At 66.7% G+C, this 57,671-nt stretch carries 48 protein-coding genes (2 of these 48 only partly in view); 24 read left to right on the top strand and 24 right to left on the bottom strand.

Annotated features, from left to right (window positions below; translation table 11 throughout):
- The 3 genes from ilvD to FHS55_RS12620 form a co-directional block, all read left to right on the top strand.
- Positions 1-1,549, top strand: the 3' portion of a protein-coding gene (gene ilvD, locus FHS55_RS12630; protein WP_183190104.1) for a dihydroxy-acid dehydratase. The gene continues 287 nt to the left of window position 1, outside the view; only the last 1,549 of its 1,836 coding nucleotides appear in the window; its start codon lies beyond the left edge, outside the window; the stop codon is at positions 1,547-1,549.
- A 77-nt stretch (positions 1,550-1,626) separates the two neighbouring features.
- A complete protein-coding gene (locus FHS55_RS12625; protein ID WP_183190103.1) occupies positions 1,627-1,935 on the top strand; it encodes an alkylphosphonate utilization protein in 309 nt (102 codons plus the stop codon).
- A gap of 106 nt (positions 1,936-2,041) precedes the next feature.
- On the top strand, positions 2,042-4,129 hold the full coding sequence (locus FHS55_RS12620) for an ATP-dependent helicase (RefSeq protein ID WP_183190296.1): 2,088 nt from the start codon (positions 2,042-2,044) through the stop codon (positions 4,127-4,129).
- Between the two features lie 53 nt (positions 4,130-4,182).
- Here the strand turns inward: FHS55_RS12620 and FHS55_RS12615 are convergent, their stop codons facing one another.
- Positions 4,183-4,410: a helix-turn-helix domain-containing protein gene (locus FHS55_RS12615; protein WP_183190102.1), complete on the bottom strand. Its 228-nt coding sequence runs from the start codon at positions 4,408-4,410 to the stop codon at positions 4,183-4,185.
- A 185-nt stretch (positions 4,411-4,595) separates the two neighbouring features.
- Between FHS55_RS12615 and FHS55_RS12610 the strand changes: the two genes are divergently transcribed.
- Genes FHS55_RS12610 through mnhG form a run of 6 tightly spaced genes read left to right on the top strand, consistent with a single transcriptional unit; the run spans position 4,596 to position 10,604 of the window.
- Entirely contained in the window at positions 4,596-7,514 is a 2,919-nt protein-coding gene (locus FHS55_RS12610) for a monovalent cation/H+ antiporter subunit A (protein WP_183190101.1), read from the top strand.
- 4 nt (positions 7,515-7,518) lie between these two features.
- Positions 7,519-7,860 (top strand): Na+/H+ antiporter subunit C, encoded by a 342-nt coding sequence (locus tag FHS55_RS12605; protein WP_183190100.1) that lies wholly within the window; start codon positions 7,519-7,521, stop codon positions 7,858-7,860.
- A gap of 2 nt (positions 7,861-7,862) precedes the next feature.
- Positions 7,863-9,473, top strand: a complete 1,611-nt coding sequence (locus FHS55_RS12600; protein WP_183190099.1) for a monovalent cation/H+ antiporter subunit D — start codon at positions 7,863-7,865, stop codon at positions 9,471-9,473.
- Positions 9,470-9,967, top strand: a complete 498-nt coding sequence (locus tag FHS55_RS12595) for a Na+/H+ antiporter subunit E (protein ID WP_183190098.1) — start codon at positions 9,470-9,472, stop codon at positions 9,965-9,967. The genes FHS55_RS12600 and FHS55_RS12595 overlap by 4 nt, the downstream gene beginning before the upstream one ends.
- On the top strand, positions 9,964-10,245 hold the full coding sequence (locus FHS55_RS12590; protein ID WP_183190097.1) for a K+/H+ antiporter subunit F: 282 nt from the start codon (positions 9,964-9,966) through the stop codon (positions 10,243-10,245). Before FHS55_RS12595 ends, FHS55_RS12590 begins: the two co-directional genes overlap by 4 nt.
- Entirely contained in the window at positions 10,242-10,604 is a 363-nt protein-coding gene (gene mnhG, locus FHS55_RS12585) for a monovalent cation/H(+) antiporter subunit G (RefSeq protein ID WP_183190096.1), read from the top strand. Before FHS55_RS12590 ends, mnhG begins: the two co-directional genes overlap by 4 nt.
- A 70-nt stretch (positions 10,605-10,674) precedes the next feature.
- Here the strand turns inward: mnhG and FHS55_RS12580 are convergent, their stop codons facing one another.
- From FHS55_RS12580 to FHS55_RS12515, 14 genes are all read right to left on the bottom strand, one after another.
- Positions 10,675-11,184, bottom strand: a complete 510-nt coding sequence (locus tag FHS55_RS12580; RefSeq protein ID WP_183190095.1) for a GAF domain-containing protein — start codon at positions 11,182-11,184, stop codon at positions 10,675-10,677.
- The gene (locus FHS55_RS12575) at positions 11,181-12,971 is read right to left on the bottom strand and encodes a gamma-glutamyltransferase family protein (protein ID WP_183190094.1); all 1,791 of its coding nucleotides are present in this window, start codon (positions 12,969-12,971) and stop codon (positions 11,181-11,183) included. Before FHS55_RS12575 ends, FHS55_RS12580 begins: the two co-directional genes overlap by 4 nt.
- 18 nt (positions 12,972-12,989) lie before the next feature.
- Positions 12,990-14,426, bottom strand: a complete 1,437-nt coding sequence (locus tag FHS55_RS12570; protein ID WP_183190093.1) for an aldehyde dehydrogenase family protein — start codon at positions 14,424-14,426, stop codon at positions 12,990-12,992.
- On the bottom strand, positions 14,423-15,799 hold the full coding sequence (locus FHS55_RS12565; protein WP_183190092.1) for an aspartate aminotransferase family protein: 1,377 nt from the start codon (positions 15,797-15,799) through the stop codon (positions 14,423-14,425). Before FHS55_RS12565 ends, FHS55_RS12570 begins: the two co-directional genes overlap by 4 nt.
- Entirely contained in the window at positions 15,799-16,818 is a 1,020-nt protein-coding gene (locus FHS55_RS12560; protein ID WP_183190091.1) for a branched-chain amino acid ABC transporter permease, read from the bottom strand. The genes FHS55_RS12565 and FHS55_RS12560 overlap by 1 nt, the downstream gene beginning before the upstream one ends.
- Positions 16,815-17,705, bottom strand: a complete 891-nt coding sequence (locus FHS55_RS12555; protein ID WP_183190090.1) for a branched-chain amino acid ABC transporter permease — start codon at positions 17,703-17,705, stop codon at positions 16,815-16,817. The genes FHS55_RS12560 and FHS55_RS12555 overlap by 4 nt, the downstream gene beginning before the upstream one ends.
- An 11-nt stretch (positions 17,706-17,716) precedes the next feature.
- Positions 17,717-18,427 carry an ABC transporter ATP-binding protein gene (locus FHS55_RS12550; protein ID WP_183190089.1) on the bottom strand — a complete coding sequence of 237 codons (711 nt, stop codon included), beginning with the start codon at positions 18,425-18,427 and terminating at the stop codon, positions 17,717-17,719.
- A 3-nt stretch (positions 18,428-18,430) separates the two neighbouring features.
- Positions 18,431-19,144, bottom strand: a complete 714-nt coding sequence (locus FHS55_RS12545) for an ABC transporter ATP-binding protein (protein WP_183190088.1) — start codon at positions 19,142-19,144, stop codon at positions 18,431-18,433.
- Positions 19,145-19,200: 56 nt separating this feature from the next.
- A complete protein-coding gene (locus FHS55_RS12540; protein WP_183190087.1) occupies positions 19,201-20,445 on the bottom strand; it encodes an ABC transporter substrate-binding protein in 1,245 nt (414 codons plus the stop codon).
- A gap of 90 nt (positions 20,446-20,535) precedes the next feature.
- Positions 20,536-22,800: a hydantoinase B/oxoprolinase family protein gene (locus tag FHS55_RS12535; protein ID WP_183190086.1), complete on the bottom strand. Its 2,265-nt coding sequence runs from the start codon at positions 22,798-22,800 to the stop codon at positions 20,536-20,538.
- Positions 22,797-24,878 (bottom strand): hydantoinase/oxoprolinase family protein, encoded by a 2,082-nt coding sequence (locus FHS55_RS12530; protein ID WP_210286955.1) that lies wholly within the window; start codon positions 24,876-24,878, stop codon positions 22,797-22,799. The genes FHS55_RS12535 and FHS55_RS12530 overlap by 4 nt, the downstream gene beginning before the upstream one ends.
- A 496-nt stretch (positions 24,879-25,374) precedes the next feature.
- A complete protein-coding gene (locus FHS55_RS12525) occupies positions 25,375-25,980 on the bottom strand; it encodes a helix-turn-helix domain-containing protein (protein ID WP_183190084.1) in 606 nt (201 codons plus the stop codon).
- A gap of 475 nt (positions 25,981-26,455) precedes the next feature.
- Positions 26,456-26,713, bottom strand: a complete 258-nt coding sequence (locus FHS55_RS12520; protein ID WP_183190083.1) for a hypothetical protein — start codon at positions 26,711-26,713, stop codon at positions 26,456-26,458.
- A 62-nt stretch (positions 26,714-26,775) separates the two neighbouring features.
- A complete protein-coding gene (locus FHS55_RS12515) occupies positions 26,776-28,650 on the bottom strand; it encodes a sigma-54-dependent Fis family transcriptional regulator (RefSeq protein WP_183190082.1) in 1,875 nt (624 codons plus the stop codon).
- Positions 28,651-28,891: 241 nt separating this feature from the next.
- Here FHS55_RS12515 and adh point away from each other — a divergent pair, with 241 nt between their 5' ends.
- Together adh and FHS55_RS12505 are read left to right on the top strand one after the other, a co-directional pair.
- On the top strand, positions 28,892-30,409 hold the full coding sequence (adh, locus tag FHS55_RS12510; RefSeq protein WP_183190081.1) for an aldehyde dehydrogenase: 1,518 nt from the start codon (positions 28,892-28,894) through the stop codon (positions 30,407-30,409).
- Between the two features lie 72 nt (positions 30,410-30,481).
- Positions 30,482-30,916: a DUF779 domain-containing protein gene (locus FHS55_RS12505; RefSeq protein WP_183190080.1), complete on the top strand. Its 435-nt coding sequence runs from the start codon at positions 30,482-30,484 to the stop codon at positions 30,914-30,916.
- 49 nt (positions 30,917-30,965) lie between these two features.
- Here FHS55_RS12505 and FHS55_RS12500 read toward each other — a convergent pair whose 3' ends face one another.
- From FHS55_RS12500 to FHS55_RS12490, 3 genes are all read right to left on the bottom strand, one after another.
- Positions 30,966-31,295: a hypothetical protein gene (locus FHS55_RS12500; protein ID WP_183190079.1), complete on the bottom strand. Its 330-nt coding sequence runs from the start codon at positions 31,293-31,295 to the stop codon at positions 30,966-30,968.
- Positions 31,296-31,645: 350 nt separating this feature from the next.
- A complete protein-coding gene (locus FHS55_RS12495) occupies positions 31,646-32,578 on the bottom strand; it encodes a response regulator (protein WP_183190078.1) in 933 nt (310 codons plus the stop codon).
- Positions 32,568-35,951, bottom strand: a complete 3,384-nt coding sequence (locus tag FHS55_RS12490) for a hybrid sensor histidine kinase/response regulator (RefSeq protein ID WP_183190077.1) — start codon at positions 35,949-35,951, stop codon at positions 32,568-32,570. The genes FHS55_RS12495 and FHS55_RS12490 overlap by 11 nt, the downstream gene beginning before the upstream one ends.
- 488 nt (positions 35,952-36,439) lie before the next feature.
- On the opposite strand from FHS55_RS12490, the gene urtA reads away from it, so the two are divergent.
- The 7 genes from urtA (at position 36,440) to FHS55_RS12455 (ending at position 43,192) form a co-directional block, all read left to right on the top strand.
- Positions 36,440-37,723: an urea ABC transporter substrate-binding protein gene (gene urtA / locus FHS55_RS12485; RefSeq protein WP_183190076.1), complete on the top strand. Its 1,284-nt coding sequence runs from the start codon at positions 36,440-36,442 to the stop codon at positions 37,721-37,723.
- A 100-nt stretch (positions 37,724-37,823) separates the two neighbouring features.
- Entirely contained in the window at positions 37,824-38,750 is a 927-nt protein-coding gene (gene urtB, locus FHS55_RS12480; RefSeq protein WP_183190075.1) for an urea ABC transporter permease subunit UrtB, read from the top strand.
- 10 nt (positions 38,751-38,760) lie between these two features.
- Positions 38,761-39,939, top strand: a complete 1,179-nt coding sequence (urtC, locus tag FHS55_RS12475) for an urea ABC transporter permease subunit UrtC (protein ID WP_183190074.1) — start codon at positions 38,761-38,763, stop codon at positions 39,937-39,939.
- A gap of 11 nt (positions 39,940-39,950) precedes the next feature.
- Complete coding sequence (gene urtD, locus FHS55_RS12470) at positions 39,951-40,718, top strand: urea ABC transporter ATP-binding protein UrtD (protein WP_183190073.1); 768 nt, start codon at positions 39,951-39,953, stop codon at positions 40,716-40,718.
- Between the two features lie 10 nt (positions 40,719-40,728).
- Positions 40,729-41,418 (top strand): urea ABC transporter ATP-binding subunit UrtE, encoded by a 690-nt coding sequence (gene urtE / locus FHS55_RS12465; RefSeq protein ID WP_183190072.1) that lies wholly within the window; start codon positions 40,729-40,731, stop codon positions 41,416-41,418.
- Positions 41,419-41,493: 75 nt separating this feature from the next.
- Positions 41,494-42,729 (top strand): formamidase, encoded by a 1,236-nt coding sequence (fmdA, locus tag FHS55_RS12460; RefSeq protein ID WP_183190071.1) that lies wholly within the window; start codon positions 41,494-41,496, stop codon positions 42,727-42,729.
- Between the two features lie 97 nt (positions 42,730-42,826).
- Positions 42,827-43,192, top strand: coding sequence for an FmdB family zinc ribbon protein (locus tag FHS55_RS12455; protein WP_183190070.1), 366 nt, complete (start codon positions 42,827-42,829; stop codon positions 43,190-43,192).
- Positions 43,193-43,201: 9 nt separating this feature from the next.
- On the opposite strand, the gene ggt is transcribed toward FHS55_RS12455, so the two are convergent.
- On the bottom strand, positions 43,202-44,965 hold the full coding sequence (gene ggt, locus FHS55_RS12450; protein WP_183190069.1) for a gamma-glutamyltransferase: 1,764 nt from the start codon (positions 44,963-44,965) through the stop codon (positions 43,202-43,204).
- Positions 44,966-45,303: 338 nt separating this feature from the next.
- Here ggt and FHS55_RS12445 point away from each other — a divergent pair, with 338 nt between their 5' ends.
- Together FHS55_RS12445 and FHS55_RS12440 are read left to right on the top strand one after the other, a co-directional pair.
- Entirely contained in the window at positions 45,304-45,777 is a 474-nt protein-coding gene (locus tag FHS55_RS12445) for a YaiI/YqxD family protein (RefSeq protein WP_246340089.1), read from the top strand.
- 35 nt (positions 45,778-45,812) lie between these two features.
- A complete protein-coding gene (locus FHS55_RS12440) occupies positions 45,813-46,553 on the top strand; it encodes a 3-keto-5-aminohexanoate cleavage protein (RefSeq protein ID WP_183190067.1) in 741 nt (246 codons plus the stop codon).
- 20 nt (positions 46,554-46,573) lie between these two features.
- On the opposite strand, the gene FHS55_RS12435 is transcribed toward FHS55_RS12440, so the two are convergent.
- Positions 46,574-47,209 carry an FMN-binding negative transcriptional regulator gene (locus tag FHS55_RS12435; protein WP_183190066.1) on the bottom strand — a complete coding sequence of 212 codons (636 nt, stop codon included), beginning with the start codon at positions 47,207-47,209 and terminating at the stop codon, positions 46,574-46,576.
- Between the two features lie 76 nt (positions 47,210-47,285).
- Complete coding sequence (gene ppc / locus FHS55_RS12430; protein WP_183190065.1) at positions 47,286-50,078, bottom strand: phosphoenolpyruvate carboxylase; 2,793 nt, start codon at positions 50,076-50,078, stop codon at positions 47,286-47,288.
- 363 nt (positions 50,079-50,441) lie between these two features.
- Here ppc and FHS55_RS12425 point away from each other — a divergent pair, with 363 nt between their 5' ends.
- From FHS55_RS12425 to FHS55_RS12415, 3 genes are all read left to right on the top strand, one after another.
- On the top strand, positions 50,442-50,609 hold the full coding sequence (locus tag FHS55_RS12425) for a hypothetical protein (RefSeq protein ID WP_183190064.1): 168 nt from the start codon (positions 50,442-50,444) through the stop codon (positions 50,607-50,609).
- Positions 50,610-50,804: 195 nt separating this feature from the next.
- Complete coding sequence (locus tag FHS55_RS12420) at positions 50,805-51,836, top strand: Tim44 domain-containing protein (protein ID WP_246340088.1); 1,032 nt, start codon at positions 50,805-50,807, stop codon at positions 51,834-51,836.
- 106 nt (positions 51,837-51,942) lie between these two features.
- On the top strand, positions 51,943-53,052 hold the full coding sequence (locus FHS55_RS12415) for a linear amide C-N hydrolase (RefSeq protein ID WP_183190063.1): 1,110 nt from the start codon (positions 51,943-51,945) through the stop codon (positions 53,050-53,052).
- Between the two features lie 14 nt (positions 53,053-53,066).
- Here the strand turns inward: FHS55_RS12415 and FHS55_RS12410 are convergent, their stop codons facing one another.
- The gene (locus FHS55_RS12410) at positions 53,067-53,483 is read right to left on the bottom strand and encodes a DUF805 domain-containing protein (protein WP_183190062.1); all 417 of its coding nucleotides are present in this window, start codon (positions 53,481-53,483) and stop codon (positions 53,067-53,069) included.
- 311 nt (positions 53,484-53,794) lie between these two features.
- Here FHS55_RS12410 and FHS55_RS12405 point away from each other — a divergent pair, with 311 nt between their 5' ends.
- Complete coding sequence (locus tag FHS55_RS12405) at positions 53,795-54,232, top strand: GNAT family N-acetyltransferase (protein ID WP_183190061.1); 438 nt, start codon at positions 53,795-53,797, stop codon at positions 54,230-54,232.
- Positions 54,233-54,285: 53 nt separating this feature from the next.
- Here the strand turns inward: FHS55_RS12405 and uvrB are convergent, their stop codons facing one another.
- Positions 54,286-56,886 (bottom strand): excinuclease ABC subunit UvrB, encoded by a 2,601-nt coding sequence (gene uvrB, locus FHS55_RS12400; RefSeq protein WP_183190060.1) that lies wholly within the window; start codon positions 56,884-56,886, stop codon positions 54,286-54,288.
- A gap of 64 nt (positions 56,887-56,950) precedes the next feature.
- Positions 56,951-57,671, bottom strand: the 3' portion of a protein-coding gene (locus FHS55_RS12395; protein WP_183190059.1) for a phosphodiesterase. 77 nt of this gene lie beyond the right edge of the window; only the last 721 of its 798 coding nucleotides appear in the window; the start codon falls outside the window, past its right edge; its stop codon occupies positions 56,951-56,953.

Below are 57,671 nucleotides of genomic sequence, written 5' to 3'. Positions count from 1 at the left end.
GCGCGAACTCATCGCCGACAGCGTGGAATACATGGTCAACGCCCATTGCGCCGACGCCATGGTGTGCATCTCCAATTGCGACAAGATCACTCCCGGCATGCTGATGGCCTCGCTGCGCCTCAACATCCCGACCGTGTTCGTCTCCGGCGGCCCGATGGAAGCGGGCAAGGTCGTTCTCTCCTCCGGCAAGACCAAGGCGCTGGATCTCGTCGACGCCATGGTCGCCGCCGCCGACGACCGCGTGTCGGAAGAAGACGTGCAGGCCATCGAGCGCTCCGCCTGCCCGACCTGCGGCTCCTGCTCGGGCATGTTCACCGCCAATTCGATGAACTGCCTCACCGAGGCGCTCGGCCTCTCGCTGCCCGGCAATGGTTCGACGCTGGCGACCCATGCCGACCGCAAGCGGCTGTTCGTCGAGGCCGGCCACACCATCGTCGACCTCGCCCGCCGCTATTACGAGCAGGACGATTCCAGCATCCTGCCGCGTTCGGTGGCGAACTTCGCGGCCTTCGAGAACGCGATGACGCTGGACATCTCCATGGGCGGCTCCACCAACACGGTGCTGCACCTGCTCGCCGCCGCGCATGAGGGCGAGGTGCCCTTCACCATGGCCGACATCGACCGGCTGTCGCGCCGCGTGCCGGTGCTGTGCAAGGTCGCGCCCGCCGTCGGCGACGTGCACATGGAAGACGTCCACCGCGCCGGCGGAATCATGGGCATTCTGGGCGAACTCGACCGCGCCGGCCTCCTCGACACCTCGGTCGGCTCGGTCCACGCGCCGAGCCTTGCCGCCGCGCTCGACCACTGGGACGTCAAGCGCACCTCCAGCGCGGCGGTGCACGAATTCTTCCGCGCCGGGCCCGGCGGCGTGCCGACGCAGGTCGCGTTCAGCCAGTCCGCCCGCTTCGACGATGTCGACACCAACCGCGAGACGGGCGTGATCCGCGACGCGGCGCATGCCTTCTCGCGCGATGGTGGCCTCGCCGTGCTCTACGGCAACCTCGCCGAGGATGGCTGCATCGTGAAGACGGCGGGCGTCGACGAGAGCATCCTGACATTCACCGGCACCGCCCGCGTGTTCGAGAGCCAGGACGACGCGGTCTCCGCCATTCTCGGCAACCGGGTGAAGCCGGGCGACATCGTGCTGATCCGCTACGAGGGTCCGCGCGGCGGGCCGGGCATGCAGGAAATGCTCTATCCGACCAGCTATCTGAAGTCGAAGGGGCTCGGCAAGGCCTGCGCCCTCATCACCGACGGGCGCTTCTCCGGCGGCTCCTCGGGCCTGTCCATCGGCCATGTCTCGCCGGAAGCGGCCGAGGGCGGCGCGATCGGGCTGGTGCGCGAGGGCGACACGATCGAGATCGACATCCCGAACCGGCGCATCCACCTCGCCGTCGACGATGCCGAACTCGCCGCCCGCCGCGAGGAGCAGGAAGCCAATGGCTGGAAGCCGGCGGCCCCGCGCAAGCGCAACGTCACCAACGCGCTCCGGGCCTATGCCGCCTTCGCCACCAGCGCCGCCAAGGGTGCGGTGCGGCTGATTCCCTGACGCAACCTCCGGGCGGGACCCGCGCTCCGCCCGCCCACGCTCTCCGGCTGAAAAGCCCACCCCAAACGGAGGCCCGCATGGCCGACGGCGATGACGACTATGTCTATGACGAAGCCACCGGCGAGTGGCGCCCGGCCTCGGAAGTTGCGGCACAGGCCGCGGCAGCGGGAAAGGTCGAGGTGCGCGACGCCTCCGGCAATGTGCTGGCGGACGGGGATTCCGTGGTCCTCGTCAAGGACCTCAAGGTGAAGGGCGCCGGCCAGACACTGAAGCAGGGCACGGTGATCCGGAGCATTCGCCTCACCGACAACCCGGAAGAGATCGACTGCCGCTTCGAGGCGATCAAGGGACTGGTGCTGCGCACCGAATTCGTGCGCAAGCGCTGACCTCGCCGGAGGGAGGCGCCGCCCGCCCTCCCTCCGCTACGGTTGCGAACAAAACGGGAAACGTGCTCACTGTCGTTCCATCCGGTCGCCAGAGATTCGTTCGTTGATGCAGCCCGCCGCCTATCTCGACAAGCTGAACCCCCAGCAGCGGCAGGCGGTCGAGCACGGCGTCAAGGGGCCCGGCGCGATCGATGCCGGCCCGCTGCTGGTCATCGCCGGCGCGGGATCGGGCAAGACCAACACGCTCGCCCACCGCGTCGCCCATCTCATTGTCAACGGCGCCGATCCGCGCCGCATCCTGCTGCTCACCTTCTCGCGCCGGGCGGCGGCGGAAATGACGCGGCGCGTGGCACGCATCGCGTCCCATGTGCTCGGCCCCAATGCGTCCGTGCTGACCGAGGGGCTGAGCTGGGCGGGCACCTTCCACGGCATCGGCGCGCGCCTGCTGCGCGATTATGCCCCGCAGATCGGGCTCGATGCCAGCTTCACGATCCATGACCGGGAAGACAGCGCGGACCTGATGAACCTGGTCCGCCACGAACTCGGCTTCTCGCGCACCGAGAAGCGCTTTCCCGCCAAGGGCACGCTGGTTTCCATCTATTCGCGCGCGGTCAATGCCGAGCAGAAGCTGGAAGAGGTGATCGGCCGCTTCTTCCCCTGGGTGGCGGGGTGGAACGACGAATTGAAGGCGCTGTTCGCCGCCTATGTCGCGGCCAAACAGGCGCAGGGCGTGCTCGATTACGACGACCTGCTGCTCTACTGGGCGCAGATGATGGCGGAGCCGAGCCTCGCCGCCGACATTTCCGCCCGCTTCGACCATGTGCTGATCGACGAATATCAGGACACCAACAAGCTGCAGGCCTCCATCCTCCTCGGCCTGAAGCCGGACGGGCGCGGGCTCACCGTGGTGGGGGACGACGCACAGTCGATCTATTCGTTCCGCGCCGCCAGCATCCGCAACATCCTGGATTTTCCGGGCCATTTCAGCCCCCGCGCGGACACCATCATGCTGGAGCAGAACTATCGCTCCACCCAGCCCATTCTCGCCGCCGCCAATGCGGTGATCGACTTCGCCAGCGAGCGCTACGCCAAGAACCTGTGGTCCGAGCGCGCCTCCACCGAGCGCCCGCTACTGGTGAACGTGCGCGACGAGATCGAGCAGGCGAACTATGTCGCCACCCGCGTGCTGGAGCACCGCGAGGAAGGAATCGCGCTGAAATCACAGGCGGTGCTGTTCCGTGCCGCCCATCATTCGGGGCCGCTGGAGGTGGAGCTGACCCGCCGCAACATTCCGTTCGTGAAGTTCGGCGGCCTGAAATTCCTCGATTCCGCCCATGTAAAGGACGTGCTCGGCGTGCTGCGCTTCGCCGAGAACCCGCGCGATCGCGTCGCCGGCTTCCGCGTGCTCAAGCTTCTCAACGGGCTCGGCCCGGCCACCGCCGGACGCGTGCTCGACACGGTGGGATCGAGCGAGGCGCTGCTGCCGGCGCTGGAAGCCTTCGCGCCCCCGCGCGCCGCGGCGCAGGACTGGCCGGGCTTCCTGGAGCTGATGCGCGACCTGAAGTCCAAGCCAACTGGTGGGCCCGCCGGTTGGCCGGGCGAACTCGACCGCGTGCGCCAATGGTACGAGCCGGTGCTGGAGCGCCTTCACGAGGATGCGCAGAGCCGGCAGTCGGATCTCGTGCAGCTCGCCCAGATCGCCGCCACCTATCCCTCGCGCGCGCGCTTCCTTACCGAACTGACGCTGGATCCGCCGGACGCCACGAGCGACCATGCCGGCCCGCCCCATCTCGACGAGGACTATCTCATCCTCTCCACCATCCATTCCGCCAAGGGGCAGGAATGGAAGAAGGTGTTCGTGCTCAACGCCGTGGACGGGTGCATCCCGATCGACCTCGGCGTCGGTACCCGGGACGAGATCGAGGAAGAGCGCCGCCTGCTCTATGTCGCGATGACGCGCGCGCGCGACAGCCTGCACCTGATGCTGCCGCAGCGCTTCTTCACGCATGGTCAGGCGGCGCGCGGCGATCGCCACGTCTATGCCGCGCGCACCCGCTTCATTCCCCCGCGCATCCTCGGCCATTTCGCCGCCACGGCGTGGCCCCCGGCCGAAGCCGCCGCGCCCGCGCCACGCCCGGCCGAGACCGCACGGATCGATATCGGCGCACGCATGCGCGCCATGTGGAGCCAGTGAATGCCCGGCCGCGCCGGGGATCGCCATATGGATACAGCAAAGGCCTGCTAGGGTCAGCGGATACGAACGCCCGGCCCATGCTCGCCGGGCGGCAGCAGCATGATTCCCGCTTCCTGAAAGGTGCGAATGATCTGCGATTCCGTGCCGCGATGCAGACCATGGCGATGGCGCTCGAAATCACGAACCGTGCTGCGCGACACACCGGCGCGCACGGCCAGCAATTCCTGTGTCCAGTTCAGCAGCCCGCGTGCGGCGCGGCATTGTTCGGGCGCCAATTCCATGAGTTCAGCCTTGCCTCCAGATGAACAAATCAACCATAATGGGCGAAATCGCGCAAGACCCGCCCCAAACCCACCTTTGGAGCTGTTTCCGCTCAGGTGATGCCGCCTGACCGCCCGGAAATGGCCCCCATATCCGCCGATACACGATCCGCCGCGATCGTGCCCCAGGGAGGAACCCGATACCGATGCCTAACGACGCTCTCCTCCTCGCGGCCCTGGTCCTGCCCTTCGCGGGCAGCCTGCTGGCGGGGTTCCTCCCCACGCATGCCCGCAATCTCGCGGCCGCACTGGCGGGGAGCGTCGCGCTCATCGGCTGCGCCATCGTCGTCTGGCTCTATCGAAGCGTCGCCACCGATGTGCCGGTGCGTCTGCGCGCCGACTGGCTGCCCTCGCTCGGCCTGGATTTCACGCTGCGCATGGACGGGCTTTCCTGGCTGTTCGCACTGCTCATCTTCGGCATCGGCGCGCTGGTGGTGCTCTATGCGCGCTACTACATGTCGGCCGAAGATCCGGTTCCGCGCTTCTTCTCCTTCCTTCTGGCCTTCATGGGCTCGATGGTGGGCGTCGTCACCGCCGGCAACCTGATCCAGCTCGTGTTCTTCTGGGAACTGACGAGCCTGTTCTCATTCCTGCTCATCGGCTACTGGCACCATTCCGCGCAGGCCCGCGACGGCGCGCGCATGGCGCTCACCATCACCGCGGCGGGCGGGCTGTGCCTGTTCGTCGGCGTGCTGCTGATTGGCCGCATCGTCGGCAGCTATGAGCTGGACGAGGTGCTGGCCGCCCGCGACCTGCTCGACAACAGCAACCTCTATACCGTGGCGCTGGTGCTGATCCTGCTCGGCGCCTTCACCAAGAGCGCGCAGTTCCCGTTCCATTTCTGGCTGCCGCACGCCATGGCGGCACCGACCCCGGTCTCGGCCTATCTGCACTCGGCGACCATGGTGAAGGCGGGCATCTTCCTGCTGATCCGGCTGTGGCCCGTCATGGCCGGCACGGATGCCTGGTTCTATCTCGTCGTTCCCGCCGGTCTGGTGACATTGCTGCTCGGCGCCTATTCGGCGATCTTCCAGCAGGATCTGAAGGGTCTTCTCGCCTATTCCACCATCAGCCATCTCGGGCTGATCACGCTGCTGCTCGGCCTCGGCAGCCCGCTCGCGCTGGTCGCGGCCGTGTTCCACACGGTGAACCACGCCATCTTCAAGGCCTCGCTGTTCATGGCGGCGGGCATCATCGACCACGAGACCGGCACGCGCGACCTGCGCAAACTGAGCGGCCTGTACAAATACATGCCCTTCACCGCGACGCTGGCCATGGTGGCCGCCGCGGCCATGGCCGGCGTGCCTCTGCTCAACGGCTTCATTTCCAAGGAAATGTTCTTCGCCGAGGCGGTGGCGGACCATACCGGCTCGCTGCTGGACGACAGCCTGCCCTACTGGGCGACGCTGGCGGGCGTCTTCAGCGTCACCTATTCGCTGCGCTTCATCCTGGGCGTGTTCTTCGGCCCGCCGCCCAAGGACCTGCCGCACACGCCGCACGAGCCGGCGCACTGGATGCGCTTCCCCATCGAGTTCCTGGTGCTGATCTGCCTGCTCATCGGCATCGTGCCGAGCCTCACCGTCGGCCCGCTGCTGGCCACCGTGATGCGCTCCATCCTCGGCAGCGACATGCCCTATTACAGCCTGGCGCTGTGGCATGGATTCACGCTGCCGCTGTTCATGAGCCTGATCGCCCTGGCCGGCGGCGTGCTGCTCTATTTCCTGCTGCGCCCCTATCTCGACAGCGGCATCGAGGGGCCGCCGCTGGTGCGCGCGCTCAAGGGTCAGCGCATTTTCGAGAAGATCCTCACCACCATCTCGCTGCAATGGGCGCGGCGGGCGGAAGTCATGTTCGGCACGCGGCGCCTGCAGCCGCAGATGCGCATCGTCGTGCTGCTCGCCGTGCTGGCCGCGCTGTCACCGATCGTGCTGCAGGGCCTGCCCGGCAACGGCACGCTGGCCGGCACGCCGATCGAGCCCGGCTTCGCTCTGATGTGGCTGATCGGCATGGGCTGCGCGCTGGCCGCCGCCTATCAGGCCAAGTATCACCGCTTCGCCGCTCTGGTGCTGGTGGGCGGGGCGGGCCTCGTGACCTGCGTCACCTTCGTGTGGCTGTCGGCTCCCGACCTCGCCGTCACGCAACTGCTGGTCGAGATCGTCACCACCGTTCTGCTGCTGCTGGGCCTGCGCTGGCTGCCCAAGCGGATCGAGGATGTGTACCCGACGCGCCCGCCGCTCTCCACGCTCATCCGCCGCTATGTCGATTTCGGCATTGCCAGTGCCTTCGGCGGAATCCTCGCCTTCCTGTCCTACAGCCTGATGACCCGCCCGCTGCCCGAGAGCGTCTCGCGCTTCTTCGTCGAGCGCGCTTACACGGAAGGCGGCGGCACCAATGTGGTCAACGTGATCCTGGTGGATTTCCGCGGCTTCGACACGATGGGCGAGATCGTCGTCCTGTGCCTCGCCGCGCTCACCGTTTTCGCGCTGCTGCGCCGCTTCCGCCCCGCGCCGGAAAGCGTGGGCAGCCCCGAGCAGCAGCGCATCCAGGACGCCTATGACGATGCCGAGCCCGACCGCAAGCCGGGCGACACGGTGACGGACTACATGCTCATCCCCCGCCTCGTGATGAACTGGATGTTCCCCGTCATCGCCACCTTCGCGGTCTATCTGTTCATGCGCGGCCACGACCTGCCGGGCGGCGGCTTCGCGGCCGGCATCACGCTCTCTATCGCCTTCGTGGTGCAGTACATGGCGAGCGGAACGCGCTGGGTGGAGGACCATCTGCGCGTGCTGCCACTACGCTGGATGGGCCTTGGCATCATCACCTCGGCATCCACCGGCATCGGCTCGTGGTGGTTCGGCTACCCGTTCCTCACCTCGCATTTCCGCTATCTGGAACTGCCGCTCATCGGCAAGGTGCCGATGGCCAGCGCGCTGCTGTTCGACCTCGGCGTGTTCGCGCTGGTGGTCGGGGCGACCGTGCTCATCCTCATCGCGCTCGCCCACCAGTCCCTGCGAAGCAGCCGCGCGTCGCAGGCGGCGGAGGGAGGCGAGACGTGGAGGTGATGCAATGGAGATAATCCTCGCGATCGGCATCGGCGTGTTCGCCGCCTCCGGCGTGTGGCTGCTGCTGCGCCCGCGCACCTATCAGGTGATCATCGGCCTCTCGCTGATCTCCTATGCCGTGAACCTGTTCATCTTCAGCATGGGCCGCGTCAAGCTGCACGCCCCGCCGGTGCTGCAGCCGGGCACCGCGGGCGACCCGGCGGCGATGGCCGATCCGGTGCCCCAGGCGCTGGTACTGACCGCCATCGTCATCGGCTTCGCCATGACGGCGCTGCTGCTGGTCGTGCTGCTGGCGGCGCGCGGGCGCACGGGCACCGACCATGTCGACGGGCGGGAGGCGGACTGACGATGGATCCCATCAACCACATCGTCATCCTGCCGATCCTGCTGCCGCTCGTGGTCGGCGCCTTCATGCTGCTGTTCAGCGACCGCCGGCGCAGCATGAAGATCGCGCTCAGCGTTGGCACCACGCTGACCCTGCTCGTCGTGGCGATCGCGCTCGTCGCCATCGCCGGCACGCCCCATGGGGACCGCTGGTCCTCGCTCATCGTCTATCCCGTCGGCAACTGGCCGCCGCCCTTCGGCATCGTGCTGGTGGCGGACCGACTCTCCGCGCTGATGCTGCTGCTCACCGCCGTGCTGGCCAACGCGTCGCTGCTCTTCGCGCTGGCGCGCTGGCACGGCGCGGGGCCGCGCTTCTACACCCTGTTCCTGTTCCTGCTGGCGGGGCTCAACGGCGCCTTCCTTACCGGCGACCTGTTCAACCTGTTCGTGTTCTTCGAGATCCTGCTCGCCGCTTCCTACGGGCTGGTGCTGCACGGCTCGGGCACGGCGCGGGTGAAGGCGGGGCTCCACTATATCCCCATCAACCTCATCGCCTCCTCGCTCTTCCTCGTCGGCGTGAGCCTGATCTACGGCGTCACCGGCACGCTCAACATGGCCGATCTCGGCCGCACCGTGCCGACGCTGCCGGAGGATTCGCGCGTGCTGTTCGAGATCGGCGCGGCGATCCTGGGCATTGCCTTCCTGGTCAAGGCCGGGATGTGGCCGCTCAGCTTCTGGCTGCCCACCACCTATGCCGCCGCCTGCGCGCCGGTGGCGGCGATGTTCGCCATCATGACCAAGGTCGGCATCTATGTGATCCTGCGCCTGTTCCTGCTGGCGCTGGGCGACGAGGCCGGCGCGGTGGAGGATTTCGGCGCCGAGTGGCTGTATTTCGGCGGCATGGCGACCATCGCCTTCGGCGCCATCGGCGTGCTCGCCGCCCAGTCCATGCAGCGGCTCGGCGGCTATGCGGTGCTGGTGTCGTCCGGCACGCTGCTCGCCGCCATCGGCACCGGCAATAGCGCGGTGATTTCCGGCGCGCTCTATTATCTCGCGGTCTCCACCCTCACCATCGCCGCCTATTTTCTGCTGGTCGAACTCATCGAGCGCGGCCGCCAGGCCGGCGCCGACGTGCTGGCGGTGACGCAGGAAATGTTCGGCGACCCGGAGGAGGATATCGAGGAGGAGGACGACGAGATCGGCGTGGCCATTCCCGCCACCATCGCCGTGCTGGGCGGCGCCTTCGTCGCCTGCACCGCACTGCTCTCCGGCCTGCCGCCGCTCTCGGGCTTCATCGCCAAGTTCGCCATGCTCTCGGCGCTGATCAACGAGGCCGGCACCATCCCGGCGCGGCACTGGGCGCTGGTCATCCTGCTCATGGTCTCGGGCCTCGCCATGCTGATCGCCATGACCCGCACCGGCATTCGCACATTGTGGGTGCCGGACGAGATCGCCATTCCGCGCGTGCGCGCCATCGAGGCGATCCCGATCGGGCTGCTGCTGCTCCTGTGCGTGGCCATGACCGTGATGGGCGGGCCGACCATGCGCTACATGGAGGCCACCGCGCAGGTGCTCTACTGGCCGGCCATCTATGCCAATGACGTACTCGGCCCCGCCGCGGGAGGTCCGCGATGATCCGGCGCGTGCTGCCGCACCCTTTCCTGTTCGTCGCCCTGCTGGTCATGTGGCTGATGCTCAACCAGTCGCTCGCGCCCGGCACCTTCCTCTTCGGCGCGCTGGTCGCCTTCGGCGGCTCCTGGGCCATGGTGGCGCTGGACCCGCCAAAGGCGCGGCTGCGCCTGAGCCGCTTGCCGCCGGCCCTGCGGCTGGCCGGGCGCGTGCTGATCGACGTGTTCCGCTCCAATCTCGCGGTGGCGCGCATTATTCTCGGCGGCACCGAGCGGCGCACGCATTCCGGCTTCATGACGCTGCGGCTCGACCTGACCGACCGCTACGGGCTTGCCGTGCTCGCCATCATCATGACCTGCACGCCCGGCACGCAATGGGTGCATTACGACCCCGCGCGCGGCACGCTGCTTCTGCATGTGCTCGACCTCGTCGACGAGCGGGAATGGGCGAACCTGATCAAGCAGCGATACGAGACGCTGCTGCGGGAGATCTTCGAATGAGCGCTCACATCCTCGGCTGGTCCTTGACGCTGGCGCAGGTGCTGCTCGCCTTCGCCATGGGGTTGGCGGCGGTGCGTTTCGCGCGTGGCCCGCGTGCGCAGGACCGCGTCATCGGGCTCGACACCTTCTACGTCAACGCCATGCTGATGCTGGTCACGATCGGCATCCGCAGCGGCGTGACGCTCTATTTCGAGGCGGCGCTGATCATCGGCATGCTGGGCTTTGTCAGCACGGTCGCGCTGTCCAAGTTCCTCATGCGCGGCGAGGTGATCGAATGAACGAGGCACCCGACCTGCCGCTCTGGGCGGCCGTCCTCGTGTCGCTGCTGGTGGTCGCCGGGGCGGCGATCACGCTGATCGGCTCGGTCGGGCTGGTACGGCTGCCCGATTTCTACTCGCGGCTGCACGCGCCCTCGCTCGGCGCCACGCTGGGAACCGGCTGCATCCTGATCGGCTCCATGCTGTGCTTCGGCGTGCTGAGGGACCGGCTGCTGATCCACGAAGCACTCATCGCGCTGTTCATCACGATCACCACGCCGGTGACGATGATGCTGCTGGCCCGGGCCTCGCTCTATCGCGACCGCGTGGAGGGCAACAGGGCCGCCCCGGAACATGACCCGGAGCCGACCGAACCGTAGGCGCCCTGCCCGCTCGGATCATCGGCGCGGTGGACACGCGCGTCCACCGCGCCGGGCCATCGCTCGGCGCTCAAGGAGCCGACATTTCCGCGAGGCTGTCGCGATAGGCGGCAGACAGATAGGGCCCGAGGCTGACCGCAGCGTCGAGATGACGGGTGTCATAGGCGCCGGCCGCGTGGAGGATGTTCAGCGAGCCGAGCGTGCACCCCAGCGACACGATGGGCACGTTCAGGGTCGCGCCCAGCCCCAGGCTCTCGATCAACTCGAAATCCGCGGGGAAGGCCCAGCGCACGGCCGCCGGATCCGGACCGAGATACGGACGCCGCTCGCCCAGCACATGGCGACCCCAGGCGGTGGGGCCCAGCCTTTCCCGGCCGGATACGGGATAATGCGCGGGATCGGTGGTGTGGAGCCTCTGCACCTCCTCGCCATCCGGCGACAGCAGCAGCATGGTCAACAGCCCGAAGCCGATGCGCGCGCGGGCAACCGCCTCGACGGCGCGGAACATGTCCAGCGGCGCGCGGGCCGCCAGATGCGCCAGACCGAGCTGGCGATAATCGTCGGCTGTGATCATCATCATCGCCCGATCGCATAGCCCTGCATGAAGCGCGGCGTGGCTCCCGCGTGCAGCATGCCCCCGGAAATCGCGGCGGCGCAGACCCGGCCGAGTGCCCATGGCCCTTCGATCTTGAGCCGGTGTCCGCGCGCCGCCAGCCGCTCCAGCGTCTGCGGCGGAAAGCGGCTCTCGATCAGCAGTTCGCCCGGCGCGCGCGCGCGCGGATAGAACGAGGCCGGCCCGTGCCGGGTGTTGAACAGCGGCGCGTCGATCGCCGCCTGCAGGTTGAAGCGGTGGTGCAGATGCCGCAGCAGTACGGTCGAGGACCACTGGTCCTGCTGGTCGCCGCCCGGCGTGCCGAGCGCGAGCCACGGCTTTCCGTCACGCCCCACCATGGTCGGCGACAGGGTCGTGCGCGGGCGCTTGCCCGGCGCCAGCGCGGAGGTCAGCCGGCGGTCGAGCCAGAACATCTGCGCCCGGGTGGAGAGCGGAAAGCCAAGCTCCGGCACCACGGGCGAGCTTTGCAGCCAGCCCCCGCTCGGTGTCGCGGAGACGACATTGCCCCAGCGGTCGATAATGTCGAAATGCACCGTGTCGCCCTCCACCTCGGGAAGGTCGACAAAGGTCGGCTCGCCCATGCCGGGGCCGACCGGCGTCTCGCAGCCGGCCCGCTCCAGCAGCGCCGCAAGGCCGGCCTCGGCACCGGGAAGCGCGCCGGGGCGAATGTCGAGGGAAGCCTCCCGGCCGATCAGCCGGCGGCGCTCGGCGTTGTACTCGTCCGACAGCAGCACATCGAGCGGCACCTCGACGAAGTTGGGATCCCCGTAGAAGACGTCGCGGTCGGCCATGGCGAGCTTGGTGCACTCGGTGATGAGGTGCACGTAATCGTCGCCCAGCGGGTCCATCGCGGCGATGTCGTAGCCCTTGAGCAAGGCCAGCATCTGCAGGAAAACCGGCCCCTGCCCCCACGGGCCGGTCTTGTAGACGCGCGCGCCGGCATAGTCATAGGAGACGGGGCGCTCATAGCTGGCCTGCCAGCCCGCCATGTCGTCACCCGTCAGCAGCCCGCTATGCTTGCGCCCGCTCGTGTCCATGAGCGCGTTCTCGCGATAGAAGCCGTCGATCGCCTCCGCCACGAACCCGCGATAGAACGCGTTCCGCGCCGCCTCGATCTGGGCGACACGGTCGCCGCCGGCGGCCTTTGCCTCATCGCAGATACGCCGATAGGTGTCGCCGATGGCCGGCGTGCGGAAGAGTGCATCCGGGGTGGGCCGGCGCCCGCCCGGCAGCCACACCTGCGCCGAGGTCGGCCATTCCGTGCGGAAGAACTCTTCCACGGCATGGATCGCCTGCACCGCGCGGCGCACCAGCGGAAAGCCCTCCCGGGCGTAGAAGATCGCCGGCTCCAGAACGGTCTCCAGATCCAGCGTGCCGTGGTCGCGCAGCAACAGCATCCAGGCGTCGAACGAGCCCGGCACCACGGCCGGCAGCAGGCCGGTGCCCGGGACGAGACGCAGGCCGAGCCCCTCGAAATGCTCGATCGTGGCGGCGGCCGGCGCCACGCCCTGCCCGCACAGAACCTGCGGCTCGTCCTCGCCCTGCTTCCAGAACAGGATCGGCACCTCGCCGCCCGGCCCGTTCAGGTGCGGCTCGACGATCTGCAGCACGAAGCCGGTGGCCACCGCCGCGTCGAACGCATTGCCGCCGCGCTCGAGGATCGACATGCCGACCGCCGAGGCGATCCAGTGCGTGCTGGTGACGACGCCGAAAGTGCCCTTGATCTCGGGGCGGGTGGTGAAGGGATTTTCCATGTCGGCTTGCTTCTCGCGTCAGGCGGCGAACGTGTAGGCGGTGCGGGCCTTGGTGTAGAACCGCATGGCATGGTGCCCCATTTCCGGCGGGCCGTAGCTCGACGACTTGAGCCCGGACAGCGGCACATGGAATTCCACGCCGGCGGTGGGCAGGTTCACCATCGCCAGACCGCTGCGCACATTCGCCTTGAAATGCTGGGCATGTTTGAGGGAACTCGTGACAATGCTCGCCGACAGGCCGAAATCGGTATCGTTCGCGACCGCCAGCGCCTCATCATAGCCTCGCACCGGAATGATGCAGGCCACCGGGCCGAATATTTCCTCGCGATTGACCCGCATCTGGTTGCTGGTGTCGCCGAACAGCGCGGGGGAGAGGAAATGCCCCGGTGTCGCGCGGTTCAGCCGCCCGCCCCCCGTCAGGAGCCGCGCGCCCTCCGTCTCGGCCAGTTCGATATAGGAGAGGTCCTTGGCCAGCTGCCGCTCGTCGATCACCGGGCCGATATCGGTGCCCGGGCTGATGGCCGCGCCGATGACGAGCTTTTCCATCCGCGCCACCAGCGCCTGCGTGAAGTCGGCGACCCGCTCGACATCGACAATGAGGCGGGAGGAGGCGGTGCAGCGCTGCCCGGCCTGCATGAAGGAGCCCTGTATGGCGCAATCCACCGCGACATCGAGGTCGGCATCGGCGGCGATCACCAGCGGATTCTTGCCGCCAAGCTCGCACTGCGCCGGGATCATGCGGGCGGCGGCACGCTGCGCGACGGCGGTGCCGGTCGCCACCGAGCCGGTGAAACTGACCGCGTCGACCACGTCCACGATCTCGCGGCCGACCGTTCCATCGCCCATCAGCAGGCTGAACAGCCCCTTCGGACAGCCGGCCCTGTCGATGATATCGGCCAGCGCCCAGGCCGAGGCCGGCACCAGTTCGCTCGGCTTGAACAGCACGGCATTGCCATAGGCCAGCGCGGGCGCGATCTTCCACGCCGGGATGACGACGGGAAAATTCCACGGCGTGATCAACCCCACCACGCCGATGGGCTCGTACAGAACCTCGATCGTCACGCCGGAGCGCAGCGAGGGCGAGCGCTCGCCCGCCATGCGGAACACTTCGCCGGAATAGTAGCGGAAGATTTCCGCCGCCCGCGTCACCTCGGCGGTGGCGTCGCGCAACGCCTTGCCCTCCTCGCGCGACAGCAGCAGCGCGAGTTCTCCGCACCGGCGCTCGATCTCGTCGGCGATGCGGCGAAGCAGGTCGGAACGCACCCCCGGAGCGGCCACCGCCCATGCGGCGCCGGCGGAACGGGCGGCGGAAGCCGCCTCCCGGACCTGTGCGCTCGTGGCGCAGGCATATTCGCCGACCACCTCATCCGTATCGGACGGGTTGATGTTGATGAGCGCGCCGTGCCCGGACACCCATTCGCCGGCCACAAGATTGGGAAAGATCGCGGTGCTCATGCCCGGGCCCTCATCGCCGTGGTGAAGCGGGCCAGGCCGCGCTGGAGACAGCCGAGCAGTTCGTCGATCTGCGCCTCGGTGATGATGAGCGGCGGCGAGATCGCCACCGTGTCGCCGATGGCGCGCACCACCAGCCCCTCATCGAGGCACATCATTTCCAGCTCCAGAGCCGCCCGCGCCTCGGGAGGGAAGTTCTCCCGCGTCGACTTGTCCTTCACCAGTTCCAGCCCGGCGATCAGCCCCATGCCGCGCACGTCGCCAACGAACGGGTTGTCGGCGAAGCGGCGCAGGCCCTCCTGGAAGCGTGGCGCGACGTTGCGCACATGGCCGACAATGTCGCGCTCCTCGTAGATTTTCAGCGTCTCGATGGCGACGGCGGTCGGCACCGGGTGGGCCGAATAGGTGAAGCCGTGGCCGAACACGCCGATCTTCTCGGCTTCCGCCGACAGGCCGGCGAATACCTTCTCGTTCACCAGCAGGGCGGCGATCGGCTGGTAGCCGGACGACAGCGCCTTGGCGATGACGATCATGTCGGGATTCAGGTCGAACGCCTGCGAGCCGAACATCTGCCCGAGCCGGCCAAAGCCGCAGATGACCTCGTCGACGACAAAAAGAATGTCGTATTTGCGCAGCACCGCCTGCACCTTCTCGTAATAGCCCGCCGGCGGCACGATCACCCCGCCCGAGCCGAGGATCGGCTCCGCCCAGAAGGCGGCGATGGTCTCCGGCCCCTCCCGCAGGATCATCTCTTCGAGATTGCCGACGATGCGGTCGACGAAGGTGCCCTCGCTCTCGCCGGGCTGTCCGTAGCGGTAATAGAGCGGGCAATCCGTGTGCAGGATGCCCTCCATCGGCAGGTCGAAGCTGGTGTGGTTGCGGGGAATGCCGGTCAGGCTGGCGGTGGCGAGCGTGGTGCCGTGATAGCCGCGGATGCGGGCGATCACCTTCTTCTTGGCCGGCCGGCCGAGCGCATTGTTGAAATAGCGCAAGGCCTTCAGCGCCGTGTCGTTGCCTTCGGAACCGGAGCCGCAGAAATACACCTTGGACATCGGCACCGGCGCCATGGCGATCAGCATTTCCGCGAGATCGACCGCGTTCTCCGTCACCTTGTGGCCGAACGAGTGATAGCAGGGCAGCTTCTGCATCTGGCGATGGGCCGCCTCCACCAGCCGGGCCTCACTGAAGCCGAGCGAAGCGTACCAGAGGGCGGAGACGCCCTCCAGATAGCGCCGGCCGGCGGTGTCGAAGACATAGATACCCTCGCCGCGCTCGATCACCAGCGGCCCGGTCTCGGCCAGACGCCGGGGGTTGGAATAGGAATGCAGGTGGTACCTGGTATCCCGTGCCTCAACGGAATTTGGCGTGTCGAGCATCAGGCGTCCCCTTTTGTCGAGATGTGTGCGCCTTTGCCGGCGCGGGATGAGAAGCGATCGCCGAGCTGGCGCAGCGCACCGGCAAAGCCGCTTGGAAAGACCGTGATGATGAGAATGAGCGACAGCCCGTAGATCACCAGGCGCCATTCCTGCAGGTCGCGCAGCACTTCCTGCATGCCGACCAGGAACAGCGCGCCCAGCAGCGAGCCCCACAGCGTGCCCCGTCCGCCGACATAGGCGATGGTCAGGATCTCGACGGTGCGCTGGATGCCGAATTCTTCGGCGGTCGGCACCAATATGCCGATGTAATGCGCGTAGAAGGCGCCGAACACGCCGACGAAGAAGCTGGCAACGACGAAGTTGAACAGCTTGTAGCGCACGACATGGATGCCCAGCACGCTGGTGCCCAGCTCATCGTCGCGGATGGCCTTGAACACCAGCCCGATGCGCGAGCGCACGATGGCGTACAGCGCGGCATAGGTGACGATGACCAGCGCCAGGATCAGATAGTAATAGGTGATGGGCTCGCTGCGCGGAAACGGGATGCCGAATAGCGGCGTGAACCCGCCCACCGTCAGCCCCGAGGCCCCTCGCGTCACTTCGCGCGCATTGGAGATGGCGAACCGCAGGGTCTCCATCACGAACAGCGTGGTCAGGCCGATATAGATGCCGCGCAGCCGCAGCGTCAGCACGCCGGTGATCAGCCCGATCACCGCCGAGGCCAGGCCGCCGACCAGCAGCCCCGTCCACGGCGTGATGTGGAAATACTGCACGCTCAGCGCCGAGCCATAGGCGCCCGCGCAAAGGAAGCCGGCAATGCCGAAATTCACGATGCGCAGATAGCCGAGCATGAAGTCGAACAGCGCGCCGAGAATGAAGAACAGCAGGATCGAGGTGAACACGGCGGGGATGTAACGCCCGCCCACCAGGGACGGGATCGCCGCGAGACCCGCGAGCAGCGCGCAGATCACCAGTGCCCTGCGGTCGGGAAAGCGGAATTTCTGGAACAGGGATGTCATGGCCGGGTCACCTGGCGGCTGAAGAGGCCCTGCGGGCGAAGTACCAGGACCGCGAGAACGAGCAGCGACGTGATGGTGTTCTGCCAGCCGCCGGGCGCGAACGCCGTGGCATAGGCTTCGATGAGGCCGAGCAGCGGCCCCGCGAGCATGGCGCCCCAGACACTGCCGAGCCCGCCGATGATCACCACCACGAAGGCCTTGAGCAGCACCTCGCCGCCAACCGTGGGATAGGCGGGATAGGTGGAGAGCAGCAGCGAGCCGATCGCGCCCGCCAGCGCGGCGCCAATGCCGAAGGTGATGGCGTAGATGCGCTCGATGTTGATCCCCAGCACCTGTGCCGCCGCCGGATGCTCGGCGGTGGCGCGGATGGCGCGCCCCAGATTGGTCTTCTTCAGAAAGAGGGCGAGCGCGCCGGTGGTGAACAGAGCGCCGGCGAGGATCAGCACCCGCTCGTTGGAAATCACCACGTCGCCGAATTCCTGCCGGCCGGGCCAGAAGGCGGCGATGCCGAATTCGCGCGGGCCGAAGAGGATGAGCGCGAGGTTCTGCAGCACCACCATGATGCCGATGGTCAGCACATAGCCATCGACCAGCCAGCGGCTACCGAGCCGTGCCCGCAGCGGCGCGATCAGGCCGCGCTCCATGGCGACGCCGACGCAGAACATCAGCGCCGTCGAGATCAGCAGCGCGATCGGCGCGGGCACGCCGAGCACCATTGTCGCGAAGTACATGGCATAGGCCCCGAGCATGAAAAGCTCGCCATGGGCCATGTTGATGATGCCCAGAATGCCGAATATGAGCGCGAGACCAGCCCCCATGAGGCCATACATGGCGCCGCGCGACACCCCGTCTATCGTCAGCTGAATGAGTACGTCGGCGGTAAACATGATGCTTCGCCTCAGATGAAGTTGCGGACGAGTTCGTCGATGCGGTCGGAGAAGGACGCGGCCGGACCCTCGATGCAGATTTCGCCCAGGCGCAGCACGTAGAGGTGATCGGAGGCGGCGCAGACGTGCCGCGCGCTCTGGTCGACCACCAGCACTCCCGCACCATCGGCCTTCATCTGCGCGATGCGGTCGAACACCTCGTGCACCAGCTTGGGCGACAGCCCGAGCGAGGGCTCGTCGAGGATGACCAGGCGCGGATCGTTCAGCGTCAGCCGCTCCATTTCGAGAATGCGCTGCTGCCCGCCGGACAGCAGACCGGCCTTCACCTTGCGCTTGGCGCGCAACACGGAAGACAGCTCGAAGGCCCGCTCCACGGCCTGTTTCGCGCGGGCGCGCTCCTTGCGGAAGGCCCATGTGCCGAGGACGAGGTTCTCCTCGACGGTGAGGCCAGGGAAGACCGAGTGCCCCTCCATGAGATAGGCGATACCGTGGGTGGCGAGTTGCGAGGGCTGGAGCTTGCCGATATCCGCGGCGTCGAAGGCGATGGCGCCGCTCCGCCGGCGGAGGAAGCCGCATATGGTCTTCAGCAGCGTCGACTTGCCTGCGCCATTGGCGCCGATCAGTCCGGTGACCGAGGAGGCCCCCACGCTGAGGTCGACCCCCCTCAGCACATCCGCCCCGCTTGCATAGCCGACTTTTAATTCACGAACCTTCAAGAGCATCGTTCAGGCTCCCAGATAGGCATCGACGATGCGCGCATCGTTCCGGATCTCGGAAATGGCCCCGCGCGTCATCACCTTGCCTTCGACCAGCACGAGCACCTCCTCGCAGAGACGCGGCAGCGACACGATGTCGTGGCTGATGACGAGACAGCCGACTCCCTCGCGGACAAGGTCGCGGATGATGTGGATGAGCAGGTCGATCACCTCGGCACTGACCCCGCCGAACGGCTCGTCGAGGATCAGCAGCCGGGGTGAGGTCATCATCGCCCGGGCGGCCTCGAGCAGCTTCTTCTGGCCATCCGGCAGGGCCGAGACCACAAGGTCGCGCACTCCCGCCAGGCCCACCCGGTCCAGCATGTCGGTGATCCGCCGCCGCTCCTCGCGCCCCGAGAGGCCGGCATTCACCAGCGCGACACGGAGATTCTCGGCGACCGTCATGTCGTTGAACGTACGGGCCACCTGGAAGGTGCGGCCGACGCCATAGCCGGCGATCCGCGCCGGCGAGCGGTTGGTGATGTCGCGCCCGTCGAGCAGGACCCGCCCGCTATCGGCGCTGTAGATGCCGCTGATGACGTTGAACATCGTGGTCTTGCCGGCGCCGTTCGGCCCGATGAGGCCGAGGATGCGTCCCGGTTCCAGATCGAAGGTCACGTCGGTGAGCGTGCGCACGCCCTGGAAGCTCTTGTTCACATGGTCGACGGTCAGCAGCGCGGTCATGGCGTTAACTCCGGGGAATCCGCCTCGCGCGAGGAGACGGATTCCTGTTTCGTCAATCAGTTGGGAGCTTTGAATTCGGCTTCCGCGAACTCGAACGGCCACACCACGGGGGCCTTGTCGCCGTAATATTGCACCATCGGGAAGGAGAAGCCCTTCATGAACGGCCCGGCCTTGACCTCGTAGGCCGAGATGGCGGCGTCGCCGGGCTGCCTGGCAAAGGCGTAGTACTGCCAGATGCCCTTGTGCTCGGTGGCCAGCAGGGCAGCCGACAGCTTCGTCGCGTCGAGCGTGCCCGCCACGCTCATGCCCTTGATGAGCGCGCGCGTGTAGTCATAGGCGTGGCCGCCGGCCGCCGGCACCGGGGGCATGCCGAAGGTCTTCTCGAAGCGCGCGGTCCATTCCTTCTCTTCCGGGGTGATGACGCGCGGGCTGTCCATGGAGAGCGCGAAATTGGCGGCATCGCCGGTCAGTTCATGCCAGTTCGAGGCCCAGCCGAGGCCATCGGCGAACAGCAGGCCCTTGAGGCCGGCGCTGTGGAACTGCTTGACGAAGGCGGCGGCCGAGGCCGGCGCGTTCAGCGTGAAGGCGGTCAGGCTGACGCCCGAGGCCTTGTAGCGGGTCAGGAGCGCGTTGAATTCGAGTTCGTTGTTGCGCGCGACATCCTGCGCGACTACGTCCCAGCCCTTCGCCTTCAAGCCGGTGACGATGGCCTCGCCCCAGGTGCGGCCCCAGTCGCTGTCTTCCACCACGACGGCGGCCTTGCGCGTCGGCGGGGTCCACTTGCCCTTGGCGATCAGGTCCTCGGCCGCCTCGACATAGAGGCCCGACATGGTCTTGGGTGCCGGCCAGCCCTTGAACCAATTGGTATATTTGCCGGCGTTGATCTTCTCGGAAATGTCTTCCGGCGCGGCGAGGTTGCCGTAGCTGATGATTCCGTCGGAGGCCGCCAGATCGATCAGCGCCAGGCCGACCGAGCCGTGCCAGCCGTTCAGAAGCATCTGGATACCTTCCCGCGACACGGCGTTGCGATAGGCCTTCACCGCCTTTTCGGGCGAGGATTCGTCGTCGATCCAGACCAGCTGGATGTCGGCTTTCTTGCCGTCGATGGTCAGCGGCAGTTCACCGGCGGCGCGCGCATCGTCGAGCGCCATCTTGGTGCCGTTCTGGATGTCCTGGCCGATCTTGGCCGAAGGACCGGTGAAAGGTCCCACGACGCCGATCTTGATGACGTCGGCGGCAAGCGCCGTCTGACCGAGGCCGGCGAGTAGAACAGCCGACGCCAATAATGTCTTTATCTTCATGACAGCCCTCTGATTGTTGGATCGCGTTGATTGACTCACTCGATCTTTCTTCACGCGTGCACGCGAAGCCGAACGTCACCTTTCACCAGGCTAATGAACCAGCTGCACGTCCCAGAGCGGCGCCTCGCGGGCGAGCGCCACCTCGGTTTCGACCTGCGTCCCGCATCCCGGGCAGATGAACGACCTGAACTCGACCGGCTCGTCGATGAAATCGGCAGGGTCCGCCATGGTCGGCGACAGGTCCGCGATCGGCATCGTGCGCATGACGAGCGCGAGCTTGTAGTTCTCGTCCGCCGGCCCGTGATCCTGGCCGCAGCACCGGCAGGTCAGCCGGCGGCTGGCGAGCATGGTGTAATCATTGAGGCCGATGCCGCCTTCCGGCACCGCGGCCGGCGTGTCGCGCCGCGCGACCGGCACCTTCCCGCCGAGCCGGTCGGCGCGGATGATGGTCCGGCGCGCCTGCGTCGCGGCCCTGTCGACCGCCCCGCCCTCGATCACCACGCCATAGAGCCGCGCCGCCTCGGCCCGCGAGACGAAACCTTCCGCCACATCGTGGAGAACGCTCTCCGGCTCGCGATCGAGCGGGTCGCCATAGCCGCCGCCACCGAAGAAGGTGATGGCGTAGACATCGTCCCGGCCCTGCTCGGTCTGCGATTTCGGCGGCAGGATATCGAGCGTGCCGCTGAGGGAAGCGATCTCCTGCGGAATCTGCCCCTGCGCGAGGCGGGCCAGTACATCGCTGTCGCGCTGCATCGAATAGACGACCGAGGCGCCCGGCAGGCCGCCGCTGAGCGCCCCGCCATTGGGCACGGCGACGTGGAAGGCCGCGGACACATGGGTGAAATTGCGGTTGGTCTTGTGCAGCACGAACGAGAACTTGCCGCCGGCCCCGCCGCGCCACTTGCCCGCGCCGCCGGTATCGATGGCCTCGCCCCGGCACAGAACCAGCAGTGGCCAGGTGAACTCGGTGGCCTCGACATTGGGAATACGAGCCGAGGGGATGCAATAGGCGCCGGCCGTATTCACCCCATCGGCAAAGGAGCGCGCGCCGAAGCCGGCAAGGTTGGCCTCCTGAAACTGCGTCACGAAGGCGTAGCCCGTCTTGTCCCAGCCGAATAGCTGCATCGCCGGCCACGAACCGCCGCCGCCCGACAGCGCCCGCCGCCCGTGCTCGGGGTGGCAGAGCATCATCTTGGAAATGGCGGCGTGGGCGCAATTATGCGCGAGCCAGGTGCCGGTGATCGAGCCCATGCTCACCGCCGCGGGGTATTCCGCATTCAGCATCGTGCCGCGCGGATTGGTGATCGCGATGCAGCGCTGCAGCCCGCCGAGCGCCCATGGAATATCGCCGACCAGCAGCGGCAGGATGCCGGCCAGCACCCCCGCCCGCGTTCCGGATGTGGCGGAGTTGATCAGCCCGACCTGCGCCGCCGACCCCGTGAAGTCGAAATGGAGATGATCGCCCGCCTTGGTCAGTTCCAGCCGCCCGGCATAGATGCCACGATCGCCGGCAAACGCGGTTTCCTGAAAGTCGACATGCCGCCACACGCCGTCGGGCAGTTCGCGCAGCCGGGCGCGCAGCTGCGCCTCGGCGCGGTCCATCACCCGCCCCATCACCGCCTTGACGGTATCGGCACCGTATTTCTCGATCGCTTCGAGAATGCGGCTGCGCGCCACGTTGTTGGCGGCGATCTGCGCCCTGAGGTCGAGCGACAGCAGCAGCGGCTGGCGCGAGCGCCGGGTATAGAGGTCCTCGATATCCGACTGGATCTCGAAATTCTTGACGATCTTCACCGGCGGCAGCGGCGGCACTTCCTCGAACACGTCGCGCGCGGTGATGGAGAAGCTGCCGGGCGCCGGGCCGCCGACATCGACCTCGTGGATCGAGGCGCCAACCCAGCAGAACAGCTTGCCGTCATGGAACACCGGCGCAAACACCGCGACGTCGTTCTGGTGAACCGCCCCGACCCAGGGATCGTTGCACAGGAACATGTCGCCATCGTCGATGCCCGGGCTCTGGGCGCGGTTGATCAGCGTCCACTTGATCATCGGCTCGAAGGCGGCGGCCTGATAGAGCAGGTTCGGCGTCATGAACACGACATCGCCGGTCTCGCTGGCGATCACCGTCATGAAGTCGTTGGCTTCCGTCGCGACGGGCGAGCCCGAGACGTGACGGATGGTGACGCCGGCCTCGTCGCAGACGTGCCACAGCCTATGGCTCAGCACTTCATCGGTGATGAAGTCGACCTTGGTCGACGGATCGGCCCGGTGCAGGCTCAGCCCATGGCCGGCCAGTGTCTCGACCACCGGTTCGAAATCGGCGTAATAGCGTTCGGCGCCCGCAACCCAGCTCATGACGCGCTCCCGGATTTTTTCAGGATCAGATTGCCCACCCGGTCCACGCCGCAATTCCATTTCGGCGGGACGGTGATCGTGGTGGTGGAATATTCGAGGATGGCCGGCCCCTCGATCCGCGCACCGGTCAGAACCTCGCCACCACGATAGATGGCGGTCGCGACATAGGCGCCCGATTGCGGCCAGTAGACCTCGCGCGAGGCGATCGGGACCGGCGCCGGGCCGACGGGCTGGTCGCCCACCGCGTATTTGTTGCGCAGTCCGATGGCCTCCAGCCGGAAGCCGACAATCTCGATGGGCGCATTGTCCCATGCCGCCCCGGGACCGAAGGCTTCGACATAGAGCTGCTCGAACATGGCGCGGATCTCTCCGCCGCCAATGGCGAGATCGGGGATTTCGACCACCAGATCGTTGAGCTGGCCGACATATCGCACCTCGACGAAGTGCCGCATCTGCCGGTCCCGCGCCGCGATGCCGTCGCTTTGCAGTTGGGCATGCGCCTCGTCGACCAGTTCGTCGAACACCGCGCGGATATCGGCCTGCACGAAGGGCTCGCGCAGCGTGATCGAACGTTCATGGACATGGAGGACATCGGCCATCGCCACGCCATAGGCGCTGAAGGCCGAGGAAATTTCGCCGAGCGGGATCAGCACCGCCATGGCGTCAAGGTCGCTGGCGTAGAACGGCGCGTGCAGCGGCCCGAGCCCGCCATAGGCGCACAGCACGAAGTCGCGCGGGTCATGCCCCCGCTCCACCGTGACCTTGCGCACCAGATCCGCCATCTTGGCGTTCACGATGGAGAAGATGCCGATGGCGGCCTCCTCGACGCTGATGCCGAGCGGTCCGGCGACATGGGTCTCAAGCGCGGCTTCCGCCGCCGCGCGATCGAGCGGGAACCGCCCGCCGAGAAAGCTGACGGGATCCATGTAGCCGAGTACGAGATTGGCGTCGGTCACCGTCGGATAGGCGCCGCCGCGACCGTAGCAGGCCGGCCCGGGAAACGCCCCGGCGCTTTGCGGGCCGACGGAGAGCCGCCGCGTCACCGGATCGACAAAGGCGATGCTGCCGCCGCCGGCGCCGATCGAGACGATGTCGATGGTCGGGCAATAGAGCACGCGCTGGTCGATGATCGAGGTGCTGCGGATCAGCGGGCGGCCATCGACGATCAGGCCCACATCGAAGGTCGTGCCGCCGACATCGGCGCAGACCACGTTGCGGTAGCCCGCCGCCTCGCATACCCGCCGCGAGGCGACGACGCCGCCGGCCGGGCCGGAGAACAGCGTCGTGATCGGCCGCTGGCTGGAATTGGCCTCGGTGCCGACACCGCCGGCGGAGTGCATCACCAGCATCGGCGTCGTCACGCCGGAGGAAGCCAGGCCCCCCGACACTTTCTGGAGGTATTTCTTGACCTCGATGGCCACATAACCGTTGATCACGGCGGCCTCGGTCCGCTCATATTCGCCGAGGCGCCGCGAGAGCGAGGAGCCGAGCGAGACGAAAATCTCGGGGTGACGCTCCTTGATCAGCGCTTCGATGCGCTGCTCATGCGCTGGATTGACGAAGCTCCACAGCAGCGACACCGCGATGCTCTCGACGCCGGCGGCGACAAGGCGGGCGATGGCGGCCAGCGCCTCGTCGTCCTTGAGCGGGATGACGACATCGCCGGCATAGTCGATCCGCTCGTTCAGCTCGACGATGCGGGTCTTGGGGATGATGGGCGCCGGCTTGCTGGTGATCGAGTAGTTCTGGATTTCCGACAGCGGGCGCCCGGCGACGCGCCCGTTCACCCGCATGATCGAGATCATGTCGGCATGGCCCATGGTGGTGATCAGCCCCACCTTGGCGCCGGTATGGGTGACGACGGTATTGGTGGCGATCGTCGTGCCGAGCGAGAAGGACTCGATATTGGAATAGAAGGTGCCGGCACTGCCGGACCGGACACCTTCCGCCACGCGGAGAACGTCGAACACGCCCTGCGCATTGTCATGGGGGGTGGAAGGAGACTTGTGAACGGAGGTTTGGCCCTGCGCGTCGATGACAACAAGATCGCAGAACGTTCCGCCTGTATCGACACCCACGGTATCCATCGGACTTCGCAACCTTCATGCAAGTGACTTGAATGAAGAGAAATTAGATTGCGTATTCGTTATCGTCCAGTCCAAAAATCGGGCAGCTCTCGGGATTGTGCGGGGATGTTTCGCCTCCCGGACGGCCTGCCGGAATGCGGCGCTCCTTACAGGTCGCGCATGGGCCATCCCCCGCGTTGACAGCCGGGTGGATGACATCCGCGGCACATGCCAGCCGCGCATCGCGAACGCGCCCGCAATGACGGCAGTTCCGACAAAATATTGAAATTAAATCAGTTTTATCGGATCAGCGCGCAACCACAGCCATCGCCGCGCGTGCAAGGCGCGGGGCCTTCCTCAGGGATAGCGGTTGAAATTGGACGGCGCGAGCCACGCCGCATCCGCTCATTCGCCAGGGTTCGAACGGCGCGCGGCCGCGGGACCATTCCCTTCCATGCAAGTCACTTGCACAGAACGCATTCCATCTGCCTAATTGGCTATCAACCGTTCAGAACGTGACCGGCGTGTTCACCCAGATGATCCGGCAATGCGCATCGCCGCTGGCGCGATAGAAATGCTCCAGCTCGGACTCGAAGAAGAAACTGTCGCCGACATTGATGATCGACACCGTGCCGTTGACCTTCAGCTCCAGCGCGCCCTCCAGGACATAGCCGACTTCCTCGCCGGCATGGCGATAAGGCCCGCACCAATCGCCGTTCGAGGGAACATGCATGATATGGGCTTCCAGCATGCGCTGCGGGGCATAGGGCACCAGGCTTTCCGCCATGCTGCCATCGCCCTCGACGAACCCGCTGCCGCTATATTTGGGCCGTTCGCCATTGCGGTAGATGACCAGCGACTCGTCGCTGTCGGCGTTCAGCAGGGCGGTGACGGAGATTCCCAGCGCGCGGCACAGCCGGTGCAGCGTCGTCAGCGAAGGAATGACGAGGCCGTTCTCGACACGCGACAGCAGGCTCTCGGAGCAGCCCGCCGTATCGGCGAGATCCTTGAGCCGCATCTTGCGCGTGCGCCGCTCGACACGAATGCGAAACCCGATATTGCGAAATTCACTTTCGTGGAGCGTCTCGGCCTTGGCCTCACTTTCCGAAGCCATCTCACATACCTCACTCGGCTTTCGCACCGCACGCGCGGCGCGCTGACCATCTCTAGCAGGCATGTATCGATATTTTCCAGCCGCCCGATCAAGGAGCGAACCGCGCATATGTGCGGCGGACGGCGATCCTGCAATGCAGCCGACGCATCGGGCATCGCCGCCGCATGGGATTCATGATCAGGCGATCATCGCCGAAACGATGTGAAGCCGTCTCCAGGGCGGCTTTCCGCCGGAAAACCCGTGAGGTCGTCGAGGGTGTCTTGAGCCGGATGCATCGGCGCGGGCAGGGCGCGCGGCATTGAGGCGGCGCGGGCGAGGCGCGGCGGCGTCATCCCTCTCGCGTCCGGCCCGCCAGTTTTTGAGATGGAGCCTAAAAAGACGCAGCAAACGCAACGGGTTGGTCGCGTCGACGGGCAGATGATTCCATCTCCGCAAACCCGCACAACCCGTTGCCGTCAGAATACCAACCGCCCGTTCACCGGCGCGGATCTTCCGGCTTCAGCGGCGTGCCGTGGCGCGAACCGTCCACCGTCTGCACGCTGTCGCGCTCATAGCGGCCGGCCGTCCGCTCCTTCGCCTTCCCGTCACCGGGGGCATTGTCGTTGCTCACCTCCTCCAGCGGCGGGTGGCGGGGATCGGATATCGGCGTGGGCTCGTCCTTCAGCACCGCCTCGACATCGGCGGGATCGATGACGACCGGGTTCTGGTCGAGCAGGCGGGGATCGCGGGCCATGGCTGTCTCCTTCGGGTGTGTCTCACGAAGGCAACGGATGGGTGGCGCACGGGTTCCCCGCCTCAGGCGTTCAGCAGGCGGCGATAGAGTGTGGAGCGGTTGATGCCGAGCCGCTTGGCGGCCTGCGAGACATTGCCGCCGCAGGAATCCAGCGTGCGCCGCATCGCCTCCACCGTCAGCGCGTCGAGCGACATTCCCCCCTCCGGGCGGCTCGGCGCGGAGGAATCGTGGAGGATGATCTGGCAAGGCTCCGGCGTCGCGGCGCGAATGTCGGGAGGGAGCATGTCCGCCTCAACCGGCCGGTCCGGCTCGGCCAGCGCCGCCAGCATGCGCAGCGTGCCGACCAGCTGGCGGAAATTGCCCGGCCAGTGATAATCCGCCAGATGCCTTTCGCAGGCGGGCGAGAGCATCAGCCCGCGGTCATGCGCAACCCGGCTCCACAGTTCGCGCACCGCCGGCAACCGGTCGCCCAGCTGGCGCACGGCCGGCAGATCGAGGGTGAAATGGGCGATGCGGAAATAAAGGTCGGAGCGGAAGGTCTGCGCCTCCACCCGTTCCTTGAGATTGCGGTGGGTGGCGCAGATGAGCGCGAAATCCACGCGCACCGGCTTGCCGCCGCCGAGCGGCTGCACCTCGTGGTCCTGCAGCACCCGCAGCAGCCGCGACTGCAGCGCCAGCGGCATGTCGCCGATCTCGTCGAGGAACAGCACGCCGCCATCGGCCTCGCGCAGCAGGCCCTTGCGGCCGTTGCGGCGGGCTCCGGTGAAGGCGCCCTCCTCATAGCCGAACAGCTCGGCCTCGATCAGCGTCTCGGGAATTGCCGCGCAGTTCACCGCCACGAAGGGGCCGCTCGCGCGGGGGCCCTTGCGATGGATTTCGCGCGCGGCCATCTCCTTGCCGGTGCCGGTCTCGCCCTGCACCAGAACGGGCACGCCGGCCACGATCATCTTGATCGCCCGGGCCAGCGCCTTCTCGTCCTCCTCGCGCAGCACGAGATCGCCGAAAGGACCGGCCGGCCGGGGCGGAGCCGGGCGCAGCGCCGCGACGCGACGCTCGCCGTCGAGCCGCGCGAACAGCGCCCGCCCGCCGGCCGCCTCCAGCCGCGCGACCTGCCCGCCCTCCGGCAGGCGCTCCACCAGTTCGTCGGCCCGCAGCCGCCCGAGCGCCGACCAGTCCATGTGCAACAGGCCGAGCGCATGCCGGTTGGCCGCCACCAGCCGGTCGCCGTCGAACACCAATACGCCCTCGCGCGGCGTGCCCAGCAGCGCCCGGTCGTCGCCCACGCGCAGAACGCGCATGTCGGCGAACCCCTCGTCGAAGAAGCGATGCTCGATCTGCTCGGCCGCGAGGCGCACCAGCCCCAGGGCATGCCGGTGATCCACCGCCGCCGGGCCGGAGAGGTCCAGCACGCCGACCGCGCGACCATAGGGGTCCATGATGGGCGCGGCCGAGCAGCTGAGGATGCCGTGCGGGTCGAGATAATGCTCGCCGCCATGCACGGCGATGGGCCGGCACTCCAGCAGCGCGGTGCCGACCGCATTGGTGCCGGTGGCGTTCTCGCTCCAGCTGACGCCGGGGCGCAGCGCCACCTGCGCGGCGCGCGAGGCGAAGCCCGCATTGCCGCGCGAATCGAGGATCAGCCCGTTCGGATCGGTGAGGATGACCACGCAGCCGGTCTGCATCGCCTCGGCATAGAGGCTCTCGATCTCCGGCCGGCTGAGCCGGCGCAGGCGCTCATTGCGCTCGCTCGCCTCGCGCAATTCGCCCTCGGTCAGCGGCACCAGCGAGGGCAGGCTGTGATTGTCGAGGCCACGGTCGGCGCAGCGGCGCCAGGAGCGCAGGATCGGCTCGGCGATCAGCGATTGCGGCGGACGCCCGTGATCGAAAAACTGCCGACGGGCGACGGAAACCGCCCTTGGCGTTGCGTCGGCACGCATTGGCACCTCCCGAGTGTTGCATTCTGCAACACGTGTTTTTAGTTCTTGTTGTTTTGTACGACAGTTGTGGCAAAGTTCCGAACGCGCGTCCACACCCTTTGTTTTGGCGCCGCTCCAATCCAACATCTTAAGTCAGTCATATCAATATTTTGCCGTGTCGCAGTAACGATTTTGTGCGGCGCCGCATCGCCTTGGCACGGGCGGTGCAATCCTTTCCGGCACCACCCTGGGAGGATACACAATGAACAAACCCGAACTCTCCATTACCAAGCAGTCGCCGTTCAAGGCGCGCTACGGCAACTTCATCGGCGGCCAGTTCGTCGAGCCGGTGGCCGGCCGCTATTTCGACAACACCTCGCCGGTCACCGGCGGCAAGATCTGCGAGATCGCCCGCTCCGACGCGCAGGATATCGAGAAGGCGCTCGATGCCGCCCACGCGGCCAAGGGCGCCTGGGGCCGCACCAGCGCCGGCGAGCGCGCGCTGATCCTCAACAAGATCGCCGACCGCATGGAGGAGAACCTCGACCTGCTCGCGCTGGCCGAGACGTGGGACAACGGCAAGCCGATCCGCGAGACGACCGCCGCGGACATGCCGCTCGCCATCGACCATTTCCGCTATTTCGCCGGCGCCGTGCGGGCACAGGAAGGCGGCATCAGCGAGATCGACCACGACACGGTCGCCTATCACTTCCACGAGCCGCTCGGCGTGGTCGGTCAGATCATCCCGTGGAACTTCCCGATCCTGATGGCGGTGTGGAAGCTGGCTCCCGCCCTCGCGGCTGGAAACTGCGTGGTGCTGAAGCCGGCCGAGCAGACCCCGGCGAGCATTCTCGTGCTGGCCGAACTGATCGCCGACCTGCTGCCGCCGGGCGTGCTCAACATCGTCAACGGCTTCGGCCTCGAAGCGGGCAAGCCGCTCGCCTCCTCGCCGCGCATCGCCAAGATCGCCTTCACCGGCGAGACGACGACGGGCCGGCTGATCATGCAGTATGCCAGCCAGAACCTCATTCCCGTGACGCTGGAACTGGGCGGCAAGTCGCCGAACATCTTCCACAAGGACGTGACCGCCGAGGACGACGATTTCTTCGACAAGGCGATCGAAGGCTTCGTGATGTTCGCGCTCAACCAGGGCGAGGTCTGCACCTGCCCCTCTCGCGCGCTCATCCACGAGAGCATCTATGACCGCTTCATGGAACGCGCCCTCAAGCGCGTGGAAGCCATCGTGCAGGGCTCGCCGCTCGACCCGGCGACCATGATCGGCGCGCAGGCCTCCTCCGAGCAGCTGGAGAAGATTCTCTCCTATATCGACATCGGCAAGCAGGAAGGGGCAGAGGTCCTCACCGGCGGCGAGCGCAACAATCTGGGCGGCGATCTGGCCGGCGGCTTCTACGTGAAGCCGACCGTGTTCAAGGGCCACAACAAGATGCGCATCTTCCAGGAGGAGATTTTCGGGCCGGTCGTGTCCGTGACCACCTTCAAGGATGAAGACGAGGCGCTCTCCATCGCCAACGACACGCTCTATGGCCTCGGCGCCGGCGTGTGGACCCGCGACGGCAACCGCGCCTATCGCTTCGGCCGCGCCATCCAGGCCGGGCGCGTGTGGACCAACTGCTATCACGCCTATCCCGCCCATGCGGCGTTCGGCGGGTACAAGCAGTCCGGCATCGGACGCGAGAACCACAAGATGATGCTCGACCATTACCAGCAGACCAAGAACATGCTGGTCAGCTACAGCCCGAAGAAGCTCGGCTTCTTCTGAGCGCCCGACATCCTCTCGACGCCGCCCCGGATCCCTTCCCGGGGCGGCGGTTTTTTCATGGAGGAGGCCATCATGACCGTTTCGACGCCCGTCTCGACGCTCGAACCAGCCGCCACTACAGCGGAGGCGATCACCGTGCCGCGCGTTCTCGCCACGCCGGCCGCGCTCGATCTGATCGCTACGCTGGTTGAGGAATACGGCCCCGTGCTGTTCCACCAGTCCGGCGGGTGCTGCGACGGCTCCTCGCCCATGTGCTACCCGATCGGCGACTATATTGTCGGCGACGGGGACGTGCGCATGGGCGCGATCGGCGGGGCGCCCTTCTTCATGAGCCCCTCGCAATTCGACTACTGGCAGCACACGCAGCTTATCATCGACGTGGTGCCGGGCCGGGGTGGCATGTTCAGCCTGGAGAACGGGCGCGGCGTGCGCTTTCTCACCCGTTCCCGGCTATTCGGCGATGCGGAACTGGACCACCTGATGCCCCTCGCCTTCGGCGCGGACTGACGGCTGCGCGGGCCGCGCTGAACGTGCCCGCCATGCGACGACCGACGGCTTACCGGCAGATCAGGATGTCCTGCTCGCGGGTCATGCGATAATTGTCGCTGAGCTTGACGACGTAGCGCACATCGCCCGCGCTGTTGAGGCAATAGTCGACCACGCGGCCATTGCCCCAGCTGATGCGCACCGCGCGCGGATTGTAGCAGACATTCTGCAGTTCGATGCGCTCGGGATCACTGTACGATCGCAGCTCGATCACGCATTGGCGCTCGACGGCATATTGCAGCGCCTCGCCCGCGGCGCGCTGCTGGGCCAGAGCCGCCGATCCTGCCGCGCCGCTCATCAGCAGGGCGGCGGCGGCGCCAATCATCATCCGCTGGCGCATTGAGGTATCCCTTTCGGGTGAGGTCTCGCTTTCCGCGCGAATTTACGGGCTGACTGTCACAAAGCAACAAATTCGTCGACATTTTGCTGCGACATTATCGACAATTTTGAAACTTTATGATGAGCCGGTGCACGCGCTCGATAACGAGGGTTGTGCTCCGCAGGCTGGCGCGGCGGGACGTTCCGGGCGATCGAGGTGCCCGGCGCGAGCGCTCCCCGGGATCGGCCGCTCAGAACCCCTTCCGGTCAGGGGCAGCGTTTTCGACTCGCGAAAGTCGGTCAAGTTTCGCGAAAAACGCTCCAGCGGACCCCGTTTGCCGCGGGGATCACTCACACGAGGCCGAACCCGCGTCAGCGCGGCGCGAGCGCGGTGACCGCCAGCGCGGTGGCGGCGGCGCGGTTTTCCACGCCGATCTTGGCGTAGATCTGCTCCAGGTGCTTGTTCACCGTGCGCGGCGAGAGGCCGAGAATCTCGCCGATATCGCGATTGGCCTTGCCGCGCGCCAGCCACATCAGCACTTCCGCCTCGCGCACCGTGAGATTGAGCTTGGCCCGCAGCACCTGTTCGGGCGGCACGCCCTCGTCCTCGACGATGCGCAGCAGCAGTTCCTCCGGGCCGATCTGCCCGACATAGGAGAGGCGCAGCCGGCGCACGACGCCCGGCATCGGCAGATCGAGCGCGGCCGGCTCGCCGCCCGCGCCATCCGTTCGCCGTGCCGCCAGCCAGAGCCGCACGGCCTCGGGCAACATGAGGCTGTCGCCGGGCGACGACGCGGTGATGGCGGATAGAAGCGCCGTCGCCTGCGGCGTCGACCACAGCACCCGCCCCTCGCGCGTCGCCGAGAGCAGGAAGCGGCCGGCCGCGTCCAGCGCGGCCCGCGCGCTGTGAGTCTGGCGGGCATTGGCCAGATGCACGCGAATGCGGGCGATGAGTTCGTCCGGGGAGATCGGCTTGGTCACGTAATCGACGCCGCCGGCCTCCAGCCCCTTCACGATCTGCTCGGTTTCCGAAAGCCCGGTCATGAAAATGACCGGCACATGCGCGACCGCCTTGTTGCGCTTGAGCCGCCGGCAGGTTTCGAAGCCGTCCATGCCCGGCATGACAGCATCGAGCAGGATGACGTCGGGCGTGATGCGCTCGACCAGCGCCAGCGCATTGGCGCCCTCGACCGCCACCAGAACCGTGGCACCCGAGGCTTCCAGCGCATCGGTCAAAAGACTCAGGGTCTCGGGTGAATCATCCACCACGAGAATGATGTCGCGGCGTTCCACGCTATGCATCATCGCGGCGCAACGCCTCCAGGACGGTCATGTACTGCTTGATGTCGAAGGTTTGCATGAGGTCGCGCATATGCGCGACGAAAGCGCCGTGCACGGGCGAGGCGCGCTCGATTTCCGTGAGCTTGGCCTGGATCCCGCGCACATAGCCGATCTCGCCGAGCTTCACGAGGTCCTCGATATGCCCATCGGCCGGCGCCCGCAGCTTCTCTCGCGGCGCCGCGTCGGGCACGGCCTCGCCCTCGCCGATCCAGTCGAGGTCCAGCAGCTTCTCCAGCTTTTCCAGCAGGCTGCGCAGATTCACCGGCTTGACGACATGATCGTCATGGCGCCGCTCGTCCAGCCCGTCGCCGCGGATCTCGCCGGCATTGGCGGAGATCATCACGATCTTGAGCCGGCCGAAGCCCTCGTCGCGCAGAAGCCGCACCACTTCCCAGCCATTGAGGCCGGGCATGGAAATGTCGAGCAGCAGCACGTCGGGATTCCATTGCCGGACCATATCGAGCGCGGCGACGCCGTCCGCCGCCGACAGCACGGTGAAGCCGATCGGCAGCAGCAATTCATGCATCAGGTCGCGATGCGCGGTGTCGTCATCCGCCACCAGCACGGTGCGGCGCGGCCCGGCATAGCCGATGATGCGCCGGTGCTGGATCGGTCCGGCCAGCGTCGGCCGCGTCGCCTCGGAGAGCATCAGCTTGACGCGGAAGGTGCTGCCGCGCCCCGGCACCGAGGTGAGCGATATCTCCCCGCCCATGATCTCGGTGAGCAGCTTGGTGATGGTGAGGCCGAGGCCGATGCCGGCGGTGGAATAGGTGCCCGCTCTTTCCCCACGTTCAAACGGCTCGAAGATGCGCGTGTGATCGGCGGCGGGAATGCCGATGCCGGTATCCTCCACCTCGAACTCGGCCACCTGGTTGCGATAGGAAATGCGCAGCGCCACCCGGCCGGCGGCGGTGAACTTGATGGCGTTGGACAGGAGATTGATGAGAATCTGCCGCAGCCGCTTCTCATCGGTATAGACCACCGCCGGCAGCCGCTCGGGGCGCACATAGACGAAATCGATGCCCTTGGCCGTCGCCTGCAGGCGGAACATGTCGACCAGCTGGTCGAGGAAATCGCCGATGCGCACCTCGTCGCGGGTGAGGTGCAGCCGCCCGGCCTCGATCTTGGAAATGTCGAGCAGCCCGTCGATCAGCCCCGAGAGATGCTCCGCCGAGCGGCGCACCACGCGGATGGCATCGCGCCGGTGCGGGGGAATGGTGGTGTCGCGCTCCAGAAGCTGGGCATAGCCGAGAATGGCATTGAGCGGCGTGCGCAACTCGTGGCTGATGCCCACCACGTAGCGGCTCTTGGCGAGGTTGGCCGCCTCGGCGACCTCCTTCGCCTTCTGCAGCTTGGCATCGGTCCGCTTGTGCGCCTCGATCTCCCGCCGCAGCAGCGAGGTCTGCCGATCGCTCTCCTCCTGCGCGACGCGCCGGCTCTCCTGCGCCAGCACGAAAAGCCAGGCGGCGACACCGGCGATCATCAGCAGGATGAAGTAGAGCGTGAACAGGATGCGGCCCATCGCCTCCCGCTCGGCGGCGGGAGCGAAGGTGGCCTGGAAATAGATCACCCCGAGGATCGCGCCGATCAGCGCCGCGAGCAGCGACAGCACGCCGATATAATGGCCGATGCGCGAGTTGATGCGCGCCACCATCCAGCTCGGCAGCGTCGCGCGCAGAGCGGCGAGGATCTGGTCGGGAAAGCGCGCGTCGTCCTTGCAGCGATCATTGCAGCGCGCATCGAGCGAGCAGCACAGCGAGCAGATCGGCCCGGCATAGACCGGGCAATGGGCCATGTCCTCGTGCTCGAACGTGTGCTCGCAGATGCAGCACCGGATCGTCAGCCGGCTCTCCCAGTTGCGACTGGTGCGCCGGGCGATGTAGTAGCGCCCGCGGGTCGAGAAGGCGATGGCCGGCGCGGTGGCGAAGGACACCACCATCGCCACGAACGGGGCGAAGGCCTGCGGCGCTGGCCCGAGCAGACCGGAAAAGGCCAGCGCGCCGACCAGCGTGCCCGCGATGATGGCGCCGAAGCCGACCGGGTTGATATCGTAGAGATGCGCCCGCTTGAACTCGATGCCGGGCGGACTCCAGCCCATCGGCTTGTTCACCACGAGGTCCGCGACCAGCGAGGCCACCCACGCCACGGCGATCACCGCATAGAGCCCGAGGATCTGCTCCAGCACCTTGTAGATGCCGAGCGCCATGAGCATGAGCGCGATGGTGACGTTGAACACCAGCCAGACCACCCGGCCGGGATGGCTGTGCGTCAGCCGCGAGAAGAAGTTCGACCAGGCGATGGAGCCGGCATAGGCGTTCGTCACGTTGATCTTGAGCTGGGCCAGGATCACGAACATGCCGGTGAAGGCGAGCGCCATCGGTGGCGGAAACATGGTCTGGAACGCGACGAGATACATCTGCGTCGGCTCGGCCGCGTGCAGGAAGGGCACGCCGCGGGTGAGCGCGAAATAGGCGAGGAAGGAGCCACCCAGCATCTTGATCACGCCGGGAATGATCCAGCCCGGCCCGGCGGAGAGCAGCGCCACCCACCACAGCGCGTTGCGCCGCGCCGCGCTGCGCCCCGGCGCCCGGCGCGGCAGGAAGCGCAGGAAATCCACCTGTTCGCCGATCTGGGCGATGAGGGCGAACACCACCGTGGTCGCCGCGCCGAACATCAAGAGGTCGAACGAGCCGTCCGGCGCCCCGACCCGGCCGGTGAAGGTCGTCCAGTCGCGGACGGATTCGCCGTGATAGGCGATGATGAAGCCGAACGGGATGAGATTCAGCAGCAGCCAGAAGGGCTGCGTCCAGAGCTGGAACCGGCTGATGAAGGTGATGCCGTGCGTCACCAGCGGGATGACCACGAGAGCGCTGATGAAATAGCCCACCATCAGCGGCACGCCGAAGCACATCTCCAGCGCCAGCGCCATGATCGCCGCCTCGATGGCGAAGAACAGGTAGGTGAACGAGGCGTAGATCAGCGAGGTGACGGTGGAGCCGATATAGCCGAAGCCGGCGCCGCGGGTCAGCAGGTCGATATCGACGCCGAACTTGGCGGCGTAGTAGCAGATGGGCAGGCCGGTGGCGAAGATGAACACCCCGACCACCACAATGGCGGCAACCGCATTCTCGAAGCCATAGGCAAGCGTGATCGCCCCGCCAATCGCCTCCAGCGCGAGGAAGGACACCGCGCCCAGCGCGGTATTGGCCACCCGCAGCGCCGACCAGCGGCGCGCGCTCTTGGCGGTGAAGCGAAGCGCGTAATCTTCCAGCGTCTCGTTGACGACCCACTGGTTGTAGCGCCGCCGCACGCGAACGATTTTCTGTTCCGCTGCCATGGGGCCCCGCTTCGCCGTCCCGACGTCCGACATCCCGCGCGCCGACCCTCTCGACTGTTCTTCTTGGAGCGTCACCCGGCTCGCCCGGGCCACCGCGCGGTCTGGTTATCCATACCGCCGTAGATTACAAGCACAAATCATTCCAACTTCGACAACTCATTGCAAAAAAGTGCCTTCGTGAACGCATTCGGATCGTCCAGTCTGCATCGATCAAGAATTACTTGCCTTCCCGCTACTCGATTCACTCCGAAAACGGCTGACGAAATCCTATCTGATCCGACATTGCGCGCCCGCGCGCGCGCGAAAAACTGACGACGCGGGAAGCGCAGGACGCCTCTAGCGTGACACCTACTCTGAAGCCGGCGGCCCGGATCCCCTATACGTCAATCGACGTATTGCTGCAGCGCGCCATCGACCGCCACGATCCCCATAATGCAAGCACATCGGGAAGCTTGTTGAGGCCACGTCAAACCCGTGGAGGGGATCGTATGTCTTCCGATAACGAAAATTCAATTAAGTTTTCCAGCATGCGTCGTAAGCTCCTCATGGGCATGGCGGCGCTTCCTGCTGCGCCTCTTCTGTCATCTGCCGGGCTTTTTTCAACACCTGCCTATGCTCAGGCGCCGGCCACGGCCGCCGTCAACACGACGGGTCTTGCCGTGACCGACACGGAAGTCACCGTCGGCATCCTGCATTCCGTCACCGGCACGATGGCGATTTCGGAAACCGGCTCGGTGCAGGCGGAAAAGCTCGCCATCGACCAGATCAACGCTGCCGGCGGCGTGCTCGGCCGCAAGATCAAGTACATCCAGGAGGACGGCGCCTCCGACTGGCCGACCTTCGCGGAGAAGGCCAAGAAACTGCTGGTCAACGACAAGGTCGCCGCCGTCATGGGCTGCTGGACCTCTGCCTCGCGCAAGGCGGTGCTGCCGGTGTTCGAGCAGTATAACGGCATGCTCTACTACCCCACATTCTATGAAGGACTGGAGCAGTCCAAGAACGTCATCTATACCGGGCAGGAAGCGACGCAGCAGATCCTCGCCGGCCTGGACTGGGTGCAGAAGACCAAGAACGGCAAGACCTTCTACCTCATCGGCTCGGACTATATCTGGCCGCGCACCTCGATGAAGATCGCCCGCAAGCACATCGAGGGGCATCTGAAGGATTCCTCGGTCGTCGGCGAGGAATATTTCCCGCTCGGCCACACCCAGTTCAACTCGGTGATCAACAAGATCAAGCTGAAGAAGCCGGATGTGATCTACGCCGCCGTGGTCGGCGGCTCCAACGTCGCCTTCTACAAGCAGCTCAAGGCCGCCGGCATCGACCTCTCCAAGCAGACGCTGCTCACCATCTCCGTCACCGAGGACGAGATCGACGGCATCGGCGGCGAGAATTTCGCCGGCGCCTATAGCTGCATGAAATACTTCCAGTCGCTCGACAACCCGAACAACAAGGAGTTCGTCGCCGCCTTCAAGAAGATGTGGGGCGAGAAGACCGTGATCGGCGACGTCACCCAGGCCGCCTATCTCGGCCCCTGGCTGTGGAAACTCACCGTCGAGAAGGCCGGCTCCTTCGATATCGACAAGATCGCCGCCGCCTCGGCCGGGATCGAGTTCACCAAGGCGCCCGAGGGCTACGTCAAGATCCACCCCAACCATCACCTCTGGTCCAAGACCCGCGTGGGACAGGCCCAGCCGGACGGCCAGTTCAAGGTCGTGTTCGAGACGCCGGACCTGATCGAGCCGGATCCGTTCCCCAAGGGCTACCAGTGATCGCCTGAGGCTCCCACCCGGAGAGGGCCATGTGCCCTCTCCGGGGCACTTTCGGTTGACGGAGACCGCGCGCCAAGCGCGCACGCCGGGGGATTCCTGAATGTTTGCCGATTATTCGCTGGCCGAGCTCGGCTCGATCTTCGTGATGCAAGGCTTCGCCGGCCTCATCCTGTTCTCGGTCTTCGTGCTCATGGCGCTGGGCCTGGCCATCATCTTCGGCCAGATGGGCGTCATCAACATGGCGCATGGCGAGTTCATGATCCTTGGCGCCTATGTCACCTATTTCACCTCGCAGTTCTTTCTCCATTTCCTTCCCTCCCTGTTCAACATTTACTTCTTCGTTGCCATGATCCTCGCCTTCTTCGCCTCCGGCGCGCTCGGCATGGCGGTGGAATGGCTGATGATCCGGCGGCTCTACAAGCGCCCGCTGGACACGCTGCTGGCCACCTGGGGGCTCAGCCTCATCCTGCAGCAGGTCTACCGCTCGGTGTTCGGCCCGCGCGAGGTGGGCGTCGAGCTGCCCAACTGGATGATGGGCTCGCTCGCCCTCACCGACACGATCGAGGTGCAGATCAACGGCCTGTTCGTCATGGGCCTGACCATCGCCATCACCATCGCCGTCGCCCTGCTCATGTACAAATCGGCCTGGGGCAAGCAGGTGCGCGCGGTGGTGCAGAACCGCGTGATGGCCGGCGCGGTGGGCATCAACACCGAGAAGATCGACCGCAACACGTTCGGCCTCGGCTGCGGCATTGCCGGGGTGGCGGGCTCGGCCTTCACCATGATCGGCTCCACCGGCCCGACCTCCGGCCAGCTCTACATCGTCGACACGTTCCTCGTTGTCGTCTTCGGCGGCGCGCAGAGCCTGCTCGGCACCATCGCCTCCGCCTTCACCATCTCGCAGGCCCAGTCGACCATGGAGTTCTTCCTCTCGGGATCGATGGCCAAAGTCCTCACGCTGCTCGGCGTGGTCATCATCCTGATGCTGCGGCCGCAGGGCCTGTTCGTCATCAAGGTCCGTCGCTGAGGAGGCGCCCATGACCATCCCTGCCCCCAAATCCGGCCGCACCTTCTTCCTGCGTCCGCAGGACCTGATCGGCATCATCGTCCTCGCCATCTTGCTCCTCGTCGTGCTGCCGCTGGCGCTGGACAATTTCCGCCTGCAATTCGTCGGCAAGTACCTCACCTATGCCTTCGTGGCGCTCGGTCTCGTACTGTGCTGGGGCTATGCCGGCATTCTCTCCCTCGGCCAGGGCGTGTTCTTCGGCCTGGGCGGCTATTGCATGGCGATGTATCTCAAGCTGGAGGCTTCCAGCGTCGAGAACACCAAGATCCAGTCGACGCCGGGCATCCCCGATTTCATGGACTGGAACCAAATCACCTCGTTGCCCTGGTTCTGGGAGCCGTTCCGCAGCTTCGGCTTCACCACCCTCGCCGTGGTCGTGGTGCCCGCGCTGTTCGCGCTGATCCTGGGCTACGCGCTGTTCAAGCGGCGCGTGGGCGGCGTCTACTTCGCCATCATCACCCAGGCGCTCGCGGCGATCATGACCATCCTGATCGTCGGCCAGCAGGGTTATACCGGCGGCATCAACGGCATCACCGACCTGCGCTCGCTGCACGGCTGGGACATCCGCACCGACAGCGCCAAGACCATCCTCTATTTCGTCTGCGTCGGCCTGCTGCTCGGCTGCATCCTCCTCGCCTATTACGTCAAATCGTCCAAGCTCGGCCGCATCCTCGTCGCCATGCGCGACAAGGAGGACCGCGTGCGCTTCTCCGGCTACGACGTCTCCTCGTTCAAGATCTTCGTGTTCTGCCTCGCCGCCTCGCTCTCGGCCATTGGCGGGGCAATGTTCACCCTGCAGGTCGGGTTCATGTCGCCGTCCTTCGTGGGCATCGTGCCCTCGATCGAGATGGTGATCTACACGGCGGTCGGCGGGCGCCTGTCCATCCTTGGCGCGATTTACGGCACGCTGCTGGTGAACTGGGCGAAGACCTCCTTCTCCGAGAGCTTCCCGGAACTCTGGCTGTTCGGCCTCGGCGGCCTGTTCATCGCCGTGGTGCTGATCTTCCCGAACGGCCTTGCCGGCCTCTGGCAGAGCTATGTCGCCCCGCGCCTCGGCCCGCTATTCGGCGGCGCCGCCAAGCGCCGCGCCGCGCCGCCTTCCGCCAGCCCGCCGGCCTCCGGGCCGGTCGCCCCCGCCGCCGCCGAATAGGAGCGAAAGCCATGAACGCGGGCGTCATCACCGACTCCATGAACCGGGACTTCGTCCTCGCGGTGGAAGGGCTCACCGTCTCCTTCGACGGCTTCAAGGCGGTCAACGACCTGTCCTTCTATGTCGACGAGAACGAGATCCGCGTGATCATCGGCCCCAACGGGGCGGGCAAGACCACGGTGCTCGACCTCATCTGCGGCCGCACCCGGGCGACCACCGGTTCCATCCGCTTCAAGGAGCGCGAACTGACGAAGATGAAGGAGCACGAGATCGTGCGCGCCGGTGTGGGGCGCAAGTTCCAGAACCCCTCGATCTATGAGGACCTCACCGTCTTCGAGAACCTCGAAATCTCCTACCCCAAGGGACGCACCGTGGTGGGCGCCCTCACCTTCCGCCGCGATGGCCCGGTGAAGGAGCGGGTGCAGGAGATCGCCGAGACCATCTTCCTCGCCGACCAGCTCGACCAGCGCGCCGAATATCTCTCGCACGGCCAGAAGCAGTGGCTGGAGATCGGCATGCTGCTGATCCAGGACCCGGAACTGCTCATGCTCGACGAGCCGGTGGCCGGCATGAGCGTCTCCGAGCGCAAGAAGACCGCGGAACTGCTCAACACCATCATCAAGAACCGCTCGGTGATCGTGATCGAGCACGACATGAAGTTCGTCGAGGACATCGCCCACAAGGTCACGGTTCTGCACCAGGGCAAGATCCTCTCGGAAGGCTCCATGGCCAAGGTCCAGGCGGACCCGAAGGTCATCGAAGTCTATCTCGGCCATTGAGGAGACGAAGATGCTGAACGTCTCGAACCTCCACGTCTCCTATGGCGAGAGCGAAGTCCTGCACGGGCTGAACTTCAAGGTCGCGCCCAACGAGATCATCGCCATCATGGGCCGCAACGGCATGGGCAAGACCACGCTCATGAAGTCGCTCATGGGCATCGTGCCGACCAAGAGCGGCACCGTCTCGGTCGGCCCCACCGACATCACGAAGCTGAAGAGCTATGAGCGCGTTGCCAACGGCGTCGCCTATGTGCCGCAGGGCCGCATGATCTTCTCCACCATGACGGTACAGGAGAACATCGAGACCGGTCTCATACCGCGCGGCGAGAGCAAGGTGCCGCCGGACATCTATGAGCTGTTCCCGGTGCTGCTGGAGATGAAGGGCCGGCGCGGCGGCAACCTCTCCGGCGGTCAGCAGCAGCAGCTCGCCATCGCCCGCGCGCTCGCCACCGCGCCCAAGGTGCTGCTGCTCGATGAGCCGACCGAGGGCATCCAGCCCTCCATCATCCGTGAAATGGCCCGCACGCTGAAGCGCATCCGCGACGAGCGCGGCCTGTCCATCGTGGTCTCCGAGCAGGTGCTGTCCTTCGCCCTCGACATCGCCGACCGCGTGCTCGTCATCGAGAATGGCGAGATCGTCCACGAGAACCTGCGCGCCGAGGTCGACGAGGCCAAGGTCGCGCGGTTCCTCTCCGTCTGACACCCGAGGGGAGCCGCTCCTCGGAGCGCTCCCCGTCGGCCTATCGCATCACGCCCAAGGGGAATGGAGTGCGCCATGCCTGAGACACTGATTTCGGTCGATCTTTCCAAGCCGGCTACCGACAACGAATTCCTGCACAATCGCTGGCATCCCGACATTCCGATCGCCACCTGGGTGGAGCCGGGCGCGGACTTCCTCGTGGAGACCGTCGACTGGACGGGCGGCGCCATCGCCAACAATGATTCCGCCGACGACATCCGCGATGTCGACCTGTCCACCGTGCACTATCTCTCCGGCCCCATCGGCGTGAAGGGTGCCAAGCCGGGCGACCTCCTGGTGGTCGACATTCTCGATGCCGGCACGCTCAAGGGTCACGAATGGGGCTTCAACGGCTTCTTCTCCAAGAAGAATGGCGGCGGCTTCCTGACCGACCACTTCCCGCTCGCGCAGAAGTCGATCTGGCACTACGAGGGCATGTTCACCCGCTCGCGGCATGTGCCCGGCGTCGGCTTTGCCGGCCTCATCCATCCCGGCCTGATCGGCACCCTGCCCTCGCAGAAGCTGCTCGACACCTGGAACGCGCGCGAGCAGGCGCTGATCGACACCAACCCGACCCGCGTGCCCCCGCTCGCCAACCCGCCCGCGCCGAAGACCGCGCATCTGGGCAAGCTGGCCAAGGGCGATGCCTGGGACAAGGTCGCCTCGGAAGGCGCCCGCACCGTGCCCCCGCGCGAGCATGGCGGCAATTGCGACATCAAGGACCTGTCGCGCGGCTCGAAGATCTATTTCCCCGTCTATGTCGACGGCGCCGGCCTCTCCATGGGCGACATGCACTTCTCCCAGGGAGATGGCGAGATCACCTTCTGTGGCGCCATCGAGATGTTCGGCGCGTGGCTGCACATCAAGGTCGACCTGATCAAGAACGGCATGGAGATGTACGGGATCAAGAACCCGATCTTCAAGCCGTCGCCGATCACGCCCAACTACAAGGACTATCTGATCTTCGAAGGCATATCGGTGGATGAGAGCGGCACGCAGCACTATCTCGACGCCAACGTCGCCTACCGTCAGGCCTGCCTCAACGCCATCGAATACATGAAGAAGTTCGGCTATTCGGGCGCGCAGGCCCATTCCATCCTCGGCGTCGCGCCGGTGCAGGGGCACCTGTCGGGCGTGGTCGACATCCCCAATTCCTGTGCCACGCTGTGGCTCCCGACCGAGATCTTCGACTTCGACATCAAGCCCTCGGCCGCCGGACCGACCAAGTTCATCGACGGCTCGATCCAGATGCCGATTTCGCCGGACCTTTGACCCCCCATCCAGGTCCGGCGCGCGGGACGGCATTCGTGTCGTCCCGCCTCCATCCGAGGAAACGCCCCGAGAAAATCAAACCCAGGGAAGCAGCCCGATGCCCGTCTATGAATATCTCTGCGACGCCTGCGGCGACTTCACGGAACTGCGGCCGATGAGCGAATATCAGGCCCCGCAGCCCTGCCCGGATTGCGGCACGCTGGCGCCGCGCGTCCTGCTGACGGCTCCGCATTTCTCCGGGCTGTCGCGCGAAAGCCGCCTCGCCCATTCCACCAACGAACAGGCGCGCCACGCGCCGATGAGCGTCGACGGCTACAAGGAGAAGCAGGACCGCGCCCGCCACGGCGCCGGCTGTTCCTGCTGCTCGGGCATGAAGAGCCGGACCAAGAAGAACCGCACCGCCACCACGGCGAGCGGCGCCAAGAGCTTCCCCTCGGCGCGCCCGTGGATGATCAGCCATTGAGGCCACGCCTCACTCGCCGATCGCCACCCCCTCGCGTCGGGGGTCGGCGGCGCCGACCAGCCCGTCCGGGGTGATCGCCACCGCCTGCACGCCCGAGGTCATCGGCGTCGCCCTGACCTGAAAGCCGAGTTGTTTCAACGCCGGCGTCAATGCCTCGGCAGCCGTGCCCTGCTCGATCTCCACCGCATCGAAGCGCGCCAGCACATTGGGCGCGGCGATGGCCTGATCGAGCGGCATCGCCCAGTCCACATGCGCGATCAGGGTTTTCGCAACATAGCCGATGATCTGGCTGCCGCCGGGAGAGCCCAGCGCGAGCACCGGCCTGCCCTCCTTCAGCACGATCGTCGGCGCCATGGAGGAGCGAGGCCGCTTGCCGGGCTCCACGCGGTTGGCGATCGGCACGCCGTCCTTCTGCGAGCGGAAGGAAAAGTCGGTGAGCTCATTGTTGAGCAGGAAGCCGTGCACCATCAGCCGCGAGCCGAAGCCGGCCTCGATGGTGGAGGTCATGGAAACGATGTTGCCCTCGCCATCGACAATGGTGATCTGCGTGGTGGAGGGCAGTTCCAGCGCCTCGTCATCGGCGCGCGGCTCGGCCATGGCGTGGTCCCAGGTGGGATTACCCGGCGCAACCTCGGGTAGCGCATCGTCACCCGCGAGCAGCTTGGCACGGGCGGCGAGATAATCGGGCGCCAGCAGCCCCTTTGTCGGCATCGGCACGTAATCGCTGTCGGCCATGTAGCGGTCGCGGTCGGCGAAGGCGAGGCGCGAGGCATCGGCGATCAGCCGCCAGGCCTCGGGTGACTGCGGCCCGAGCGCCTTCAGGTCATAGGAACCGAGCATGCCGAGAATCTGCCCGAGGGTGAGCGCGCCGGAGCTGGGCGGCCCCATGCCGCAGATGTCGAGCCCGCGATAGGGCGCGCAGACGGGGCCGCGCTCCTTCACGCGGTATTCGCGCAGATCGGCGAGCGAGAGCACGCCGGGATTATTCGCCTCACGCACGGTGCGCACGATGTCGCTCGCCAGCGTGCCGGCATAGAAGGCATCCGCGCCATATTGCGCGAGATGATGCAGCGTCGCCGCATAGGCGGGATTCTTCAGCACCGCGCCCGGCTTCAGCGGCGCGCCGTCGGCGTCCAGAAAATAGGAGCGCGCGGCATCGTTGCGCTTGAGGTTGTCGACATCGTCGGCGATGAGGCCGGCAAGGCGGGGCGAGACGGCAAAGCCCGCTTCGGCGAGGCGCGTCGCCGGGCGAAACAGCTGCGCCCAGGCGATCCGGCCATAGCGCCGGTGCACGGTCTCCAGAAGGCGCGGCGTTCCCGGGGTTCCGACCGAGCGCCCGCCCACCACCGCGCCCATGAAGGTCAGCGGCTGGCCCTTGGCGTCCTGGAACAGCGTCGGCGTCGCGGCGCGCGGAGCGGTCTCGCGCGCGTCGAACGTGGTGAGTTCGCCCTTCGCGGCATCCCAATAGACCAGGAAGGCGCCGCCGCCGAGGCCGGAGGATTGCGGCTCCACCAGCCCGAGCATGAGCTGCGTGGCCACCATGGCGTCGATGGCGTTGCCGCCGGCCCGGAGCGCGGCCGCGCCGGCCTCGGCGGCCAGCGGATTGGCCGCCGTCACCATCCAGTGCTTGGCCGTGGCGAACTTGGCCCCCGCCTGTACGGCGCTCGCCGCCTCCGGCGCCTGGCTGTCCGCTGCCTGCTGCGCGCTAGCGGGCGACACCGCCAGCAGCAGCGCCAGCACCGCGCCCTCAGCCCATGGGAAAATCCTGCGCATCGCATCCCCTCCTCTGTCCGGCACCGATCATGTCACGTCGTAACGGGATGTGAACGTGCGACGCACAAGAGGGGGTGACGCCGGTGCGAATCGGTTTAATCTGAAGTGGTCGTCAACAATTGAAAGGAGGTGATCCAGTGTCTGATCGTCTTGATCCGCGGTCGTCGGTATCCGTGACCTGGACGCTTGCCTCTTGCGAGGTCCGTGCCGCGTGATGCGACACTTTGTGCCGCCTTCGTGGCGGCTACCGGACCGGACCGCGGTCTGACATGGGGAGGGCTGCTCGCGAGGGCAGCCCTCCTTTCTTATGGTGTCCACCTGCTTGCATCGGTAATACTTTGCCGAAACCCATCATCATCTATATCGACGCCGACGCCTGCCCGGTGAAGGACGAGACCTATAGGGTCGCGGCCCGTCACCGCCTCAAGGTGTTTCTAGTCTCCAATTCCTACATCGCGATCCCGCGCGACGCGGATGTCGAGCGCGTCATCGTGCCCGCAGGCCTCGACATTGCCGATGACTGGATCGCCGAGCGCGCCGAGGAAGGCGATCTCGTCATAACCGCCGACGTGCCGCTGGCCGCGCGCGTGGTGGCCAAGGGGGCGGAGGCGATCGCGCCGACCGGCAAGCCCTTCACCGCCTCCACCATCGGCCTGCAACTCGCCACCCGCAACCTGATGCAGGATCTGCGCGAAGCGGGCGAGGTCACGCGGGGGCCCCGCCCCTTTTCCGCCCGTGACCGCTCCGAATTCCTGCAGGCGCTGGAAAGAGCGGTGATGCGGCTGAAACGGAAAGGCTTCCTCGCGGGTTAGTGACCGCCACCGCCCCTCGCATATGGGAGATACCGATGCTGCAAGCCTGCCTGAACGGTTCGCGGGACAAGGATTTCCACGCTTTCACGCCGCTCACCCCGGCGGAACTCGCGGCCGATGCGGCGGCGGTCGTGGCGGCCGGCGCGAACGAATTGCATGTGCACCCGCGCGACACGCAGGGCCTGGAGACGCTCGACCCCCTTGCGGTCGCCGCCGCGCTGGAGGCCATCCGCGCCCGCGTGCCGGGCATCCCGGTCGGCCTCTCCACCCATGCCCGCATCGCGCCGGGCGGCGCGGGACGGCTCGCCTGCGTGGAAAAATGGACGGTCCTGCCCGATTACGTCTCGGTCAACCTCATCGAGCCCGACGCGCCGGAGATGATCCGTCTCGCCCTGTCGCGCGGTATCGGGGTCGAGGCCGGGCTTTGGTCGGCGACGGATGCGGAACGCTTCGCCAGCCTGCCCGAATCCCGCACCGTCCTGCGCATCCTCATCGAGATCAACGAGCAGGACGAGGCCGAGGCGCTGGAAGCTGCCTCCGCCATCCGCATGGTGCTGGCCCGCGCCAGCCTCGACGTGCCGGTGCTGCAGCACGGCCTGGACGCCACCAAATGGCCGCTCTACCGCGACGCCCTGATGCGCGGGCTGGATACGCGGATCGGGCTGGAGGATGGCAAGGAACTGCCGAGCGGAGAGGAAGCGGAGGGCAATCTGGCGCTGATCAAGGCGGCGCTCGAGATGGCGCGGGTGCCGCCCGACCCTGCCGTGACCCGTTGAACCGTTGACCCGTCGGGAGTTCAGCCGCCCCGCTCGATCGGAATCAACATGGCGACCTCCCGGTCACTCGCGCGCTCGCTACCCAGAAGCCCCGCCGCCACGCCCGCGCGATCCGCCTCCGGGCGATTCTGGCTCATCTTCCGTTTCCCCTCGATGCGGGAGATCGCCAGGCGGAGGCCGACAATCCCCTTCAGCTGGGACTGGATGAAGGCTTCCGGCGCATCCGAAACCGCCCAGGGCTCATCCCGCGGCCGTTCATGGAGTTCGGTCAGGCGCGTGACCGCGTCGAGCAGCCGCGCCGGATCGTCGAAGAACTCGACCGGACCATAGACATGCACGGCGACGTAGTTCCAGGTCGGCACGACCTTGCCGTGTTCCGGCTTGGACACATACCAGGACGGCGTCACATAGGCATCGGGCCCGGAAACAATCACGAGCGCCTCCCCGAGTGGCGGCGCTTTCCATTGCGGATTGGCCTTCGCCACATGGCCGTAGAGCGTGCCGTGCGGCCCCTCGGCCTCATCGAGGAACAGCGGCAGCGGTGTCGCGACAAGCCCCTCGGCGGTGGCGGTGACCAGCGTCGACAGGCGCGCATCGCGCAGGATCGACCGCAGGATAGCCGGATCGTCTTCACGGAAAGCGGGCGGGATATACATCGGTCGGCACCGGATCTGGCTTGACGGGGAGCCATCATGTCACCGTCAAGCCATAGGCGTCATCAGGCCCCGCCCCTCACCCCGAATTCCGCAGCCCCGCCGAGATCCCGTTGATCGTCAGCTGGATGCCCTGCAGCACTTTCTCGTCGGTGTCGTTGGAGCGGTACTTGCGCAAGAGGCCGACCTGCACATGGTTCAGCGGGTCGATATAGGGGAAGCGGGCGCGGATCGAGCGGTCGAGCAGCGGGTTGGAGCCGAGCAGCCGGGGCTGCTCGGAAATCGCCAGCAGCGAGTCGATGGCGCCCTGATGCTCCGCGCGGATGCGCCCGAAAATGCTCTCGCGCAGTTCCACGTCCTCCACCAGCTGCGCATAGCGCGAGGCGATGGCGATCGAGCTCTTGGAGAGCACCATGTCCATGTTGGACAGCTGGGTGCGGAAGAACGGCCACTCGCGATACATTTCCTGCAACAGCGGCAGGCCGTCCGGATGGTGCTGGAGCCAGCTCTTCACCGCCGTGCCGAAGCCATACCAGCCCGGCAGCATCAGCCGGCATTGCGCCCAGGAGAACACCCACGGGATAGCACGCAGATCCTCGATCCGCCGCGTCTTCTTGCGCGAGGCCGGGCGTGAGCCGATGTTCAGCGTCGCGATCTCGTTGATGACGGTGGATTCCCAGAAATAGTCCTCGAAACGCGGGGTCTCGTAGACCAGCGCGCGATAGGCCGTGAACGCGGCGTCGGAGAGTTCCTCCATCACGGTGAGATATTCCTCGCGCGGCGCCTTGGCATCGCCCGAGAGCAGGGTCGCCTCCAGCGTCGCCGCCGCGAGGATTTCGAGATTGCCGCGCCCAACCGCCGGGTTGGAATATTTGGACGAGATGATCTCGCCCTGCTCGGTGATGCGGATCGCCCCCTGCACCGCCCCGCCCGGCTGGGCGAGGATGGCGTCGTAGCTCGGCCCGCCGCCGCGTCCGACCGAGCCGCCGCGCCCGTGGAACAGCCGCAGCCGCACGCCATGGCGCTTGAACACCTCGATCAGCTCGATTTCGGCCTTGTAGAGTTCCCAGCCCGAGGTGACGAAGCCGCCATCCTTGTTGCTGTCGGAATAGCCGAGCATCACTTCCTGCAGTCCGCCGCGGCTGTCCACCAGCTTGCGATATTCCGGCAGGCGGAACATCTGCTCCATCACCCGGGCGGCGTTGCGCAGATCCTCGATGGTCTCGAACAGCGGCACGATATTGACCGCCGACGTGCCCGCCGGATCGACCAGTCCCACCTCCTTGAGCAGCAGCGCCAGTTCCAGCATGTCCGAGACGCCCTCGGCCTTGGAGATGATGCAGGTCTGGATGGCCTCGGGGCCGTAGATCTGGTGGATGCGCGCGCAGGTGCGCAGCATCGCGAGTTCCCCCACCGTCTCCTCGCAATAGGCGGCGAAGGGCGAGGTCAGCGGACGCGCGGTGGCGAGTTCCCGCAGCAGCAGCGCGACGCGGGTGCCCTCGGGCTGCGCCTTGTAGTTGGTGCCCGGTGCGGCAACCTCGAACAGCTCGGCGATGCAGCGCTCATGCACATCCGAGTTCTGCCGCGAATCGAGAATGGCGAGGTGGAAGCCGAAGGAATCCACCGCGCGGCGCAGGTCGCGCAGTTTGCCGCGGGCGATGGCGCCCGACTTGTGCGCCTTCAGCGAGGCATCGATGACATCGAGATCGTCCTTGAACTCGGCGGCCGACGCATAGGGCGCCGCGCTGGGCTTCACGGTGAGGCCGACAAGATCGGCCACTTCCAGCCGGAAGGCGGTGGCCCGCAGCCGCGCGGCGATGGCGGTGGCGGCCAGCCGGTACGGCTCGTTGCGCCGGTGCGGCGAGAGGTCGGGCGAGGCGTCGACCAGCGCGATCAGCGCCTCGGCCACCCTGACGCGCACGGTGCTGATGGAGAGTTCCGCCCCCAGCGCATCGATCTCCGCGAGATAGAAGCGCATGGCCTGCGCGCTTTGCAGCCGCATGGTCTCGCGTGTCACCTCGGCGGTGACGAAGGGATTGCCGTCGCGGTCGCCGCCGATCCAGCTGCCGATGCGCAGGAAGGAGGCGAGTTCCGGCGCCGCGGTGCCCTCCTCATCCAGGCTGTCCAGCCGGTCCTCCAGCGCCGCATAGAGCTTCGGCAACTGCCGCAGGAACGTGTAGTCGTAATAGGCAAGACCGTTCGCCACCTCGTCCAGCACGGTGAGCTTGGTGCGGCGCAGCAGGTTGGTCTGCCACAGGGTGAGCACGCGGCGACGCAGTTCCTCGTCGGCCTGTTCCTGCTCGTCCGGCGTCGGGTCCAGCCGGGCGCGGTCGGCCAGAAGCTCGGCGATGCACATTTCATGCGTCAGGGTCGAGCGGCGGCGCACCTCGGTCGGATGCGCGGTCAGAACCGGGCTGGCATGCGCGGTCTTGAAGAACTTGCGCAATTCCGCCGTGGAAATGCCTGCTTCGCGGGCACGCTGCAGCGCATTGGCCAGCGAGCCGGGCGCCGCGCCACGCCCGCTGGCGGCCGCGGCGCGCATGCGACGGATGACGTTCTGGTCCTCGGCAATGTTGGCGAGGTGCGAGAAATAGCTGAAGGCGCGCACGATGGAGATGGTCTGGTCCGCGCCCAGATCGCTCAGGATCACTTCCAGCTCCTGGCGCGCGCCCTCGTCCTCCTCGCGGTGGAAGCGGGTCGAGACGCGGCGGATGCGTTCCACAAGCTCATAGGCAGGCTCGCCTTCCTGGTCGCGCAGCGTGTCGCCCAGCACACGGCCGAGCATGCGGATGTCTTCGCGCAGCGAGTGGTCGAGATCGCCATCGGCTTCGGTCTCGGCATCGGGCAAGGCGATGGTGAGGGCAACGGACATGGCGATTACTCCTTTAGGCGTAGGCGGAACTTAGCAATTAGCATGCCGGCCGTGACAGGGAAGCGGCGGATGCCGGATATCCCGGGCCACGCGCGCGCGAGGTAGCCCGATGCCCCTGCGGCAGATGCGCAACAGGTTTCACCTTCTTTCGGTTTGCCCCGGAACCGCCCCGATTGTGAACCAAATCGCCGCCAGTATGAACGCCAGGGTCAGACAAGGTTCAGCGTTCATCGTTCATAACCGAAGCTGTCCGAAGATGGGGTCGCCGGGTTGGCGGCTTCCATCGAGGTCAAACCGGCAAGGCTTAAGTCGCTGAGCCGGCGAATCGCCAGACGCGTGTGCGTAATCAGGAAGGACGTACCAATGCCCCCCGTCGTGAACCCGGCCGAGGTTCAGACCCCCGCCAATATCCGCCAGTCCAAGCCCCTTTTCGCCTCCGTCCCGGCCACCGCCGCGACCGAGAAGAAGGCGGCGGCTGTATCGGCTCCCGTCGGCTCCATCGCCGCACTCGAATCCGCACTCGGATTCTGAACCGCCCGATGCCCGGGCGCCGCGCCGGATGCGCGACGCCTCACGGGAATGTGTGCCGGCGCGCGGCCTGTGGCCTCAAGGCCCGGAGGCCTGCCGCGCCGGAAGAATAGCGGTGGGTGGGTGACAAACGCTCTCGGCAACCCCATATGGTGACGTAACGGCATATGCCGGATCCACCAGTTCGAGAGAGTATCCTTGTCCAAACCCTCGCGTTCCCGATCCGCCGCGCTGCGCGTCGCCCTCGCGGCCCTTTTCGTCGCGGCCAGCTGTGTCGTGGCCATGGACTTTGCCGAGGCTCGCGCCGGACGCAGCATGAACATGGGCAGCCGCGGCTCGCGGACCTGGTCGACCCCCGCCCCGACCCCGACCGCCCCCTCCGCCCAGCCGATGCAGCGCTCTGCCGCGCCTCAGACCCAGCCCGGGACGGCCGCGACGGCGGCGACCGCCGGTGCGCGGCCGGGCGGGTTCTTCAACCGCGGCGGCTTCATGGGCGGGCTGATGGGCGGCCTGCTCGGCGCCGGCCTGTTCGGCCTGCTGATGGGCTCCGGCTTCTTTTCCGGCCTCGGCAGCCTCTCCGGCATCCTTGGCCTCCTCGTTCAGGTCGGCCTGATCTTCATCGTCGTGCGGCTCGTCATGGGTTGGCTGCGCAACCGTAACCAGCCCTCCTATGCCGGCGGCGGCGGCGGTCCGCAGCCGAGCCCGCGCAGCGCTCTGGACCAAGCGGCCGGCCCTTCCGCCCCGCTCGGCGGCGGTTCCGCCCCGTCGGGAGTGGCCGCCGGTGGCCGTGCCGGCTTTGGCGGCGCTCCGCGCGGGCGCCCGCTCACGCTGCAGGCATCGGATTTCGATGCCTTCGAGCAGCGCCTCGGCGAGGTACAGGGCGCCTATGGCCGCGACGACCGTGCGGCCCTGGCGCAGGTGACGACGCCGGAAATGCTCGCCTATCTCAGCGAGGATCTCGACGATCTCGCCCGCGACGGCCTGCAGAACACCCTCACCGACGTGAAGCTGCTGCAGGGCGACCTGTCGGAAGCCTGGTCCGAGGACACCCGCGACTATGCCACGGTGGCCATGCGCTACGAGTTGAAGGACGCGACCATCGAGCGTGCCACCGGCCGCCTCGTGCAGGGCGACCCCGACCGGGCGACCCAGGTGATCGAGTTCTGGACCTTTGCCCGCGAGCCGGGCGGCGCGTGGAAACTCAGCGCCATCCAGCAGGGCCGCGTGTGACGGACCCGCGTATGAACCCGGCCGGCCGCTGACGGAAATCATCGAACGGTAGGAATTCTGGTTCCATGATCCTCCCGCGCCGCAGCCCGGCGCGGGAGGATTTTTTATGCTGAGAACAATCGCCCGCAAGTCTCTCACTGTGGCCGCGGCCCTGGCGATGGCCGGCGCGCCCATGGCCGCCAATGCCTGCACGTCTTTCCTGCTGAAGGCGCAAGACGGCGCCATGGTCTATGGCCGCACGCTGGAATTCGCCCTGCCCCTGCAGTCCCAGCTAGCCGTTTTCCCGCGCAACCTCACGATCAAGGGCACCGGGCCCGACGGCTCGGCCGGCACCGGGCTGGAGTGGAAGGGCAAATATGCCGCCATGGGCGCCAACGGACTGGGCCTGCCGATTCTCGTCGACGGGCTGAACGAGAAGGGGCTGGCCGGCGGCATGCTGTTCTTCCCCGGACTCGCGCGCTTCCAGGATGTCGGCCCCGGCGAGGCGAAGAACTCGATCGCCTCCTTCGAGCTGCTCACCTGGATGCTCACCAATTTCGCCACGGTGGACGAGGTGAAGGCGGCGCTGCCGACCATCAAGGTGTCGAACGCCCCGCAGGCGGTGTTCAAGAGCGCGGTGCCGCTGCACGTCACCCTGCACGATCTCGGCGGCAAGAGCATCGTGGTCGAATATGTCGACGGCACTCTGAACATCTATGACAACCCGACCGGCATCATGACCAACGCCCCGGCCTTCCCGTGGCAGATCGCGCATGCCGGCCTCTATGGCAACCTGTCGGCGAACGAGCCGCCGCCACGCAAGGTGGGCGATCTCACCATCGCCGCGCCGAGTTCCGGTGCCGGACTGCACGGCCTGCCCGGTGACTTCCTCTCGCCCTCGCGCTTCGTGCGCGCCTTCACCTTCGTGCAGAACCTGCCGCCATTGCCGACGGGTTCCGACGCGATGAAGGCCGCGCGTCACATCCTCAACAATTTCGACATCCCGCCCGGGGCCATCGTCACCAGCGCCGATTCGGCCGCCGGCGGCGGCGTATCCGGCTTCGAGACAACCGAATGGACCGCCGTCGCGGACCTGAAGAACGGCATCTACGCGATCTGGGATTACGAGAACCCGACCCCTCGCCTGATCGACTTCAAACAGCTCGATCTCGACGCGAAGGCCGTGCGCCTCATCCCCTTCAACCAGCAGCCGTCCTATATCGGCCTGTCAAAGTGAAGAACGCGCCCGGCTCACACCGGGCGCCGGTCCAGCGGGTCCGGTCCATGGCGGTTCGGGCCCGCATCGCCCTTCACCATGAACCAGAAGAAGATCACCAGCGCGCCGATACCGGTCAGCCCGATCAGCAGCCACCAGCCGGTGCGACCCAGATCATGAAACCGGCGGGCTCCGACGGCGAGAGAGGGAATGATCAGCGCCAGCCCGGCAATGGTGGAAAGCGGCGTGAACACATCGGCCGCGCCGACATAGCTCATGTCGCCGAAATGAACGAGCGCGAAAGTGCCGAACAGCGCAGTGTCGAGAAACGTCGTCACCCAGTTGAGCAAAACCGAGAACACCACCCACCACCAGTATTCCGACCGCGGCGCGCGGCCGGAAAAGGTGGCGTATTTGCTCAGCACGCTGGATACGGCCTGTCCGAAATTCATGATGTTCCCCCACACCCGATATACCCGCCCGCACAGGACGGGCTCATGTCGCGCGCCTGTTCCCCATGTTCGGCGCCCGCCCGCCAGCATAGGCTCTTCGAAGAGGCGACGAAACGCGCCGGATTGGGAATTCCCGCACGGGCGGGCTGGAGCGGTCTCCGCGAAAGTTGATCGGCTTCCGCGATCCGAAAAACGCTCCAGCATATTGAATCGAGAGCACTTTCTTAGGGATCAGGTGATTCCACCTGATCGGAAAGGGCTCTAGAAGGAGTTCGGCCCGCTCGCGCGGCCGGCAGATGACGGAGACGCCCATGCAGTTCACCATCGAGGAGAATCCGGGCGCCGAGGTCCGGGCGATGATCGACCGGGGCCTCGACGCCTTCAACGACACCAAGGCCGGCCCTCCGCACGCGCGCGACCTCTGGGTCATGGCGCGCGGCAGCGGCGGCGCGGTGCAGGGGGGGCTGAAGGGACGGATCTATTACAGCTGGCTGTTCATCGACTGGCTGTGGGTCTCCCCCGCCTCGCGCGGCGCCGGCATCGGCGCCGGCCTGCTCGCCGCGGCGGAAAAGGAAGCGCAGCGCCGCGCCTGCATCGGCGCCCATGTCGACACGTTCAGCTTCCAGTCCCCGGATTTCTATGTCCGTCAGGGCTATGAGGAATTCGGCCGGATCGACGATTTCCCGCCCGGCCATTCGTGCCTCTGGCTGAAGAAGCGCTTCCGCACCGCCGAGAAGGCGCCCGCGTGAGGGCACGAGGACGGGTGCGGCAGCAGCCTCGCCGCGCCGTCCCCATCACCCACTCACCGCCCCTTGCGCCGCCCGCCCTTGCGGTGGCCCTTGGTCATCGGGTCGGGGCGCTCGGGGCGCACCCAGTCTTCCACGCGTAGCGGCTCGACACGGTCGGTGCCCGGGCCCATGTCGTCGAGCGAAGGCTTGACGAGCCGCGAGCGCGCGCCCCGGGCAGCCGTGTCGCCGGGATCATAGACCGCCTGCGCCTCGTCCGCCCGCGCCTCGTGGCCGGCCGAGACATGGCCGGGCGAGGAGCGCGGGCCGGAAGAGCGCGCTCCGGACTTGCCGCCCTTCTTTTCCGGGAGATTGGCCGAGCGGCCATATTTGCGCTGTCCGCGATAGCCGCCGGTCTGCTCATCCACATCGCCCTGCCGCGCCAGCGGATCGTCGGCCACCGCCAGTTCGGTCGCCTGCAGGCGCTTGATCTCGTCGCGCAGCCGTGCGGCCTGCTCGAAGTCGAGATCGGCGGCGGCGGCGCGCATGCGCTTCTCGAGATCGGCGATGACCGTGGCGAGGTTGTTGCCATAGGTCGCCGCGCCCTCGGCGAGGCCGGAATCGACCGTCACATGGTCGCGCTCATAGACGCTTTCGAGAATGTCGCCGATCGACTTGCGCACGCTTTCGGGCGTGATGCCGTGCTCGACATTCCACGCCACCTGCTTGGTGCGGCGGCGATCGGTCTCCGCCATCGCCCGCTCCATCGAGCCGGTGATGTTGTCGGCATAGAGCAGTACCCGCCCGTCGACATTGCGCGCCGCGCGGCCGATGGTCTGGATCAGCGAGGTCTCAGAGCGCAGGAAGCCCTCCTTGTCGGCATCGAGAATCGCCACCAGACCGCATTCGGGAATGTCGAGCCCCTCGCGCAGCAGGTTGATGCCGATCAGCGCGTCGAAGGCGCCGAGGCGAAGGTCGCGCAGGATTTCGATGCGCTCGATCGTGTCGATGTCCGAATGCATGTAGCGCACGCGGATGCCGTTTTCGTGCAGGTATTCGGTCAGGTCCTCGGCCATGCGCTTGGTGAGCACGGTGACCAGCGTGCGATAACCCTTGGCGGTGGTGGCGCGCACCTCGCCCAGCAGGTCGTCCACCTGCGTGCGGGCCGGACGCACCTCGACCGGGGGATCGACCAGCCCGGTCGGGCGGATCACCTGCTCGACGAACACGCCCCCCGTGCGCTCCATCTCCCATTTGCCGGGCGTGGCGGAGACATGCACCGTCTGCGGGCGCATCGCCTCCCATTCCTCGAAGCGCAGCGGCCGGTTGTCCATGCAGCTCGGCAGGCGGAAACCGTATTCCGCCAGCGTCGCCTTGCGGCGAAAGTCGCCGCGGTACATCGCGCCGATCTGCGGCACGGTGACGTGGCTCTCGTCGCAGAAGATCAGCGCGTTGTCCGGCACATATTCGAACAATGTCGGCGGCGGCTCGCCGGGCTGGCGGCCGGTGAGCCAGCGCGAATAGTTCTCGATGCCGGCGCAGGAGCCGGTCGCCTCCATCATCTCGAGATCGAAGGTGCAGCGCTGCTCCAGCCGCTGCGCCTCGAGATAGCGGCCCATGGCGTTGAGCTCGTCGAGCCGCATCTTCAGCTCGGCCTTGATGCCCTGCGTGGCCTGGATCAGCGTCGGGCGCGGCGTCACATAATGCGAATTGGCGTAGAGCTTGACGAATTTCAGCTCCTGCGACTTCTGGCCGGTGAGCGGATCGAATTCCTGGATGCTCTCGACCTCGTCGCCGAACAGCGACACGCGCCACGCGCGATCCTCGTAATGCGCCGGGAAGATCTCGATCACGTCGCCCCGCACGCGGAACGTGCCGCGGCCGAAATCGCCCTGCGTGCGCTTGTATTGCAGCGCTACCAGATCGGCGAGCACCTGGCGCTGGTCGATCCGCTCGCCCACCTCGATCTTGAAGGTCATCGAGGCATAGGTCTCGACCGAGCCGATACCGTAGATGCAGGATACCGAGGCGACGATGATGACGTCGTCGCGCTCCAGCAGCGAGCGCGTGGCCGAGTGGCGCATGCGGTCGATCTGCTCGTTGATCGACGATTCCTTCTCGATGAAGGTGTCGGTGCGCGGAACGTAGGCCTCGGGCTGGTAGTAATCGTAATAGGAGACGAAATACTCCACCGCATTGTCGGGGAAGAAGCTCTTGAACTCGCCATAGAGCTGCGCCGCCAGCGTCTTGTTGGGCGCCAGCACCAGCGCCGGGCGCTGCAACTCCTGGATCACGTTGGCCATGGTGAAGGTCTTGCCCGAGCCGGTGACGCCGAGCAGCACCTGATCGCGCTCGCCCTCCTGCGCCGCCGCCACCAGATCCTTGATCGCCTGCGGCTGGTCGCCATTGGGCTGATAGTCCGACTTCAGCACGAACGGGACGCCGCCTTCGGATTTCTCCGGCCGGGCCGGACGATGCGGCACCCAGAGTTGCCCATCGACCTCCGGGCGGCCGGTCTCGATCAGCGCCGTGAGCGCGGCGACGGTGGCGGAGGCACCCGAGGTCGGCGCCACGCCGAGCTTCTCGGCGAGGACGGGATCGAGGGTCGCGGATTGCGCGGGCTCGAAGGCGCGCTGGGAGCGCTCCGAAAATCCGCCGGGACGTGCAGCTTTGGCCATGGCGCGAATATGGGGCGTCCACCCCGCCGATGGAAGAGCGGCGACGCGTCGGCGAAGACCTCGCTCAGAAGAAATCGAACGGCCCGGCAAAGCGCCCGATCGGCACGAAATGCGTGACCAGCCCGGTGCCCGGCCGCCACTGGTGCAGCAGCATGGCCGGAGGCTCGACATAGGAGGCCGGCTCGGCATCGGGGGCGAGGCGCAGGGCGATGGCGGTGGTGGTGCTCGGCGCCGTCAGCAGCATCGTGCCGCCGAAGCGCAACTGCATGAAGCGATGGATATGGCCGCACAGCACGCGCTCGACCTGGGGATGACGAGCGATGATGGCGGCGAGGCGCTCGCCGCCGCGGCAACTATAATCGTCGATATAGGGGATGCCGCTGGCGAAGGGCGGCTGGTGCATCATCACCAGCGTCGGCCGCTCCGGCTCGGCGGCCAGCGTCGCCTCCAGCCAGAAGGCGGTGGCGTCATCGAACTCGCCATGGTGCTCGCCGGGCGGGGTGACGTCGAGCGCGACGATGCGCACCGGGCCATGCTCGCCCACCGCGAAATGCAGCGGCCCGGTAGCCGGCAGATGCGCATGGGCTTTGAAGCAGGCGCGAAACGCCTCCCGCTCGTCGTGATTGCCGGGAATGACCAGCAGCGGCAGCCCGATATCCGCCAGCATCTGGCTCGCGACCGCATATTCCTCCGCCGTGCCTTCGTCGACCACATCGCCGGTGAGCAGCACCAGATCGGGGCGCGGATCGAGCGCATCGAGTTGCGCCAGCGCGGCCTCGAACATG

The organism is Ancylobacter tetraedralis (assembly GCF_014195655.1).
Lineage (GTDB): Bacteria > Pseudomonadota > Alphaproteobacteria > Rhizobiales > Xanthobacteraceae > Ancylobacter > Ancylobacter tetraedralis.
The sequence above is the reverse complement of the archived record's forward strand: the minus strand, read 5'-3'. Positions and strand labels throughout refer to the sequence as shown.

What these genes read in the sequence shown, in the direction of transcription:
- FHS55_RS12410 (WP_183190062.1), bottom strand. Translation starts at nt 53,483, where the DNA reads ATGAATTTCGGACAGGCCGTATCCAGCGTGCTGAGCAAATACGCCACC.
- urtE (WP_183190072.1), top strand. Translation starts at nt 40,729, where the DNA reads ATGCTGAACGTCTCGAACCTCCACGTCTCCTATGGCGAGAGCGAAGTC.
- FHS55_RS12580 (WP_183190095.1), bottom strand. Translation starts at nt 11,184, where the DNA reads ATGATGATGATCACAGCCGACGATTATCGCCAGCTCGGTCTGGCGCAT.
- ggt (WP_183190069.1), bottom strand. Translation starts at nt 44,965, where the DNA reads ATGCGCAGGATTTTCCCATGGGCTGAGGGCGCGGTGCTGGCGCTGCTG.
- fmdA (WP_183190071.1), top strand. Translation starts at nt 41,494, where the DNA reads ATGCCTGAGACACTGATTTCGGTCGATCTTTCCAAGCCGGCTACCGAC.
- FHS55_RS12540 (WP_183190087.1), bottom strand. Translation starts at nt 20,445, where the DNA reads ATGAAGATAAAGACATTATTGGCGTCGGCTGTTCTACTCGCCGGCCTC.
- FHS55_RS12405 (WP_183190061.1), top strand. Translation starts at nt 53,795, where the DNA reads ATGCAGTTCACCATCGAGGAGAATCCGGGCGCCGAGGTCCGGGCGATG.
- FHS55_RS12550 (WP_183190089.1), bottom strand. Translation starts at nt 18,427, where the DNA reads ATGCTCTTGAAGGTTCGTGAATTAAAAGTCGGCTATGCAAGCGGGGCG.
- FHS55_RS12435 (WP_183190066.1), bottom strand. Translation starts at nt 47,209, where the DNA reads ATGTATATCCCGCCCGCTTTCCGTGAAGACGATCCGGCTATCCTGCGG.
- FHS55_RS12440 (WP_183190067.1), top strand. Translation starts at nt 45,813, where the DNA reads ATGCTGCAAGCCTGCCTGAACGGTTCGCGGGACAAGGATTTCCACGCT.
- FHS55_RS12415 (WP_183190063.1), top strand. Translation starts at nt 51,943, where the DNA reads ATGCTGAGAACAATCGCCCGCAAGTCTCTCACTGTGGCCGCGGCCCTG.
- FHS55_RS12570 (WP_183190093.1), bottom strand. Translation starts at nt 14,426, where the DNA reads ATGAGCACCGCGATCTTTCCCAATCTTGTGGCCGGCGAATGGGTGTCC.
- FHS55_RS12490 (WP_183190077.1), bottom strand. Translation starts at nt 35,951, where the DNA reads ATGGCAGCGGAACAGAAAATCGTTCGCGTGCGGCGGCGCTACAACCAG.
- FHS55_RS12525 (WP_183190084.1), bottom strand. Translation starts at nt 25,980, where the DNA reads ATGGCTTCGGAAAGTGAGGCCAAGGCCGAGACGCTCCACGAAAGTGAA.
- FHS55_RS12560 (WP_183190091.1), bottom strand. Translation starts at nt 16,818, where the DNA reads ATGACATCCCTGTTCCAGAAATTCCGCTTTCCCGACCGCAGGGCACTG.
- urtA (WP_183190076.1), top strand. Translation starts at nt 36,440, where the DNA reads ATGTCTTCCGATAACGAAAATTCAATTAAGTTTTCCAGCATGCGTCGT.
- FHS55_RS12500 (WP_183190079.1), bottom strand. Translation starts at nt 31,295, where the DNA reads ATGCGCCAGCGGATGATGATTGGCGCCGCCGCCGCCCTGCTGATGAGC.
- FHS55_RS12495 (WP_183190078.1), bottom strand. Translation starts at nt 32,578, where the DNA reads ATGATGCATAGCGTGGAACGCCGCGACATCATTCTCGTGGTGGATGAT.
- FHS55_RS12590 (WP_183190097.1), top strand. Translation starts at nt 9,964, where the DNA reads ATGAGCGCTCACATCCTCGGCTGGTCCTTGACGCTGGCGCAGGTGCTG.
- FHS55_RS12455 (WP_183190070.1), top strand. Translation starts at nt 42,827, where the DNA reads ATGCCCGTCTATGAATATCTCTGCGACGCCTGCGGCGACTTCACGGAA.
- urtB (WP_183190075.1), top strand. Translation starts at nt 37,824, where the DNA reads ATGTTTGCCGATTATTCGCTGGCCGAGCTCGGCTCGATCTTCGTGATG.
- FHS55_RS12425 (WP_183190064.1), top strand. Translation starts at nt 50,442, where the DNA reads ATGCCCCCCGTCGTGAACCCGGCCGAGGTTCAGACCCCCGCCAATATC.
- FHS55_RS12515 (WP_183190082.1), bottom strand. Translation starts at nt 28,650, where the DNA reads ATGCGTGCCGACGCAACGCCAAGGGCGGTTTCCGTCGCCCGTCGGCAG.
- FHS55_RS12545 (WP_183190088.1), bottom strand. Translation starts at nt 19,144, where the DNA reads ATGACCGCGCTGCTGACCGTCGACCATGTGAACAAGAGCTTCCAGGGC.
- FHS55_RS12615 (WP_183190102.1), bottom strand. Translation starts at nt 4,410, where the DNA reads ATGGAATTGGCGCCCGAACAATGCCGCGCCGCACGCGGGCTGCTGAAC.
- FHS55_RS12625 (WP_183190103.1), top strand. Translation starts at nt 1,627, where the DNA reads ATGGCCGACGGCGATGACGACTATGTCTATGACGAAGCCACCGGCGAG.
- FHS55_RS12610 (WP_183190101.1), top strand. Translation starts at nt 4,596, where the DNA reads ATGCCTAACGACGCTCTCCTCCTCGCGGCCCTGGTCCTGCCCTTCGCG.
- FHS55_RS12535 (WP_183190086.1), bottom strand. Translation starts at nt 22,800, where the DNA reads ATGAGCTGGGTTGCGGGCGCCGAACGCTATTACGCCGATTTCGAACCG.
- FHS55_RS12575 (WP_183190094.1), bottom strand. Translation starts at nt 12,971, where the DNA reads ATGGAAAATCCCTTCACCACCCGCCCCGAGATCAAGGGCACTTTCGGC.
- FHS55_RS12595 (WP_183190098.1), top strand. Translation starts at nt 9,470, where the DNA reads ATGATCCGGCGCGTGCTGCCGCACCCTTTCCTGTTCGTCGCCCTGCTG.
- FHS55_RS12505 (WP_183190080.1), top strand. Translation starts at nt 30,482, where the DNA reads ATGACCGTTTCGACGCCCGTCTCGACGCTCGAACCAGCCGCCACTACA.
- urtD (WP_183190073.1), top strand. Translation starts at nt 39,951, where the DNA reads ATGAACGCGGGCGTCATCACCGACTCCATGAACCGGGACTTCGTCCTC.
- ppc (WP_183190065.1), bottom strand. Translation starts at nt 50,078, where the DNA reads ATGTCCGTTGCCCTCACCATCGCCTTGCCCGATGCCGAGACCGAAGCC.
- uvrB (WP_183190060.1), bottom strand. Translation starts at nt 56,886, where the DNA reads ATGGCCAAAGCTGCACGTCCCGGCGGATTTTCGGAGCGCTCCCAGCGC.
- adh (WP_183190081.1), top strand. Translation starts at nt 28,892, where the DNA reads ATGAACAAACCCGAACTCTCCATTACCAAGCAGTCGCCGTTCAAGGCG.
- mnhG (WP_183190096.1), top strand. Translation starts at nt 10,242, where the DNA reads ATGAACGAGGCACCCGACCTGCCGCTCTGGGCGGCCGTCCTCGTGTCG.
- FHS55_RS12600 (WP_183190099.1), top strand. Translation starts at nt 7,863, where the DNA reads ATGGATCCCATCAACCACATCGTCATCCTGCCGATCCTGCTGCCGCTC.
- FHS55_RS12605 (WP_183190100.1), top strand. Translation starts at nt 7,519, where the DNA reads ATGGAGATAATCCTCGCGATCGGCATCGGCGTGTTCGCCGCCTCCGGC.
- FHS55_RS12555 (WP_183190090.1), bottom strand. Translation starts at nt 17,705, where the DNA reads ATGTTTACCGCCGACGTACTCATTCAGCTGACGATAGACGGGGTGTCG.
- FHS55_RS12520 (WP_183190083.1), bottom strand. Translation starts at nt 26,713, where the DNA reads ATGGCCCGCGATCCCCGCCTGCTCGACCAGAACCCGGTCGTCATCGAT.
- urtC (WP_183190074.1), top strand. Translation starts at nt 38,761, where the DNA reads ATGACCATCCCTGCCCCCAAATCCGGCCGCACCTTCTTCCTGCGTCCG.
- FHS55_RS12565 (WP_183190092.1), bottom strand. Translation starts at nt 15,799, where the DNA reads ATGCTCGACACGCCAAATTCCGTTGAGGCACGGGATACCAGGTACCAC.
- FHS55_RS12620 (WP_183190296.1), top strand. Translation starts at nt 2,042, where the DNA reads ATGCAGCCCGCCGCCTATCTCGACAAGCTGAACCCCCAGCAGCGGCAG.